This is a genomic window from Dyadobacter koreensis (assembly GCF_900108855.1).
GTDB classification, from domain to species: domain Bacteria; phylum Bacteroidota; class Bacteroidia; order Cytophagales; family Spirosomataceae; genus Dyadobacter; species Dyadobacter koreensis.
On the sequence record NZ_FNXY01000007.1, the window covers coordinates 403,700 to 461,370 of the forward strand.

Annotated in this window: 42 protein-coding genes (2 of these 42 running past the window's edge); 11 read left to right on the plus strand and 31 right to left on the minus strand. The window is 42.1% G+C overall.

The genetic code is table 11. The features are described from left to right. The 3 genes in view from BMY70_RS23100 to BMY70_RS23110 are tightly spaced (at most 34 nt apart) and all read right to left on the minus strand, a layout consistent with a single transcriptional unit that may run on beyond the window. On the minus strand, positions 1–515 hold the 5' end (the start) of the coding sequence (locus BMY70_RS23100; RefSeq protein ID WP_090338704.1) for an ABC transporter permease. 1,837 nt of this gene lie to the left of the window's left edge; 515 of the gene's 2,352 nt are visible here — the first part of the coding sequence; it begins with the start codon at positions 513–515; its stop codon lies beyond the left edge, outside the window. A gap of 34 nt (positions 516–549) precedes the next feature. Further along, entirely contained in the window at positions 550–3,015 is a 2,466-nt protein-coding gene (locus tag BMY70_RS23105) for an ABC transporter permease (protein WP_090338706.1), read from the minus strand. Between the two features lie 17 nt (positions 3,016–3,032). Further along, a complete protein-coding gene (locus BMY70_RS23110) occupies positions 3,033–5,429 on the minus strand; it encodes an ABC transporter permease (RefSeq protein WP_090338708.1) in 2,397 nt (798 codons plus the stop codon). Positions 5,430–5,737: 308 nt separating this feature from the next. On the opposite strand from BMY70_RS23110, the gene BMY70_RS23115 reads away from it, so the two are divergent. Next, positions 5,738–6,286 carry an REP-associated tyrosine transposase gene (locus BMY70_RS23115; protein ID WP_090338710.1) on the plus strand — a complete coding sequence of 183 codons (549 nt, stop codon included), beginning with the start codon at positions 5,738–5,740 and terminating at the stop codon, positions 6,284–6,286. 99 nt (positions 6,287–6,385) lie between these two features. Here the strand turns inward: BMY70_RS23115 and BMY70_RS23120 are convergent, their stop codons facing one another. The 5 genes from BMY70_RS23120 to BMY70_RS23140 form a co-directional block, all read right to left on the minus strand. Further along, on the minus strand, positions 6,386–7,696 hold the full coding sequence (locus BMY70_RS23120) for an ATP-binding protein (RefSeq protein WP_090338712.1): 1,311 nt from the start codon (positions 7,694–7,696) through the stop codon (positions 6,386–6,388). Positions 7,697–7,862: 166 nt separating this feature from the next. Next, the gene (locus tag BMY70_RS23125) at positions 7,863–9,587 is read right to left on the minus strand and encodes an ATP-binding protein (protein ID WP_090338714.1); all 1,725 of its coding nucleotides are present in this window, start codon (positions 9,585–9,587) and stop codon (positions 7,863–7,865) included. Further along, complete coding sequence (locus tag BMY70_RS23130) at positions 9,587–10,717, minus strand: universal stress protein (protein WP_090338716.1); 1,131 nt, start codon at positions 10,715–10,717, stop codon at positions 9,587–9,589. The genes BMY70_RS23125 and BMY70_RS23130 overlap by 1 nt, the downstream gene beginning before the upstream one ends. Beyond that, complete coding sequence (locus BMY70_RS23135) at positions 10,717–11,808, minus strand: porin (protein WP_090338867.1); 1,092 nt, start codon at positions 11,806–11,808, stop codon at positions 10,717–10,719. Before BMY70_RS23135 ends, BMY70_RS23130 begins: the two co-directional genes overlap by 1 nt. Positions 11,809–11,887: 79 nt before the next feature. Beyond that, complete coding sequence (locus BMY70_RS23140; protein ID WP_090338719.1) at positions 11,888–12,448, minus strand: K(+)-transporting ATPase subunit C; 561 nt, start codon at positions 12,446–12,448, stop codon at positions 11,888–11,890. Between the two features lie 36 nt (positions 12,449–12,484). On the opposite strand from BMY70_RS23140, the gene BMY70_RS23145 reads away from it, so the two are divergent. Beyond that, positions 12,485–12,748 carry a hypothetical protein gene (locus BMY70_RS23145; RefSeq protein ID WP_090338720.1) on the plus strand — a complete coding sequence of 88 codons (264 nt, stop codon included), beginning with the start codon at positions 12,485–12,487 and terminating at the stop codon, positions 12,746–12,748. Further along, positions 12,745–13,011 carry a Txe/YoeB family addiction module toxin gene (locus BMY70_RS23150; RefSeq protein WP_090338723.1) on the plus strand — a complete coding sequence of 89 codons (267 nt, stop codon included), beginning with the start codon at positions 12,745–12,747 and terminating at the stop codon, positions 13,009–13,011. Before BMY70_RS23145 ends, BMY70_RS23150 begins: the two co-directional genes overlap by 4 nt. Here BMY70_RS23150 and kdpB read toward each other — a convergent pair whose 3' ends face one another. The 8 genes from kdpB to BMY70_RS23185 all read right to left on the minus strand — a co-directional run bounded on the left by kdpB (position 13,012) and on the right by BMY70_RS23185 (position 22,753). Then, positions 13,012–15,054, minus strand: a complete 2,043-nt coding sequence (kdpB, locus tag BMY70_RS23155; protein ID WP_090338725.1) for a potassium-transporting ATPase subunit KdpB — start codon at positions 15,052–15,054, stop codon at positions 13,012–13,014. Between the two features lie 117 nt (positions 15,055–15,171). After that, positions 15,172–16,860, minus strand: a complete 1,689-nt coding sequence (kdpA, locus tag BMY70_RS23160) for a potassium-transporting ATPase subunit KdpA (protein WP_090338727.1) — start codon at positions 16,858–16,860, stop codon at positions 15,172–15,174. 13 nt (positions 16,861–16,873) lie between these two features. Continuing rightward, positions 16,874–16,999, minus strand: a complete 126-nt coding sequence (locus tag BMY70_RS31495; protein ID WP_262485756.1) for a hypothetical protein — start codon at positions 16,997–16,999, stop codon at positions 16,874–16,876. A gap of 211 nt (positions 17,000–17,210) precedes the next feature. Then, entirely contained in the window at positions 17,211–17,489 is a 279-nt protein-coding gene (locus BMY70_RS23165; protein WP_090338729.1) for a DUF7674 family protein, read from the minus strand. Between the two features lie 173 nt (positions 17,490–17,662). Further along, positions 17,663–19,873 carry a xanthine dehydrogenase family protein molybdopterin-binding subunit gene (locus tag BMY70_RS23170; protein ID WP_090338869.1) on the minus strand — a complete coding sequence of 737 codons (2,211 nt, stop codon included), beginning with the start codon at positions 19,871–19,873 and terminating at the stop codon, positions 17,663–17,665. A gap of 1 nt (position 19,874) precedes the next feature. Next, positions 19,875–20,345, minus strand: coding sequence for a (2Fe-2S)-binding protein (locus BMY70_RS23175; protein ID WP_090338731.1), 471 nt, complete (start codon positions 20,343–20,345; stop codon positions 19,875–19,877). Between the two features lie 120 nt (positions 20,346–20,465). Continuing rightward, a complete protein-coding gene (locus BMY70_RS23180) occupies positions 20,466–22,181 on the minus strand; it encodes a GMC oxidoreductase (protein ID WP_090338733.1) in 1,716 nt (571 codons plus the stop codon). Positions 22,182–22,222: 41 nt separating this feature from the next. Then, positions 22,223–22,753, minus strand: coding sequence for a gluconate 2-dehydrogenase subunit 3 family protein (locus BMY70_RS23185; protein WP_090338735.1), 531 nt, complete (start codon positions 22,751–22,753; stop codon positions 22,223–22,225). A gap of 268 nt (positions 22,754–23,021) precedes the next feature. On the opposite strand from BMY70_RS23185, the gene BMY70_RS23190 reads away from it, so the two are divergent. Genes BMY70_RS23190 through BMY70_RS23205 form a run of 4 tightly spaced genes read left to right on the plus strand, consistent with a single transcriptional unit; the run spans position 23,022 to position 29,114 of the window. Beyond that, positions 23,022–23,495, plus strand: coding sequence for a MarR family winged helix-turn-helix transcriptional regulator (locus BMY70_RS23190; RefSeq protein WP_090338737.1), 474 nt, complete (start codon positions 23,022–23,024; stop codon positions 23,493–23,495). 54 nt (positions 23,496–23,549) lie between these two features. Then, on the plus strand, positions 23,550–24,878 hold the full coding sequence (locus BMY70_RS23195) for a TolC family protein (protein ID WP_090338739.1): 1,329 nt from the start codon (positions 23,550–23,552) through the stop codon (positions 24,876–24,878). Between the two features lie 21 nt (positions 24,879–24,899). After that, positions 24,900–25,955, plus strand: a complete 1,056-nt coding sequence (locus BMY70_RS23200; RefSeq protein ID WP_090338741.1) for an efflux RND transporter periplasmic adaptor subunit — start codon at positions 24,900–24,902, stop codon at positions 25,953–25,955. A 39-nt stretch (positions 25,956–25,994) separates the two neighbouring features. Continuing rightward, positions 25,995–29,114: an efflux RND transporter permease subunit gene (locus BMY70_RS23205; RefSeq protein WP_090338743.1), complete on the plus strand. Its 3,120-nt coding sequence runs from the start codon at positions 25,995–25,997 to the stop codon at positions 29,112–29,114. Between the two features lie 78 nt (positions 29,115–29,192). Here the strand turns inward: BMY70_RS23205 and BMY70_RS23210 are convergent, their stop codons facing one another. From BMY70_RS23210 to BMY70_RS23220, 3 genes are all read right to left on the minus strand, one after another. Then, positions 29,193–29,855, minus strand: a complete 663-nt coding sequence (locus BMY70_RS23210; protein WP_090338745.1) for a YiaD family glycine zipper/OmpA-like lipoprotein — start codon at positions 29,853–29,855, stop codon at positions 29,193–29,195. A gap of 26 nt (positions 29,856–29,881) precedes the next feature. Then, positions 29,882–30,709, minus strand: a complete 828-nt coding sequence (locus BMY70_RS23215; protein WP_090338747.1) for a tetratricopeptide repeat protein — start codon at positions 30,707–30,709, stop codon at positions 29,882–29,884. A 136-nt stretch (positions 30,710–30,845) separates the two neighbouring features. Beyond that, positions 30,846–31,529 (minus strand): HAD family hydrolase, encoded by a 684-nt coding sequence (locus BMY70_RS23220; RefSeq protein ID WP_090338749.1) that lies wholly within the window; start codon positions 31,527–31,529, stop codon positions 30,846–30,848. A 123-nt stretch (positions 31,530–31,652) separates the two neighbouring features. Between BMY70_RS23220 and BMY70_RS23225 the strand changes: the two genes are divergently transcribed. Continuing rightward, positions 31,653–32,510 carry a polysaccharide deacetylase family protein gene (locus BMY70_RS23225; RefSeq protein ID WP_090338751.1) on the plus strand — a complete coding sequence of 286 codons (858 nt, stop codon included), beginning with the start codon at positions 31,653–31,655 and terminating at the stop codon, positions 32,508–32,510. A 157-nt stretch (positions 32,511–32,667) separates the two neighbouring features. Here BMY70_RS23225 and BMY70_RS23230 read toward each other — a convergent pair whose 3' ends face one another. Genes BMY70_RS23230 through BMY70_RS23245 form a run of 4 tightly spaced genes read right to left on the minus strand, consistent with a single transcriptional unit; the run spans position 32,668 to position 38,524 of the window. Further along, on the minus strand, positions 32,668–34,767 hold the full coding sequence (locus BMY70_RS23230; protein ID WP_090338753.1) for a S9 family peptidase: 2,100 nt from the start codon (positions 34,765–34,767) through the stop codon (positions 32,668–32,670). A gap of 18 nt (positions 34,768–34,785) precedes the next feature. Beyond that, positions 34,786–36,276, minus strand: a complete 1,491-nt coding sequence (locus tag BMY70_RS23235; RefSeq protein WP_090338755.1) for a serine hydrolase — start codon at positions 36,274–36,276, stop codon at positions 34,786–34,788. Beyond that, the gene (bla, locus tag BMY70_RS23240; protein ID WP_090338757.1) at positions 36,276–37,322 is read right to left on the minus strand and encodes a class A beta-lactamase; all 1,047 of its coding nucleotides are present in this window, start codon (positions 37,320–37,322) and stop codon (positions 36,276–36,278) included. Before bla ends, BMY70_RS23235 begins: the two co-directional genes overlap by 1 nt. Continuing rightward, positions 37,322–38,524, minus strand: coding sequence for a cystathionine gamma-synthase family protein (locus tag BMY70_RS23245; protein ID WP_090338759.1), 1,203 nt, complete (start codon positions 38,522–38,524; stop codon positions 37,322–37,324). The genes bla and BMY70_RS23245 overlap by 1 nt, the downstream gene beginning before the upstream one ends. Before the next feature lie 353 nt (positions 38,525–38,877). On the opposite strand from BMY70_RS23245, the gene BMY70_RS23250 reads away from it, so the two are divergent. Next, positions 38,878–39,867, plus strand: coding sequence for a zinc-binding dehydrogenase (locus tag BMY70_RS23250; RefSeq protein WP_090338762.1), 990 nt, complete (start codon positions 38,878–38,880; stop codon positions 39,865–39,867). A 56-nt stretch (positions 39,868–39,923) separates the two neighbouring features. On the opposite strand, the gene BMY70_RS23255 is transcribed toward BMY70_RS23250, so the two are convergent. The 3 genes from BMY70_RS23255 to BMY70_RS23265 form a co-directional block, all read right to left on the minus strand. Beyond that, the gene (locus BMY70_RS23255) at positions 39,924–43,160 is read right to left on the minus strand and encodes a T9SS type A sorting domain-containing protein (RefSeq protein WP_177197121.1); all 3,237 of its coding nucleotides are present in this window, start codon (positions 43,158–43,160) and stop codon (positions 39,924–39,926) included. A 231-nt stretch (positions 43,161–43,391) separates the two neighbouring features. Then, the gene (locus BMY70_RS23260; protein ID WP_090338766.1) at positions 43,392–44,747 is read right to left on the minus strand and encodes a hypothetical protein; all 1,356 of its coding nucleotides are present in this window, start codon (positions 44,745–44,747) and stop codon (positions 43,392–43,394) included. 129 nt (positions 44,748–44,876) lie between these two features. Beyond that, a complete protein-coding gene (locus BMY70_RS23265) occupies positions 44,877–45,260 on the minus strand; it encodes a carboxypeptidase-like regulatory domain-containing protein (RefSeq protein WP_143072153.1) in 384 nt (127 codons plus the stop codon). Between the two features lie 239 nt (positions 45,261–45,499). Between BMY70_RS23265 and BMY70_RS23270 the strand changes: the two genes are divergently transcribed. Then, on the plus strand, positions 45,500–47,899 hold the full coding sequence (locus BMY70_RS23270; RefSeq protein WP_090338770.1) for an FtsX-like permease family protein: 2,400 nt from the start codon (positions 45,500–45,502) through the stop codon (positions 47,897–47,899). 82 nt (positions 47,900–47,981) lie between these two features. Here the strand turns inward: BMY70_RS23270 and BMY70_RS23275 are convergent, their stop codons facing one another. The 3 genes from BMY70_RS23275 to BMY70_RS23285 form a co-directional block, all read right to left on the minus strand. Then, positions 47,982–50,213, minus strand: a complete 2,232-nt coding sequence (locus BMY70_RS23275; RefSeq protein ID WP_090338871.1) for a DUF7133 domain-containing protein — start codon at positions 50,211–50,213, stop codon at positions 47,982–47,984. 23 nt (positions 50,214–50,236) lie between these two features. Further along, positions 50,237–52,714: a glycoside hydrolase family 95 protein gene (locus tag BMY70_RS23280; protein ID WP_090338772.1), complete on the minus strand. Its 2,478-nt coding sequence runs from the start codon at positions 52,712–52,714 to the stop codon at positions 50,237–50,239. A gap of 320 nt (positions 52,715–53,034) precedes the next feature. Next, positions 53,035–54,027, minus strand: coding sequence for a YhdH/YhfP family quinone oxidoreductase (locus BMY70_RS23285; protein WP_090338774.1), 993 nt, complete (start codon positions 54,025–54,027; stop codon positions 53,035–53,037). A gap of 152 nt (positions 54,028–54,179) precedes the next feature. Here BMY70_RS23285 and ampC point away from each other — a divergent pair, with 152 nt between their 5' ends. Next, entirely contained in the window at positions 54,180–55,367 is a 1,188-nt protein-coding gene (gene ampC / locus BMY70_RS23290; protein WP_090338776.1) for a class C beta-lactamase, read from the plus strand. 197 nt (positions 55,368–55,564) lie between these two features. Here ampC and BMY70_RS23295 read toward each other — a convergent pair whose 3' ends face one another. Together BMY70_RS23295 and BMY70_RS23300 are read right to left on the minus strand one after the other, a co-directional pair. Next, positions 55,565–56,281 carry a LolA-like protein gene (locus BMY70_RS23295; protein ID WP_090338778.1) on the minus strand — a complete coding sequence of 239 codons (717 nt, stop codon included), beginning with the start codon at positions 56,279–56,281 and terminating at the stop codon, positions 55,565–55,567. A gap of 73 nt (positions 56,282–56,354) precedes the next feature. Beyond that, on the minus strand, positions 56,355–57,671 hold the 3' portion of the coding sequence (locus tag BMY70_RS23300) for a TonB-dependent receptor (protein ID WP_090338782.1). 1,230 nt of this gene lie beyond the right edge of the window; only the last 1,317 of its 2,547 coding nucleotides appear in the window; the start codon falls outside the window, past its right edge; its stop codon occupies positions 56,355–56,357.

Genomic DNA, 57,671 nt, shown 5'->3' on the forward strand with positions numbered 1-57,671 from the left:
ACACGCAAATCATGTTCGTTATTAAGCTTGATGACTTTACCAATTGCATCTTTATCCTGAAAATATTTTCGCGCTTCGCTCTCAGTAAGAACAACGGTATTAGGTTCTTGTAACGCAGTTTTAGGGTTTCCGGCCAACCATGAAAAATCGAAAATTCTTGAAAAATTTTGATCCGCATAAGCATATACTTTCAGATTATATTTCTTATCATCCACACTTACAAGACCGCCCTGCTCCGGAAAATATTGTGACACTTCTGCTTCGGGAAATTCATTTTTAAAAGCCGGAGCTATCGCAAAAGCACAGCTTGGATTATAGTCCTTGCCGTGAAGCGTGATTCGATAAGTCTGATCCGCTTTTGTGTGATAATTATCGTACCCTAATTCATTTTGAACAATCAGAAAAATCACAACACAAGCCGCTAATCCCAGCGCCAAACCTGTGATGTTGATAAGCGCATACGTTTTGTTATGCATCAATGTTCTGAAAGCGATTTTGAAATAATTGCGTATCATACAGCAGGTTTTAAGGGTTAAAGTTTATACATTTTCACTCACTCTTTAAACTTTTAACAGGATTCGTCAATGCTGTTTTCAGGCTTTGTGTACAAATTGTAATAAGCGTCAAAGTCAGCAGTAAAACTGGCGGGATAATAAAAACGGATAAGCCAGGCGTGATATGAAAGGCATAATTTTCCAGCCAGGCATTGGATAAATAGTAGATGACGGGAATCGAGATAAGGGATGCAATGCAAACCATTTTTACGAAATCTTTTGAAATTAAGACAAGCAAACCTACCACAGAAGCACCAAGCACTTTGCGAACACCGATTTCTTTTGTTCTGAGTTTGATAACAAAACTTGAAAGACCCAACAAGCCAAGGCTGGCTACAATAATGGCAAGAATTGAGAATAGCCCAAAGACATTACCAAGACGTGCGTCGGCCTTATACTGCCGATCAAAGTATTCGTCCAGAAAGAAGTAATCAAATGGACTTCCGGGAAATGTTTTTTGATAAAGTTTTTCAACTTCGGCAAGACTTTTTGATGCATTTTCCGATTTTAGATTTACTGAAAGGTATTTCCAATTGCTAAAATTTGGATAATAACACAAAATCGGATCTATTTTTTCTTTTAAGGACCGTTGGTGAAAATTTTTCATAACGCCAGCAACTTTTAACTGCACGTCGTCTCCTGCCATGTAGAAAATAATCTTACCAACAGCTTCCTCGGGTGACTTAAAACCGAGCGTTTTGACCATTTCTTCATTAATTAAAACTTTGGTTATGCTTGCACTATCCATGCTGGATTTATCGATGCTCAAAAAGTTTTGTCCGGCAACCAATTTAATCTGATAGGTCGGAATAAAATTTTCATCAATCTCTAAAAGATAGGTCGCGTGGCTTTGTTGTTTACTCTGGGTCGCCCGTCTGAAATTGTTTTGTAAACGAATCTTGTGTCCCGGGATGTCAGACGTCGTAGTTGCGTTATTCACCGAAGTCAGTTTCTGAATTTGGCTTTTAAAAATCTGGTACTCATTGTCAATGACAGCACCCTTGACAACAGGTGCCTTTATTATAACAACTTGATCTTTCTGGTAGCCGAGATTGCCGTTTCTCATGAAATTAAATTGCTGAAAAACAACAACCGTTGAAGCAATTAGACTTATAGAAAGTACGAATTGAAAGGAAACCAATTTCTGCCTGATTGATATACCCCCGCTTGGGTACATTTTCAATCCTTTCACAGCACGAACCGGAATAAATGACGACATCACGAAGGCTGGATAGGCGCCAACAAATAAGGCACCAACCAGGAAAATGAACAAAACAGCAAACCAGAAAACAGGCTCATTACCTAGGCCGTTTGAAAAGAAACCTGTGGTAATATCTTTACCAATAAAATCATTAAAATAAGGTGTACAAGAAATTATAATGACCAACGCAGCTGCAAGCGCCAATAAATTGACAATAGAAGATTCAAAAAGAAACTGCGTGATCAGCTGTGATTTCCCTGCACCAACTACTTTTCTCATACCAACTTCCTTTGCCCGTTCCATCGATTTTGCGGTCGATAAATTGATATAGTTGATCCAGGCAATGAATAAAATGAATACGCCGATGACGCCTAAAAAGTAGATTTCAATGTCGCTGCCGTTTACCTCAGCTTCTCGGGAATAATTAGAATTCAGGTGAATGTCAGAGATTGGCTGTAAATGAAATGAAGACCGAAAATTCAATTCCTTCATCAGTTTGCCCAGATATTTTTCTGTAAAAGCCGGAAATTTTGCTTCTAGTTTTTTAACATCTGTGCCAGGAGCGAGTACAACATAAGTGTAAAATTCTGGCCAACCCCAATCGTCGTATCCATAATTCTGCTTGATAGACGACATAGAAACCAACATGTCAAATTTGATATGAGAATTATCTGGAACATCTTCAAAAACACCTGTCACTTTCATGGACATACTTCCATTCATATCCAGTATTTTGCCCAGGGGATCTGTGTCTCCAAAATATTTCCTGGCTGTGCTGGAAGACAGTACGATACTGTGAGGCTCGCTCAGGCAACTTTTCCGATCACCTGAAAGCAAAGGATAGGAGAAAATGTTGAAAAAAGACGCGTCTACAAGAAACATATTGGTTTCACTATGAATCTTTTCCCTGCCCTTGACATCTTTGTAAGAAAGCGTGTAGGAATTCATGAACAAGGCATTGGAAACCACCCGGACAAAATCCACGACTTCCGGAAAGTCTGCCTTCATAGCTGGGCCTACCGCCGGATGATTTGCAGCTGTCGCCGGCGTGTTAGCTAAGCTGCCAGCGTATGAAATCGGTACACGATAAATATTTTCTGCATTCGTATTAAACCTGTCATAAGTTGACTCAAAATACACATACTGAAAAATAAAAAAACAGGCTGCGATTCCAATCGCAAGCCCGAAAATGTTGATCGCAGAAAACCCTTTGTTTCTCCAAAGGCTGCGTCCGGCAATTATTAAATAGTTTCTTAGCATAGCATTTTTTTATAATCCTATTCACTTTTTAAACTCTTAACCGGATCCAACAAAGCTGCCCTTATTGCCTGGTAACTCACTGTCATAAGCGTTATCACCAATGCGCCAACACTCGCAAGCGCAAAAATCCACCAGGAAACCTCCGTCCGATACTCATATTTTTGCAGCCAGCTGTTGAGAAAATAATAGGCAACCGGTGCTGAAATGATACAGGAAATAACAACCAGGACAACAAAATCTTTCGAAAGCATTTGCCAGAGATTCGCGACAGAAGCGCCCAGTACTTTTCGAACACCGATTTCTTTGGTACGCTGCTCGGCGGTGAAAGTAGCCATTCCAAATAATCCAAGACAACTGATGAATATGGCCAGAACAGCAAAAAATGAAGTTAACTTTCCAATTCTCACCTCTTCGCCAAATTTTTTCGCGTATTGTTCGTCAGTAAACTTATAGTCGAAAGGTGCAGCCGGGTTAAATTTCTTGAAGACTTTTTCAATTTTATTTATTGCTTCTGTTGATCCTGATTCAGGATTTATTTTAATATTGAACACACTGGCCCAACCGTATTCCAGAAAAAAGCAAGTGCGAAAGGAAGCTTTGTATGGCGATTCCATGATCATATCTTTTATCACACCAATGACCTGATATGGTTTCCCGTCAGCTTTGATAATTGAACCAACAGGATTTTTTAGCCCCATAAATTTTGCAGCCGTCTCATTAATTACAACACCGGAAGAATCAGTAGAAAAAGATCTGGAAAAATCTCTACCTTCTTTAAACTGCCATCCAACTGTTTTGCCAAAATCATGAGAAACGGCCATAGTAGCAAAATTCCCTTGCGTTGCCGGATCCTTTCCCTCCCACTCATAACCATTGTTTATTGCAGCAATATATGTTGTAGGATTGGATGACTGCGACATCTCTTTGACTACACCCGTTTTAAGTAATTCACTTCTTATGGCGTCGTAGTGTCCATGCAATTCAGGTGTATTCATGGCAACCATCAGCAAATTATTTCTATCATATCCTACTGGACGGTTTTTGGCAAAGTCGATTTGACGAAAAACAGTAATTGTGCCAATAATTAAAATTATAGAAATTGTAAACTGAACTACAACCAGAACTTTACGGGGAACAGCGGCGAAACTGCCAAGTTTAATTCTTGCAAAACCACTTCCTTTTAATACTTTAATTGGCTGAAATGAAGACAAATAAAGTGCCGGATAACTTCCTGCAACAAGTCCTGTCAAAATGCTGAAACCGATACTGACAATCCAGAACAATGGCTCTTTCCAGGGAAAGATCATTTTTTTATCCGCTACCTCATTAAAGTATGGTAACGCGGAAATCACAAAAATCACGGATAAAATAAAAGCAAGAGCCACTACGAGTAATGATTCGCTAAAAAACTGTGTGATCAGCTGACTTCTTAAAGAACCAATCGCCTTACGGATCCCAACTTCCTTCGCTCTTTTTTCACTTCTTGCTGTACTCAGATTCATAAAGTTGATACAAGCCAAGAGCAAAACGAACACACCGATAATGCCAAAAAGCCAAACAAATTCTATGCTGCCACCAGCAATTTTACCATTTTTAAATTCAGCATATAAGTGCCATTTGCTTATTGGGTGAAGGAATATCTCAGGCTTAAATACCGCGTCCTGCGGTGTAACTGCATTTAATTTCACGTTCTTGATTTTTGCAGAAACCTTGTCCATATCTGCCTGATCAGCAATTTGTACGAACGTAAGAAACATATTTGCACGCCAGGGATTTGTCTTTTTTTCAGACCAGTCTTCATTGTTGATGTATAACTCCCACGGTGCGATAAATGCCAGATCCTTAAAATCGGAGTTGTAACGAATATTTTTATAAACGCCGGTAACTTTCAGATCCTGTTTGTTATTAACTTTAATGACCTTGTCAATCGGATCATGATCTCCAAAAAGTGCCTTTGCGGTTTCCTCCGAGAGCATAATAGAATTAATATCTTTCAGACCAGCCCTTGTTCCCTTTATCATATTTAACGACAACATTTCTGTAATCCCCGGTTCCATGAAATTTCCTGTTTTAGAAATTTTCTGATCTCCAAAGGCCAAAATCCGGGTGGACGGCCAGGACGACATAATTACATGTTTAAAGTCACTTCCATATTTATTGCGAATTTCTTCGCCCATTAAATAAGGAACAGAACTTTGGGTCGTCACTTCATTATTGAAAGTCTGATTTTGCTTAATAACCGCTAGACGATCGAAATTTTCGAAGGACTTGTTAAACGAAAGTTCATCAAAAATCCACAGCCCGATAAGCATGGCCACGGCCAGACCAGTAGCAAGGCCAGCAATATTAATAAAGGAGTAAACCTTGTTTTTGATTAAATTCCTTTTGGCGATTTTGATATAATTGCTGATCATGGCTTTGTATAAATGAGTTTTACAAGTAGTTGCAGCTCAAATAGTTTGCCAAATCTTTAATAATAGTTTAAAAGATTAACAATCAAACACTTATTAAAAACAAAGCGAACGAACAATGTCCGATAATGAACACTGTTCGTTCGCTTTGGAACGGCTGCTAACACCGATTTGCAATCGGTGTTGAGTGGTTTCGCGTTTGCAACGCGAAAAAGTAATCAAGACAGCACCAACATATATTTCTTAAATACTAATAATGAGTTACTAATCCCACCTTCACTCCGTCAAACCAAAACACCAACTAAAAACAGATGGCATCCGACCAGTATTTCATCAGGAATCAAAACGCTGTTTATTTTTTAACAATGACGGTAGTCGATTGGATCGATGTATTCACAAGAAAAGAGTACAAGTTTATGATAACAGACTCATTAATATATTGCCAGAAAGAAAAAGGTCTTCAAATTCATGGCTGGTGTTTGATGTCCAATCATCTTCATTTGTTAGCATCAGCAAAAGACGGCTATAATTTATCAGACATTCTTCGTGACTTTAAGAAATTTACCTCAAAAAAAATCGTTGCGACAATCAATAGTGAAGTAGAAAGTCGTAAAGACTGGATGTTATATCGTTTTGAGTTTGCCGGAAAGTTCAAGGTGAATGTAAAAGACTACAAATTCTGGCAGGATGGAAATCACGCTACGGAATGTTTTAGTTATGAATTCGCAAAACAGAAGCTGAATTATATACATCAAAATCCTGTCAGAGCTTCGATTGTAGATGAGGCTGAAAATTACTTGTTCAGTTCTGCCCGGAATTATGCCGGATTGAAAGGGCTGGTTGAAACAAACTTTATCTGATGTTTAAAATATTTTATTTTTTGACGAGACTCTTTATAAAGCTTTGCTTTTAGTCGCGTTGCAAACGCTGGACAATGCAACGCCGATTGCAAATCGGTGTTAGCTCTTTGAGATTATCGCAGTCAGCTCGCTTAGCGCATATAACGGTAAATTCATCAGCCATTCCTCCCTTCTGAAATCAGACATTGAAGTTCTGATTGTCAACGCCGGACTGTATTTTTCATAAAACACCTTTAAACTTTTCGCCTTCAGATTTTCTTCCGCCTTCACTTCAACAGGAATAATTTTTCCTGAAAATTGGATAAGGAAATCTATTTCCGCGGTTGCATTTTCCGCTGACCAGTAATAGGTAGATATTTCTTTGAAAGTGATTAATTGCTGCATCACAAACTGCTCAGTTAATGCCCCCTTAAATTCTTCAAATAAAACATTTCCTTCCAAAAGCGTCTTTACATCCATATTCACCATCGCACCTAACAAGCCAATATCTACGATAAATAATTTAAACGCACCAAAGTCTTCATAAGCCTTCAGCGGTATGGCAGGTTTCGTTATCCGGTTCACTTTATAAATTAGTCCACAATCTATTAACCATGACATTGCCAATTCGTACTCTTTTGCTCTTGCCCCCTCCTTAATAATTCCGTAAATAAACTTCTTGTTTTCTTTTGCAAGCTGCGCCGGAATTGACTGCCATAACATTCTTATTCTGGGAACAATTTCCCGTGGAGCGTGTTTTGAGAAGTCTTGTTCATATGATTCCAGAATTCGTTTCTGAATATCTCTCACTTTATCAAAATCAGAATTTTTAGAGAATGACAATACGGCTTCCGGCATGCCACCTACGTAATAATACTGTTTCAATAACTGTATGTACTTTGTTTTAAATGTTTTAATCAGCAGCCAGTCCTGACTTTCTAAAAGTTGAAGTAAAGGACCTTCGCCAAGGGCTTGTAGAAATTCAATAAAGCTTAAAGGATGTAAATCCAGAAACTCAACCTTTCCAACCGGAAACGAGGTTTGCCTGTTCAGCGCAACTCCGAGCAATGAACCGGCAGAAATGATATGATATTCCGGGGCGATTTCGTGAAAATATTTCAGTGACGTCAATGCACCTTGTGCCTCCTGAATTTCATCCAGAATAATTAAAGTATTTTCAGGATTAATAATGATACCAGTTTCTATCTGTAGGGCGAGAATTATTCGTTTGATATCAAAATCAGTTTCGAATATGGTGCCTAGTCTCCTGTTACTTTCAAAATTGACATAAACACATTGTTCGTATTCCTGCTTCCCGAAAGCCTTCATTATCCAAGTTTTACCTACCTGACGAGCTCCCCGTATCAATAATGGTTTACGGTTTTCCGAATTTTTCCATGCTATCAATTGACTAGTTTCTCTCCTCTCCATTATTTTAGTACATTTATTCGTATGATAATATGCACTAAATTACACCTTTTCCTTTGAATAAATGTAAATAGTCCCATTTATTCAAAGGAAAAAGTGCAAATCACCGCATCATTTGCCACAAAAAGTAAACGTCTTGTCTATTTCTTCGCTGAATTTACCACACCAATCAGGTATTCAAACTAAAATAGAAAGTACTCCCCATACCAATTTCAGAATCCAGCCCAATCTTGCCACCCTGCGCTTCGATAAATTCTTTGCTGATGGCAAGCCCTAGCCCCGTTCCGGTTTTTGGGCTTCCCGGAACCTGGAAGTAGCGGTCGAAAATTTTCTCGCGGTAACGGCTTTCAATACCTTTTCCCTGATCTTTTACAGAAAATATAATGCAGTTATTTTCTTTCTTAACACCAATTTCAATCTTAGTATCTTCAGATGAATAGCGGATTGCATTGGTTAGAAAGTTAATCAATACCCAAGCCGTTTTTTCCGTATCTGCTTTTACTTCGGGGAGATTTTCATCTGCATTCAACACCAGTTTGATCTGCTTCTGGTCGGCCTGTACTTTCACCGCCTCTGTTGCGTATTGAATAATTTTGTAGGGATTTCCTTGCTGAATGTTTAATTGTATATTTCCGGTTTCGACCTGCGAAAGATTCAGCAGTTCTCCTGTAATTTTCAGCAACCTGTTACTGTCATCTTTTATACTTTCAATCAATTGTTTCTGCTCTTCGTTTACCTCTCCGGTTTGTTTATTTTCCAACAATTGAACACTCATTTTGATCGATGAAATCGGTGTTTTTAACTCATGCGAAACCGTGGCGATAAAATTGGTTTTGGCAAAATCCAGTTCTTTGAACGGTGTGATGTTTTTTAACACAATAACCTGACCGATGAATATTTTTTCCTTCTCCCCTGTTGGTGTAATGGTAATATTTACAATTTCCTTCTCGAAATAACTTTCCTTGTTATCAGCGTATATTTTAAGTGGCTTCTCTTTTTCATGATCAGGTTTTGGCGTTACCAATCCCTGAACGAGTGAGCGGATAAGGTCATTATGCAGAGCGACATCCACAGCTGCTTTTCCAACAACATCTTCTGCCAGGAGCCCCGAGATTTTCAAGACTTCATTGTTGGCAAAAAGTATCTTCTTATTTTCGTCCAAACCCAAAACAGGCTCGTGCATGTTGTTGATCAGGGTTTCAATTCTTTTCTTTTCAAATAGTATTTTAGAAAGATTGCTGCTGTCATATTCTTCCAGTTTTTCAGCCATCGTATTGAAAGATCCCGCGAGTTCTCCGAACTCATTTTTGCTTCCAAAAGTCACCCGCTGAGAATAGTTCTTTGCAGCAATTTCCTTTATACTTTCCGTCAGTTCTTTAATGGGATTGGCGATATTACTTGGCAGATTGACCAGCAATGTAAAAGCAAATAAAAAGCAAAGCGTTCCCGTGATCACAATCCATAAATTGGCAGAACGCGCAGTTTCCTTGGCCACCTCACTTTTGCGCTGAATCGCCTCCATATTTAAACGCATCAACTCTGTGATATCTTTACGAATAACCTGATGAAGCAGCAAATTGGACGGATCCTGTTTTAACTGAGTCAAATGTTCAGAAATCGCATCTGTCGCCTCCCGCTCCCCTATTTCCGTGACATTTTTTCGTTGTTTGTTCAGGTTATCTTCAAACGTTAAAAAAGCTTTTGTTCCGCGCTGTGTTTGATCCAGCGACATCAACATATTACGGGAATATTCGAGTGTGTTATAATTATCAACCAGAATATTTTCGGTATCGTTTTTTAATACGTTGATATAACGCGCTGCGACCAATGAAAGGATAATGATCATCAGGAACAGCAGGCCAACGCCGAGGGTTAATTTGGTTTTTATTTTCATCAGGACAAAATGACCAGGTCAATTTCGGAAACAGATAGTTTTTTTAGTAACTGGTTAAAGATATTGGTGGCCAAAATTACTTTAAACAAACTCATATGCGGCTTACCAATGCAAATTGTTGTGATTTGTCTTTGCTCGGCAACTTCCATAATCGTACGGGATACATGCGGACTTTCAACTCGAATTATTTCGCCTCCAAGTTCAGTCGCCAGTTTAAAATTATTGATCAGATGCCGTTGTTTATCCAGCGCAATTTTATCGGTGCTTTCATTTGGTGTTTGCACATAAAGCAACACCCAGGGACTATTGTAATAACTGGCCAACCGGGCCGTTTTACGAATTACATTTTTAGAAGTTTGTGCGTTACTGCTTATGCATGCCATAAATTTATTTGCTTTTAAAGCGGTCACACTTCGGGAAGTCACCTCCGTCTCCACTTTCCTGACCACCTGGCTGGCCACTTCTTTCAGCGCAAGCTCACGAAGTTGTAGAATATTTCCGGATGTAAAAAAGTTGTTAAGTGCAGTCGGCACTTTTTCAGCAGCATAAATTTTACCTTCCTTCAGACGAGTGATCAATTCGTCTGCCGTCAGGTCAATATTGACAACTTCATCGGCCTGTTGCAGCACGCTATCGGGAATTCTTTCCTTTACTTCAACACCGGTAATTTGCTTGATCTCTTCATTCAGGCTTTCAATATGCTGAATATTGACCGCACTGATCACGTTGATTCCCGCGTCCAGAATCTCCATCACATCCTGCCAACGTTTGTCGTTTTTACTACCCTCGATGTTGGTATGAGCCAGTTCATCAATAATCACAATCTCCGGACGCAAACTGATTACAGCTTGCAGGTCCAGTTCTTCAAGTTCTTTTCCTTTATAAAAAAGTTTACGCCTTGGAATGATGGGCAGGCCATCAAGCAAGTCGTGGGTTTCTTTCCGGTTATGGGTTTCTATATAACCGATTTTCACATCAATGCCGTTTCGCATCAATGTGTGGGCCTCTTGCAGCATCCGGAAGGTTTTACCTACACCGGCACTCATGCCGATGTAAATTTTAAACTTTCCTTTCCTGGATTTTTTGATCAGGTCCAGAAAATGTTTTACGTTGTTTTCTTTTTCAGTCATTAAAATGATAGTGCAACGGATGTTGTAACAAAGAAATTCTGGTTGTCTGCCCTGCCATCCTTTGTAAATATATCGTCTTTGCTGTTAAAAGCCCTTGCTTCGAGTCTGAACATTACATTTTGTGCAGGCAGGTAATCGAAGTTGGCAGAGTAACCAAAAGTTTTAAAACCGTTTGGCGTTCCTGTGCTGATGATCACCCCTTTTTCGTCTGCATAATATTCTCCTCTGGCAGCAATCCTGACTTTTTCATTCGGCATATAGCGGGCAATCAAAACCGGCGTATACCACACATTGTAACTGCTGCTTCCTTTACTTTTTTGTTGCATTCCAATGTCAAATCCGGCAGTCAAACCAAATTTATCTGTGAGCTGAAACTGGCCGTAAATGTTGTTAAAATAACGCCATTGTTTGGTGCTGTCCGGCTGCTCATTTCCAATATAAGTGCTCCAATTTAATGTTGCATTTGCAGACGGTTTGTATGTTAATTGTGTCCCAAATGCAGGCGTCTGGTTTCCCGGGATTTTCTGGATACGCTGCCAGCCGTTCAGATACATGGCCGCGGCATATAATTTTTCGTTTTTGCTGGTATACCCAATTTTGACACCTGCTTCATAATATGGAGAATTTTCGGCCAGAATACTGCGCGTCAAATTCCAGTTGTCTTTTCCGATCGCGCTTTCAAACCCAATGTGCGAAGGCATGATTCCGGCGTCAATCCAGAGGTTATTCTTTTTTGAAATTTTAAAACCCACATTGGCTTCAAAGATATTTTTCAATAATCCCTGTTCCGCGGCCAGGTTATATTGCGGATAGGTACCGGCCATCACAGCCAGGTTTGCCCTTACATTTACTGTATTGTAGTTAACCTTAAAAAGTCCAAGGTTTAAATTGACTTCGTTGTGTTTGTTGAAATTGTATAAAAATCCCGGTCGTTCGTGATTGGCTGGTTTGTTAAAATCGTAACTGTAAAAAGCTTCAACGTAACCTGAAAAAGTCAGTGGATTTGGTTTTGCTTTTTCAATTGAAATGGTATCCTGGGCAATAGCAGGAATAGAAAAAATTCCTGCGGCAAACAAAAGTAATTTATTCATTGTAATACTAATAAGTGTACTGGATTCTTGATTTTTTGTTGAGATTTTTAAATTAAATAACGTTGAGTAATGCATGCTTTTACTTAACCTGGTCAAGGGCCATGTTCAGCTTCAAAACATTCACTTTAGCAGGTCCCAGAAGTCCCAGTAAAGGCGCTTCTGTGTTTTCTTCAATGAGTTTTTGAATGTTCTGCTCTGAAACCTTTCTTGTTTTAGCGACCCGTTTTAGTTGAACGAGTGCAGCATTTGGAGAAATATCAGGATCAAGTCCACTTCCACTCGCCGTTACCAATTCCACGGGCACATCCTGTTTTTTAACATCAGGATTGTGGACTAAAAAGGTATCAATCCTGGCCTGAACCGTTTGAAGGTATTCAGGATTTGAAGGTGCCTTGTTGCTACCACCACTACCGGCTGCATTATAATCCACAGCCGATGGGCGGGAATTGAAATACTTGTCTTCGGTGAAAGCCTGGCCAACGTTGGTGTAATATTTTTTTCCGTTTTGAGTGATCACCTCGCCGTTTCCATGGTTAGGGGCCAGCTGTGCAATTCCCCAGATTATTATTGTATAAACCCCGGCAAAGAAAACCAGCGTGATGGCGGTTAATTTGATTGCAGGAAATAGGTTCGTTTTCATTTTTATTTATTTTAACTTTAAAGAAATTTAGATTTTATGGAAGCTGTACTAAAAATTAAATCTTCTGAGTTTACTGACGAATTGATTTCCAAAATCAAAGCTTTGCTAAGTGTTTCAAAAGATAGCGAGGTCACGATTAGTATTACTGACAAAGCATCGCCTGGAATCTTGCGTGACGAGAGCCGTGAAGAATATTTCTCGCGACTTGACAAATCGATTGATGACTTTGAAAAAGGAAATGTTGTTTCGTTTAGTGGAGACAGCTTTGAACAGTTTGTAAAGCATATCTCACAGGAATGAATAACACTATCTTTTCTCTTCAAGTGATTGAAGATCTCACACACTGGTCCAAAAGTGAACCCCGCCTTGTTAAAAAAGTTTTTGAATTGATCAATGATATCCACAAACACCCTTTCGAAGGACTTGGTAAACCCGAAGGTCTCAAACATCAATACAAAGGTTTTTGGAGCAGGAGAATTACAGACGAACATCGTTTGATTTATAAGCCTGTTTCCGAAAAAGACATCCTTGTTATCAGTGTTCATGGACATTATGATCAATAATTAAAACCAGATACTCACCAGCATGTCAATCACCTTAATCCCGATGAAAGGCACTACAACACCGCCCAGACCGTAGATAAAAAGGTTTCGTCTCAGCAATGCACTGGCTCCGATTGGCTTGTATGCCACACCTTTCAAGGCCAGCGGGATCAGGATCGGAATGATGATCGCATTGAAAATCACTGCCGATAATATCGCACTTTCCGGACTATGAAGATCCATGATGTTCAACCCTTGAAGCGCTGGAATGGAAGCAATGAACAAGGCTGGAATGATGGCGAAATATTTGGCAACGTCGTTCGCGATTGAGAAAGTTGTCAGCGTACCACGCGTCATTAAAAGCTGCTTGCCAATCTCAACAATCTCGATCAGTTTGGTTGGATCGTTATCCAAATCCACCATATTTCCCGCTTCTTTTGCCGCCTGGGTACCGCTGTTCATGGCCACTCCAACATCAGCCTGTGCAAGGGCCGGCGCATCGTTGGTACCATCTCCCATCATCGCAACCAGTTTTCCGCTTTCCTGTTCTCTTTTGATGTAGTTCATTTTATCTTCCGGCTTGGCTTCTGCGATAAAGTCATCCACACCCGCCTTTTCAGCGATAAACCTGGCAGTCAAAGGATTATCACCTGTCACCATCACTGTTTTTACGCCCATTTTACGCAGACGCTCGAACCTTTCACTAATACCAGGTTTGATGATATCCTGCAACTCGATCACACCCAGCACCTTTTCATTTTCTGTAACCACCAGCGGCGTTCCACCGTTGTTCGAAATAGCCTTTGTTTTTTCTTCAATATCAGCCGGGAAATTATTCCCTGCTTTTACTGTCAGATTTTTCATAGAATCAAAGGCGCCTTTGCGGATTCTTGTTTCATCAAAGTCAACACCTGAACTTCTGGTTTCCGCAGTGAATTTGATAAAAGTCGGATTATTCAGGTTCGCATAAGTCGACGGGTTTAAATTCGCCAGTTCCAGAATTGATTTTCCTTCCGGTGTTTCATCAGCGATTGAACTCAGTACCGCGCATTTGATGAAATGATTGTCCGTCACGCCTTTTGCTGCATAGAAATTCGTTGCCTTTCTATTACCGATCGTGATTGTTCCTGTTTTATCTAAAAGAAGTACGTCAATATCACCTGCTGTTTCTACCGCTTTACCTGATTTGGTGATCACATTGGCGCGAAGTGCCCTGTCCATCCCGGCAATACCGATCGCTGAAAGCAGACCACCAATCGTTGTCGGAATCAGACAAACGAAAAGGGAGATAAATGCGGCGATCGTAATTGGTGTATTGGCATGGTCTGCAAACGGTTTCAAAGTCACACAGACAATGATAAATACCAGGGTAAAACCAGCTAAAAGGATCGTCAGTGCAATTTCATTCGGTGTTTTCTGACGGCTCGCACCTTCTACCAAAGCGATCATTTTATCAAGAAAACTTTCGCCAGGCTCCGTTGTTACCATCACCTTTATTTTGTCGGACAATACCTTCGTACCGCCTGTCACACTACTTTTATCACCGCCTGCTTCACGGATCACCGGTGCACTTTCGCCGGTGATGGCGCTTTCGTCAATCGTTGCAAGACCTTCGATAATTTCACCGTCCGTTGCAATATTATCACCAGCTTCACAGATAAAAACATCACCCTTTTTCATCGATGCAGACATTACCTGTCTTGTTGAAACCGAGAAACCTGGTTTGTTTTCAATAACCAGTCTGGCCGGTGTTTCCTCTCTTGTTTTACGCAAACTGTCGGCCTGCGCTTTTCCCCTTGCTTCTGCGATCCCTTCTGCGAAATTGGCAAAAAGCAGTGTCAGCAAAAGAATAAGAAAAACGGTAAAGTTATAGGCAAAACTGCCCTGGGATTTTTCACCCATCAAAGTCCAGATACTTACCACCAGCATAATCACAGTCCCGATTTCCACGGTGAACATCACCGGATTGCGGAACATTATTTTGGGGTTCAATTTTACAAATGCCTGTTTGAGGGCTTCATTAACCAAGTCCTTCTGAAATAAGGACGTATCTTGATTTTTCATTTCATTATGGCTTTTAGCCGTTAGCGATTAGGTATTGGCTACTTTTTTCGATCTTTGAAAACCTGTCGCCTGAACAGATTTTCTTGTAGCCCTTATTTAATTTTTTTTATTCGATTCTTAACGTAACGTGAAATATTCAGCGATCGGACCGAGCGTCAGAGCCGGAAAAAAGGATAGCGCTGTGATAATCACAATAACGGCCAGGATCATAATTCCAAAAGTTGAAGAATCAGTTTTCAAAGTTCCTGCGCTTTCAGGGATGTATTTTTTATTGGCCAAAAGTCCTGCAATGGCGATCGGGCCGATGATTGGAATGTAACGTGAAAGGATCAGAACAAAACCTGTGCTGATGTTCCACCATAGATTGTTATCGCCCAGACCTTCAAACCCACTACCGTTATTGGCTGAAGATGAGGTATATTCGTAAAGCATTTCCGTAAATCCGTGGAAGCCTGGGTTGGCAAGCGTAGCAGAAGTAATTGTAGGAAATGCCGCTGCCAAAGCAGTACCGACCAGAATCAGGAACGGGTGAAGCAACGCCACGATCATCGCGATTTTCATTTCACGCGCCTCGATTTTCTTGCCCATAAATTCGGGCGTTCTACCTACCATCAAGCCACTGATAAACACAGCCAGGATAATGAAGATGAAAAAGTTGAGCATACCCGCGCCGACACCGCCGTAAAAAGCATTGGTCATCATCGCCAGTAGTTGGGTCATTCCTGAAAGTGGAGTGTAACTATCATGCATGGAATTGACAGAACCGGTAGAAATAACGGTGGTGGCTATACTCCAAAAAGCAGAAGCCGTGGTACCAAACCTTACTTCCTTGCCTTCCATCGCACCGGCGCTGTTATTGATACCCATGGCAGTTATGGCGTGGTTGCCTCCGTTTTCCCAAATAATTGTTGGCACGGTCAGAAGTAAAAACCCGGTGGTCATCACGCCAAAGATCATCCAGCTCATTTTTCTTCTTTTCAAAAAGAAACCGAATGCGAAGATCATAGCCATTGGAATGATAATCTGCGCGATCATTTCAACCATGTTTGTCAGATAGTTTGGGTTTTCAAGCGGGTGAGCAGAATTTGCCCCGTAAAATCCACCACCATTCGTACCCAAATGTTTGATCGCAACAAAGGCAGCAACCGGTCCTCTGGAAACTTGTACTGTATCGCCCTGCATGTTAATGATGGTATCTTTCCCGTCAAAAGTCATCGGCGTTCCGTTGAAGGCCAAAATGGTAGCAACAAGAATTGAAAGCGGAAGTAAAATTCTTGTACAGGATTTTACCATTAAATTGTAAAAATTACCAAGTTTGTCTGTGGTGCGTTCGCGCAAAGCCATAAACAAAACAGCCGCTGCGGCCATACCTGTTCCTGCAGTAACAAAGTGCAAAAACATCAAAAATAACTGCGACAGATAACTTAGCCCCGATTCGCCGGAGTAATGCTGTAAGTTACAGTTTACAACGAAGGAAATACTGGTATTGAATGCCAGATCGGCCGTTTGTCCGGGATTTCCGTCAGGGTTTAATGGCAACCAGCCTTGGTTCATCAGAACAAACATACCCAGTACAAACCAGACCATGTTGATCGTGATGAGCGAAAACATGTGCTGTTTCCAATTCATCTCAGCATTTTGGTCGATACCGCTGATTTTGAAAAACAGCTTTTCAATAGGGTTAAAAACAGGATCAAAGGAGGTTTTTTCGCCTGCATAAACTTTTGCGATGTACTTGCCAAACGGTATTGCGAAGGCAACCGTAAGGGCAAACATGGCAATAATTCCAAATAATTCAGTGTTCATTTTTTTCTATTTTTTAATTCGATTTTGCCTTCCAGAAAATGATGTAAACCATCGAAATTGTCAGTAGCCAGATAAAAACAATTGAGAGAACTTCCCATAATTCCGTTTTGGTTTTGAGCCCCTTTTTCGTGGTTTTCATGACCGGTTAGAACTTTTCAGGTTTGATTAATACATAACAGATATAACCAAACACGCAGATTGAGATAATAAATAAGGCTGCCATTTCAGATATTTTCAAAGAAGTTAACTGTTTTGTAAAAAAGCGCGAAACATAAAATTCCGGACGCTACCAAGAGGATTGTGATCATGTTATTTAAATTAAATTGAGTTTTGCACGATTAATCTCTACTTCAAGAAGCATTGATTTGTTTGATATATTCTTTTTTCAAAGTGTTAGGAAAAAGCTTTTCTATATTAAGATGGTTGATTTCTAGCACACCGGATACCGAATAGATGTACACGTTGGAAATAGCGCTTTTTGTCTGCGCATTACCGGTTATGTAAAGCGACTCAACAATGGAAAAACACTTCTTTGCCCGGTCCAGCTTTCCTGTTGTTATCATCGTTCTTGTCAGGTCTGCAAACTTTTGCATTTGTTTGTAAATCCCTTGTTTTACCTTCCGTCTCATTATTATTTTAATTGATATGATACGGTGATTACCAAAAATGAACCATACTACGGTATTTTATTGTAAATAGCTGTGTATCAAATCAATTACGTAAAATCCATTTTCCAGGCATAAAAAAAGCCTATCAAAACGATAAGCTTTTATTGTTGTTTTATCAAAATGAAAATTTCAGCTCAAACTTTATCCCAGTTAATTTTGTCGGGCGTAAGCGGTATCTCTCTAATTCGTGAACCGGTAGCATGAAAAATTGCATTGGCTATGGCAGCGGCAGTTGGTCCCTGCGCCGCCTCTCCTGCGCCGAGGGGTGGTTTTTCCGGGCGATCAATTAGTATAACCTCAGTATCAGGAACTTCTTCGAAACGAAGAATAGGGTAATTTTCCCAGGTTTTACTCTGAACACCTTTTTCATTATAAAGTACCTGTTCCAAAAGCGTCCAGCTCGCAGCCTGAATCATTCCGCCGGAAGTTTGGTTGATAATTCCATCGCTGTTGATCGTTTGCCCTGCATCTATTGATCCTGTCAATTTGGTCACTTTAAAAGTTTTTTTAACCGGATCAATAATCACTTCTGCCTTGACAGCAAAATAAGATGCTGCGTTTTTGTACTGTGCGAATGCCATGCCTTCGCCGAAATTTTTCTTTTTGTTTTTCCGCCAGCCCGCTTTATTCACCAGCGTTGTTATGACTTCTTTTGCCCGCTCATCCGTCAAATGTTCAAGTCGAAATTGCACAGGATCTTTACCTGCTTTTTCGGCCAGCTCATCCACAAAAGATTCAAGCGCAAAAATATTGGCGTACGCGCCCAGGCTACGCAACGCAGAAGTACGCAATGGACCTTTGAAATTGTGCAGCACCACCTTTCTGTTTTTTACATTATATAACGGAACTGAGTTTCGGTGGCTTCCGCCGGAAAAACCACCGGTCTGGAAATCAAAAGGTTTTTCCAGATCACGGGCAGCAATGAAATGGCCGGCTTTTCCTCCTGGTCTGCTGCTATGTGTGTCGGACCACAATTCGGTATACCAGGAATTAATCCTCCCTGTACCGTCCAAACTACCTTTCAGTTTAAAAACCATGGCCGAACCGAAAGGCTCCCAGGTATGCTCGTCTTCGCGCATCCATTGCACACGTACATGTTTTCCCTCCATCTGCATCGCTAATAATGCAGCATCTGCAGCCACATCGTCCGCTCCGTTATGACCGTAACAACCGGCTCCCGGAACACCGATCGTTCGGATATTTTCCTCCGGAATTTTCAAAAGATCTGACAGTGTTTTCCGCAAGGGATAAACTCCCTGACTATGCGACCAGACAATTAATTGATTTTTTTCCCAAAGACCGATGGCACAAGAAGGACCAATGGAGCCGTGTATTTGATAAGGGCGCTTATAAACTGCCTCATGTATTTTCGAGTCCGCTGCCACGCCCTGTTCAACATTTCCTGTTTCCTCAACAGTTTCTGATGAGGAAGTGTTACTGAGAATATCCTGATATAAATCTCTTTGCAAAGGAGAAATCAATGGACTTTCCCATTTTGCCAATTGTTTCATCCGATTAAGAGCCTTTATGCTTTGATATTCCTCAGTGGTTATCGCAGCCACGAAACTGCCGTTTACTACAACTTTTAAAACTCCGGGCAAGGCCAAAACTTCACTTTTCGGAAATGATAAAAGTTTAGCGCTGTAAGTCGGCGGCCGCAATACCCTTGCATGCACCATATCTGGAAAACGAAGGTCCTGAACATAATATGACTGGGCCGCTGCCATGAACGCTAAATCTTTACGAGGAACAGGCTTACCAATTAATCTGTAGTCTTTGGGAGATTTTACTGGCGCCTTTCCCGTCACTTCAATTTCAAACCGCTTACCATGGATCAGCTCCTGATAAGATACCGTTTGCTGATTTATTTTTGATATTACCTTTCCGTTTTCTACAAAAAGATTTTCAGCTGTCGTTTCAAATTTTTTCTCAGCCAAAGTCAGCAAATATTTACGGGCTTCGGCTGCCGCATTCCGGATCGCTTTCCCACTTCCTTCAATGGAGGCACTGCCGGCAGTGTACCGTTCATCCTGGGTACGGGAGGTATCAGCAATAACAATTTTCACCTTGTCCATGCCCATATCAAGCTCCTCCGCTGCAATTTGCATCAAAGCGGTTTTTATCCCTTGCCCTAACTCCATCTTACCGGTCAGAACTGTCAATAGGCCCTCAGAATCCAGCATAATCCAGGAATCAATAATATTCTTTTTATCTGGTTTCACTGAGGAATTCTTCTTTATATTATCTAATTTCAGAAAGTTCAGTAAGTTAAATCCCACAATCAGCTGGCCGGACTTTTGTAAAAAATTTCTCCTGGAAACCTTAAAATTATTATGATTTTCCATATCAGTTATTGATTTTTTGAGCTGCATTTTTTACCGCATTTATAATTCTGGTATGCGTTCCACACCGGCATAAAACACGCTGCAATGCCTGCCGGATCTGAAGATCTGTGGGATTTTTGTTTTCACTTAATAATGCCTTGGCAGAGATGATCATCCCATTCATGCAATATCCGCATTGGGCCGCCTGTTCTTCAATAAATGCTTCCTGAACAATATCAAGTTTTTCGCCTTTTGCCAGCCCTTCCAATGTCGTAATTTCCAACTCCTGAGCCGCGGAGGCAGGAATGATACAGGACGGATTCGCTTTTCCATTCAGCAGTACCATGCAACTGCCGCAGCGTTCAATGCCACATCCGTATTTCGGACCGTTCAATTGCAGATTATTTCGAAGAAAATAAAGGAGCGGCATATCAGGATCAACATCCTCCTGATAAGATTTTCCATTTACTTTTAGCGTGATTTTAGCAGCCATACAGTTTTCTTTTTTTACTGATAAACCATAAAAATCAAGCCAACCTGATGGGATTGAATGCTATAAAAAATCCCGTTAACCGAATAATTGGTTAACGGGATCTGATAAGGACAAAATTATTTATATATTTTTCTTTTTAAGCTCTTTGACCGCAAAATCCGCAGCTCTCGCCGTAAGTGCCATATAGGTCAACGAGGGATTCACGCAAGATGCTGAAACCATTGCAGCACCATCCGTAACGAAGACATTTTTTACAGCATGCATCTGATTATTTCCATTCAGAACCGAGGTTTTGGGATCACGACCCATACGCGCCGTGCCCATTTCGTGGATGGCCATGCCCAGATATGAACCGTTGTCATGGGTTTTTACATTTTTGACACCTGATTTTTCAAGCATTTCAGCCGCATCGTTCATCATGTCTTTGCGCATCTTCATCTCATTTTCACGTAGTTCCGCATCAAAAACGACAGTTGGCATACCCCACTTGTCTTTTTTCTCTTTGTTCAGGAACATCCGATTTTCATGGTATGGCAGTGTTTCGCCGAATCCTCCAAAACCCATAGTCCATTGTCCAGGGGAAGTCAGCTCTTCCTTAAAATCCGCACCGAAAGCAAGTTCGGCAACATTTCGCTGCCAGCCCTGACGTCCGCCGCCTCCCTGATAACCAAATCCACGAATGTAATCACGTTTATCAGAGCCAATATTTTGATATCGCGGAACATAAATTCCATTCGCACGACGGCCGAAATAATATTTATCAAGATCGCCTTCCCAAACACCGCTGGCACCGGTACGAAAATGGTGATCCATCAGGTTATGTCCCAATTCGCCGGAATCATTACCTAAACCATTTGGAAAACGATCTGATGTGGAGTTCAGAAGAACTAATGAAGTACCGATGGCGCTGGCACAGACAAATATAATTTTTGCAAAATATTCACGCTCCTGCAAAGTCACAGAATCCGTAACCTTCACACCGGTCGCTCTTTGTTTCGCTTTATCATAAACGATCTCCCTTACCACAGAATCCGGGCGAAGCGTCAAAAGTCCTGTTTTCACCGCTGGTGGTAAGGTGCTTGACTGCGTACTGAAATATGCACCGTACGGACAACCATAGGAACAACGGTTTCTGTACTGACATGGAGAACGGCCACCTTCCAGCTGGATCTTGTCGGGTTGCGAAAGATTTGCAACGCGTCCTATGGTCATCGTACGACCAGGGAATTGTTTTTCAAGTCTCTTGCGAACTTCTTTTTCAACATGATACATTTCCATCGGCGGCAGGAAATCGCTGTCCGGAAGCTGAGGCAAGCCAAGTTTTTCACCAGAGATACCAACATGTTTTTCAACATAAGAATACCATGGAGCAATGTCTTTGTACCGGATCGGCCAGTCGACCGCAATTCCGTCTTTCAGGTTTGCTTCGAAATCCAGGTCACTCCACCGGTACGACTGACGGCCCCACATAATCGATTTACCACCAACAATATTAGGTCTGAACCAGTCAAATCTTTTCTTTTCTTCATAAGGAGAATCAGAATCGTTCATCCAGTACTTTTCCGTCATCTCATTGTATGGATAATCGCGGGAAAGGAATGGATGCGTTTCTTTTTGTTTCACAGTCAACCGACCGTTATATTTCATTTCCCAGGGATCTTTCAACGCGTTTTCGTAGCCGGTAACGTGTTCAAGCGGCTTCCCCTTTTCAAGCATCAATACTTTCAATCCTTTTTCTGTCAACTCCTTCGCTGCCCAACCGCCGGAAACTCCCGAACCGATTACGATGGCATCGTAGGTCATATCTTTTACTGCATCAACATTTAAATTCGCCATGGTGACAATTAATTTTTAATAAATCCAGAAAGGTTAAGATGTTAAAGTGCCCAGGTTTTCTGTCCTTCCTTCATCGGATAAGAGCCCTCGAACCTGCCAGGAATCGGAAGATAATCCAGCGCCTGTGTCGCTCCGATTTCGGATGTAAAATAACCTGTTACTGTAAGTCCTTTCATTTGAAGGAAAAAAGGTTTGTCCGCCGTCGTGCTGCGTTTTACGATATCGTTTTTCTGCGTTGCGTCAAGGGCTGCGAAACCCTTGCCATAAACATCGTTACTGCTTTTATTTAATCTTTCGACGCCAGCGTAAAATTTCTGCTGCTCCTCCTCGACATAGCAGTCGCGCATCACACGTGTGATAAATTTTTCTACACCGGCAGCCTTCGCACCGGGCGTTTTTGTAGTCGGGATAATAACATCAGCAATTTCAGCGAGCAGCGCTTCCTGTTCAGCAGAAACTTCGACGGAGGGGCCAAAATTCAGCCTTTCTCCCATCACACCAGCCATTAAAGGTGCTGAAACGACGCCTCCCATCAGAAGGGTTAATTTTTGAACGGCTTCTCTACGATTCATGTCAAAAGAAAAAGTTTAATAATTGATTCAGGGTTCGTTCTTGAAAGTAAGGCAGGCAAAATTATTTGCAGCCTAAAATTCAAATAACTTCGTAAGTTAGTTAAATGCCGGTTTTAAATAAACTTTTTCAGCACTCGTTTTCTGAATTTTTAAATTTTTTTTTCAACTAATTCCAGGTATAACTATATTTTATACTTCTGATAAAATATAATTTCAAATAGTGCTTAATAAATTTGGTTGATATATCTACCTATTTTACATTTGCATTATGGATATAGAAATTAAAGAATTGAATAAGGCGAACTATGAACGTCTGAGCAAATTGATGATCTTCAATATCATCACAGTTTCGCATCTTGTTGGCAGAAACACAAACAAGGAACTTGCCAAAATGGGTTACACCCTGCAGGTAGAACAGCTCCAGATTCTGTTCGTTGTTTATCTTCGCGAAGGCAATTCACCCTCACAGCAGGAGATTGCAAATTTTACCCAGAAAGACAAAGGAGGCATCCAGCGCTCGGTTCAGACACTTGCACGTGATGGCTATGTCCGGATTGTAGGCGATTCAAATGACAGACGCAAAAACCTAATTGAGCTTACGCCAGCCGGTAAAATGGTTGCGACAAAAATGATGGAATCTATTGAGGATATTGACAGAAGAATGACTGCATCGATCAGTAAGGAAGAAATTGACTCGCTGATTTCCATTGTTAGGAAAATTTCAAACGTAATGAAAGAATAAAAAAATTTGGGTATATAGTTGATATATCCACAGTAGACACATCAACCTATTAGTATGAAAAAAAGATTTTTTAGTAAGGTATTGATACTTCTTACCTTACCGCTTTTAACACAGGCGCAAACGCCGTGGTCGCTAAAAAGCTGCATTGATTATGGCCTAAAACATTTTGGCACGGTTAGAATTGCCCAGTACCAAAAGGAAAATGCACGGCAACTATCTCGCCAGGCTTTGGCTTCTTATCTACCGCAGATTTCCGGAACGGGCACCTTCGACGATAACCTTAAACTGCAGACTACGGCCCTGCCAGCGGGCGTCTTCGGCCCCGAGCCTACGCGTATTGCTTTGGGATCTAAATTTCAGACCAATTTTACCGCCTCGGCCGAGCAGGCGGTTTTCGACCAGTCTTTGTTGATTGGTATTAAAGCAAATAAACCAAATCAGGAGCGTGCGGAACTTAATGAAAAGGCTACTCAGGAGGAAATTATCTACCAGATCTCTAAAAGCTATTATTCGGTTTTTGTATCACAGCAACAGATTTCTTTGCTCGAAGACAATCTGAAAAAAACTCAGCAAGTGCTTGATATATTGAAATTGCAGCGGGATAATGGTGTTATACAGCCAGTAGACTATGACCGCACGGAGGTAAGCTACAATTCAAATAAGTCGCAGTTGACTCTGGCAAAAAACAAGGTTACACTAGCGATGAACCAGTTAAAATATCAAATGGGTCTGAACCAGGATCAGGAATTGATTTTGCAGGATTCTCTTCTATTAACTCAGATACCTACTATTCAGGAAAGCCAGTTTGATGCAAAAAACATTACTGACTTTCAGCTGACGGAAAATGAATTAACGTTGAACCGTCTTGATCAGGAACGGATTAAAGCCGGTTATTTGCCGCGTTTAAGTTTTACTGCACGTTACGGACAACTTGCTCTAACTAATGATTTCAGCGATTCTTTTAAAAACTTTACCGGATTCGGTGCGATCGGCCTTCGGTTAAACATTCCAATTTTTGACGGATTTAGCAGAGACGCTCAAATTCAGCAGGCGAAGATCAAAGTTATGACACAGGAAGAACAGCAGCGGATGAACGTTCAGTCCTACCGGCTGGCCTTTAATAATTCGCAATCACAGCTGGAACAGGCAAGATATAGTACAGAAAATGACGACCGGAATGTTCAGTTGGCTCGGAAGGTTTATGATATGACTACGCTTCAATACAAACAGGGAACTGCGCCGTTGACCGATCTTATCAATGCTGAAAATTCCTACCGTCAGGCCCAGACAGATTACGTGAATTCGCTCATCAATTTTTATCAGGCCAGGCTTGATCTGGAACAGGCCCAAGGTACACTGCTTCCTTTCTACAACCAACTTTGACATCACAAATAGCATACAGCAATGAAAAAAACAACGATAATTATCACACTCGCCGTACTGGCAGTTGTAGTCCTGATCGGCGCCAGGCTGGTTTCCAATAAAAAGACAATAGACGAAAAAAATAAACCTGTGACCGTATCAAATGCAGCTATACCGGTGACGGTTGTAGAGGTGCGCGAGGATACTGTAAGCCAGTCTTTATTGAAAACGGGAAATCTAATTCCGTATCGCGAAACATCGCTGATGGCCACAAGCCAGGGACAGGTTCTAAAGGTGAATTTTGATCTTGGGAGCAATGTCAGCCAAGGGGCAACGCTGATTCAGATTGATAACAAACTCAATGAACTTGCTTTACAGGCAACTCAGCTCAACATCGATAAGCTGAAAAAAGATGTGACGCGTTACAACACACTTTATGCCGGTAACGCGACAACGGAATTACAGTTAAATCAGACAAAATTTGATTATGACAACGCGGTCAATAAAGCGGAACAGATCAGAAAACAAATTCAGGATGCCACGGTAAAATCTCCGATCAGCGGCCGTATTGTTAAAAAGGATATAGAAGTTGGTGAATTTGTCAATGCCGGTACCGTTCTGGCAACGATCCTTGATGTTTCCCGGTTGAAAGTTCAGGTCATGGTGAACGAAAAAGATGTTTACCAACTGCGAGAAGGACAAAAAGTGAAGGTAACGGCAGACGTACTTTCAGGTAAAACATATGGCGGACAGATCTCATACATCGCTCCGAGAGGTAATGAAGAGCATAGTTATCCGGTTGAAATCACAGTCGCAAATTCAGGGCAACTGAAAGCCGGAACTTTTGTAAACGTAGATTTTTCTCAGAAATCAAAGGAAAAGTCGCTACAAATCCCAAGAGTGTCCCTTGTTGAAAGTATCAAAAATCCGTATGTATATGTAGTGAACCAGAATGTCGCCCAGCAGAGAAAACTGACAATTGGCCGCGAGCTTGGCGATAACATTGAGGTATTGAGCGGTTTACAGCCAGGAGATCAGGTTGTTACGACAGGACAGCTAAATCTTACGAACGGAAAGCCTGTTCAAATTTCAAAATAGACCGGAAGTACTTTTCGGAAATCCTTAAAACATACAACTATGTCTATAACCGAATTATCAGTTAAAAGACCACTGTTGATTACCACGATTTTCACTGTATTAATTCTTTTCGGTGTGATCAGTTACCAACAGCTTTCCTATAACCTTTTGCCAAAGTTTGAGGCAAATGTGATTAGTGTTTCCACAACTTACAGAGGCGCGTCAGCCGACGAAGTTGAAACAAACGTAACAAAAAGAATCGAGGATGCACTGGCTTCGATCGAGGGGCTGGATCGTATCAACTCCACATCTCAGGAAGGCGCTTCCATTGTGGTAATTCAGCTGAAAAACGGTGTTGATGTTACACTGGCCCAGCAGGATGCCCAACGTAAAGTGGAGCAAATCATTAATCTTCTGCCAGACGAGGCGGATCGTCCGACGATTAATAAATTTTCTACGGACGAACTTCCGGTATTACGTCTGGGAGTGACGGCAAATATATCGCCTTCCAAACTTTATGATTTGATTGATGACGAGCTGAAACCCCAGCTTTCGAACGCCGCAGGGGTGGGTCGGATCGACCTGATCGGAGGAAATGAGCGTGAGATTCAGATCAATGTAGATGCACAGAAATTGCGTGCTTATAACCTTTCGATCGGACAAATCGCAATGGCCATTAACAACGCCAATACCAGCTATCCGGCAGGAAGTCTGGAAAGCAGGTCTTCACAGTTATCGATCCGGTACGACGCTTCCGTTGCAAACACCGAGGGTTTCAGAAATTTAATTGTTTCAAGAACAGCTGACGGTGGCGAGGTACAGTTGAAAGATGTGGCAGAAGTAGTAGACGCAACGACCAAACCAACTGCAATAAATCATATTAATGCAATGCCTTCGATTGGTTTACAGGTTTTGAAACAATCGGACGCCAATGCAGTAGAAGTCAGCAAGCAGGTGAAAGCAAAAATCGTTGCTTTGGAAAAGCAATATGCATCGACAGGGTTGAAATTCAACATCGCAGCAGATCAGTCAACTTATACACTGGCTTCGGCAGATGCCGTAGTGTTTGACCTTTTCCTTGCAGTGGCTATCGTTTCGGTCGTGATGCTTATGTTTTTACACAGTTTCCGATCTTCATTATTTGTTCTTGTGGCCCTGCCCTCTTCGATCATCCCGACATTTATTTTGATGTACCTGCTTGGATTCTCGTTGAATCTGATGACACTTATGGCACTTTCCCTGGTTGTCGGAATCCTCGTTGATGACTCGATCGTGGTTTTAGAAAATATAAACCGACATCTGGAAATGGGTAAAAGCCGCTGGCAGGCAGCACTTGACGGACGTAGCGAAATCGGTTTTACAGCCCTTGCGATAACCCTTGTGGACGTTGTTGTTTTTGTGCCACTTGCCATGACGGGAGGTTTGATCGGTAACATCCTTCGCGAGTTCTCGCTTGTGGTGGTATTTTCAACTTTGATGAGTTTGTTTGTTTCGTTCACCCTGACACCCTTGCTTGTTTCGCGCTTTGGAAAACTGGAAGTATTAAGTAAAACATCTTTGTGGGGAAGATTAAACTTAGGTTTTGAAAATTTTCTGACACGCCTGCAAAATGCTTATGGAAGAATACTTGTAAAAATCCTGAACCGCAAACGGTATGTGTTCCTGGGCGTTCTGGCTTTGTTGATCGGGGCTATTGCTTTGGTACCGACAGGATTTATTGGTGCAGCTTTCATGCCAGCCAGCGACCAGGGCGAATTTACAGTTCAGATCGAGCTGGCACCAACAGCCTCTATTTATGAAAGTAATAAGGTGGCTCAGCGGGCAGAACAACTTTTATTAAAACATCCGGAAGTAACGAATGTCTTCAGTAACATTGGTTATTCCAGTAATAATCTGACATCTTCATCCAACGGGAATTTATCGACCTTGAATGTAAAATTGATAGACAAAAAAGAGCGAAAAGCGTCAACGGAAGAGTTTAGTGTCATTGTAAAAGAAGAAATTGCGAAAATCCCGGGAACAAAAGTAACGGTAAGCCCCACAGGATTGGTAGGAACATCAGAAGCTCCTATCCAGATCGCGGTGAAAGGAACAAATCTGGACTCGATCCGTAAGGCCTCCACCATGGTAAAACAGGTGACCGAATCTGTGCCCGGAACCCAGGATGTCAAGTTTTCAGTACAAGATCCGAAACCAGAAGTAAAGGTGAATCTTGACCGCGAGCGTATGGCCCAGTTAGGAATTAATGCCGCAGAAGTTGGTGTGGCCCTGCAAAACGGTTTTCGAGGAGATGACCGGTCAAAATTCAAACAGAACGGAAAAGAGTATGACATTCTTGTCAGCCTGGATCAGTCTGACCGTACAAATGCTTCGGACATCAGTCAGTTAACGTTTGTAAATAATCAGGGCCAGTCTTTTCAGTTATCCCAATTCGCAACCGTGGAAGAGCAGATTGGAGAAAGTGTTTTACAACGTATCGACAGACTTTCATCCATTTCGGTAAACGCACAGGTGGTTGGACGTCCCGTAGGAACGGTGGGTGCAGACATTCAGGCGAAAGTTGCAGACCTTAAATTACCAAATGGAATTTCCATTCAGTATCTCGGCCAGCTACAGCAACAGGGAGATGCTTTCGGCAGCCTTGGACTTGCGCTCGTCATCGCGATACTTCTGGTGTATTTCATTATGGTCGGTCTGTATGAAAGTGTGGTTTATCCGTTTGTGGTGCTTTTTTCCATTCCTGTTGCTCTAATAGGTGCGCTTTTAGCACTAGCATTATCAATGGAAAGTTTGACCGTCTTCGCCATTGTCGGTATGATTATGCTTCTTGGTCTTGTCGCAAAAAATGCGATCCTGATCGTTGATTTTACAAACCACTTGAAAGAGCAAGGGCACGAGGTTGTGGATGCACTGGTGGAAGCAGGGAAAGAACGGCTTCGTCCGATTTTGATGACAACACTGGCAATGGTCTTTGGTATGTTGCCTATTGCCCTGGCAAGTGGCGCCGGAGCTGAAACTAAAAACGGTATGGCCTGGGTAATTATCGGTGGTCTGACCAGTTCACTTGTTCTGACGCTTCTACTTGTTCCTTCTGCTTATTTGGTTGTTGACCGTATCAAAGCACGTTTTGAAAAGAAAAAGCCTGCGTCGGTGGAAGCTGAAGAATTGAATGTGCACTAAAATAAAGTCAACCAAAAATTAAAATCAAAAAGAAGGCCGCAGAGATAAATTCTTTGCGGCCTTCTTTTTATTGAATGATTAATTTAAATTCCCTTTTTCAGCATCTTTTTTCATATCATCGTTCGCATAAATTGCCAACTCAACCCGACGGTTTTTTATACGATTTTCTTCGCTGTCATTCGGGTATTTCGGCTGCGATTCCCCGTACCATTTTGTTTTAAGTCTCGAAGAAGGAATGTTCTCTGTTTCCAAATAGGATGACACCGCTTTGGCACGGCGTTCAGAAAGTTTCATGTTGAGATCATCAGACCCTGTATCGTCTGTATGGCCTTCCAGCAAAATTTGGGTATCCTCATATTTAGCCAGAATCCCTCCTACTTTTTTCAACTCCTGTTTTGCGTCTTCACTTAAATCTGCGGAGTTAATTTTAAATAGCAAACCTGAATTAAATGTCAGGTTGATTCCTTCCCCAACCCTTTCGACAGTTGCATCGGGAATGGCCTGTTTCAACTCCTGCGCCTGCTTATCCATATGCCTGCCAATCAGATAACCGGCCGATCCGCCAACAGCCGCGCCGATCAAAGCCCCGATAGCACTGTTTTTGCCTGTCAACCCGCCGATCGCAGCACCAGCAGCTGCACCGCCGGCAACACCGACTCCGGTTCCTTTTTGCGTATTATTTAAACTCTTGCAGCCTATTAAAAAGGCAAACGCTAGTATTATTATGCTATTTCTTCTCACAATCTTCTTAGTTAAATTCAAAATAATTATTCACAAATCGTACTGGCCAGTAAGTCGAGCTGCAAGTTTCTCAAACCCAGATCAAGTGCTTTTTTCATATCGGCACAAACCATACTTTTTTCCTGCTTTGTCATTCGTCTGGATAATTCTTTAATATCCGTTGTCACATATTTCTGCTGCATTTGTTTCAGTCTTGCTTCTGTTCTGATCTGATAAATTTCAAGATCATTTTTGCCCAGATCCAGCACTTTGTCGTAAGCTACAAATGCATCGTCGTAGTTATTGATTTTGATCATCATATCCCCCTTTTGAATAAAGAAAGCGGGATTTTCGGGATCAAGTTCAATCGCCTTTGTCAAGTTGGTATCTGCTTCGGCCAGCATGTTAAGCTGAAAATCCAAATGTGAAAGCTGCGCATACATCTTTGCACGCGCCTTGATATCTTTATTCTTTTTTGTCAGATCTGTTATTTTTACGATATCCGCCTTTGCATCTTCGGTCCGGCCTAATTTGTTGTAGGCATAACTTCTTGCATAATAAGCCATCACATTCTTTTCCTTACCGACTTTGATCGCGTTATTGGCTGACGATACAGCATTATCATATTGCTTTAATCCATTTGAGGCAATGGCAAGCCCAATATTTCCTTCTTCTTTTGCATCCTTGGCCGAGCAGTCTTTCAACACTTTCGTAAACGTATCCAACGCTTCCTGATATTGTCCCTGATCATTTTGCTTGTTGCCCGCCTGAACCTGCTTGAAACATTTGTTAGACATCGTGATCAGCTGCTGCGCCTGGGAGGATAATGGAGCCATCGCAGCAAAAAGAATAAAGGTTTTTATTTTAGTTGTCATATTGATGAATAAATAAGTTACTTAACCACTCAACCTTTCCACTTCATATAAGCGGGGTTTTTGGCTTGTCGTATATACACTAAAAATAGAGTGCCTGAGTGATATTTCAGAAGCCGGCATATTTAAAATTTGTGATTCAAAGAAAATTTAAAATCTCTCTGATATTTTCCACACTCCTGAAATTGGCGTTTTCTATGGTGTGATCAATCTGTTCATGCACCCAGGTAATGTGGTATGGCACGTGAACACCAAGTCCTCCAATATTTAATACCGGTAATATATCAGATTTCAGGGAGTTACCTACCATCAGAAGATTTTCCGGGAGAATATCCAGATGCTTGATCAGCTTGCGGTAGTTTACCACATCCTTCTCGGACATTATCTCGATATGATGGAAATAATGGCTCAAACCTGACTTCTTCAGTTTTCGTTCCTGATCCAGAAGGTCGCCTTTCGTTGCAACAACCAATCGATATTTGTCTTTCAAGGTAGCCAGAACCTCCTCAACACCATCCAAAAGGTCGATCGGTTCATTGAGCAGATTTTTACCCAAATCAAGGATTTTTTCTATATGGTCCAGACTGATCGTTTTATCTGAGATCTTCAAAGCTGTTTCAATCATCGACAGCATAAAACCTTTCACACCATAGCCATAGAGCGGCAGATTACCTATCTCGATTTTCAGAAGTTCGCGCTCCAAGGCATGCGGCTGTAAATACTCGCTTAACAAATTGCAGAACTCTTCTTCGGTCCGTCTGAAATAGGGTTCATTTACCCACAGCGTGTCATCCGCATCGAAGGCAATCACTTTAATATCCATATTTCTCTTTTTTTGATTGACTCAAAAGTAGGAATTTTTCCAGATCAAAGATCGCTGTCCGGTCCTTGCTTTTTAATCAACCCATCGTAACTTTCCAAAGTCAATAAGTTATCTTACAAAATCATGAAAAAATCCTTTTACCTCATACTGCTTTTATTGTTCGCATCTGCTGCGAGTGCACAAAAAGATCCTCCACGCCTGATTGTCAGAGGCGACGATATGGGTTATTCTCACTCAGGAAACCTGGCACTTATCAAATGTCACAAACAGGGAATTCAAACTTCTATTGAAGTCATTGTTCCTTCTCCATGGTTTCCAGAGGCTGTTAAAATGCTTAATGACAATCCACAGGCGGATGTAGGGATACATCTGGCGATTACAAGTGAATGGGATAACGTCAAATGGCGTCCGCTGACAGACTGCAAGAGCTTGCAGGATACGGATGGATATTTCCTACCGATGATCTATCCAAACAAAAATTACCCGAAAAGATCAATTATTGAAAATGACTGGCAGCTGGCCGATATCGAGAAGGAATTTCGTGCCCAGATTGAAATGGCGTTAAAGAAAATACCCCGAATCAGCCATTTGTCATCACATATGGGATGCACCGGAATTACTGAGGATGTGAAAGCGCTTACCCGAAAACTTGCTGCTGAATATAAAATTCCTGTTCATCCGGAACCAAAAATCGATGGTTACGTAACCTACGACGGTGCCCGCAAAACGTCGGCAGATAAAATCAGCAGTTTCATTAAAATGCTTGAAAAACTGGAAGCGGGAAAAACTTACATTTTTGTTGACCACCCCGGACTTGACGATGCGGAGCTTAAAGCGATTTCCCATATTGGCTATGAAAATGTTGCAGAAGACAGACAGGGCGTCACAGACTTATTTACGAGCGATAAAGTGAAAACAGCGATTAAAGAAAAGGGAATAAAACTTATAAGTTATAATGATTTGACCGACTCAAAACACTGAAGAGAAAGTCTATGCTAAGACAATCGGACTTTCATGAACCTAAAATACGACCGGATATCTTAAGTCAGCCATAGATAAATAAGAACGCATATTGAATTTTAATACAGTTTAATAAGTGGCCGACCAGACCAGGCCGGCCATTTTATCAGATCACTTCCTATTTCATCAGCTTTCTTGTAAGAAATTCTGCAATTGCCTTATCTATTTTTAGCTGATTGGAAAACATCATCCAGTGATGCGAATCATCAGGAATGATCAGCTGTTCAAATACAATACCTTTTTGTTCCAGTCTTCTGGCAAGGTCGACGCTTTGCGAGAAATTCACATTACGGTCATCATCGCCGTGAATGAAAAGTACAGGTGATTTCCAGCTGTTAACATAAGCAATGGGCGACGACTTATAAACGACTTTCGCAGCCAGTGCGGCGTCGGGGGCTGTTTTGTTGCCGTCGTTTACAAATGCCCAGTCATGCACGCCATGAACATCCACGCCTGCGGCAAACAATTTCGAATCTTTTCCGAGCGCAAGTCCGGTAAGATATCCGCCGTAAGAACCTCCGTAAATCCCGATTTTGTCAAAATCCACATCTGCTCTTTTCGCAAGCCATTCTCCCGCTGCTTTAATATCCATATATTCCGAACCGCCGTTGCTTCCTGCATTCGCAGGTTTATGAAATTCATATCCATACCCAATGCCCAGTCTGTAATTCACCGCAAGCACTAAAAATCCCTGATTGGCTAAATACTGATTAATGGCATATGTGTTGGCATAATAATCTCCATAGTGCCAACCGAGCAACATCTGCCTCTGCGGACCTCCGTGAGCAAAAACGATCGCCGGTTTTTTATTAACTGACTTTCCGCCGGCCGGCTCAAACAACTGGGCATAAACAAGCGTTCCGTCAGATGCTTTGAATGTAACCTGTGTCGGCTTCACTAACTTCCCAGCCGGAAAAGCGGCTGAGACCAATGATTTATCCAGAATTTTAACAGATTGCTTTGTATTAAATGGCATCACGGCCACCTGCGGCGGCGACGTTGCCTCCGAACTGATCATGGCAACGGAAGAGCCGTCGCCTGTCATTACCGGAAATGCCTCAATCCCTTCGCCTGGCGTTAGTATCTCCATTTTTGACTGATCAACCGGAACTCGCGCAATATGCCTCCTGTCAATATCTTTGGAATCCGCTCCCGTGTTCGCACTAAAAACCAGCCACTTACCATCATAACTTTTTTCGATATATTCGACCATAAAATTTCCCGGCGTCAGCAGCAACGGCTCCCCGCCACTAGGTTTGATCGAATACAAGTGCGGCCAGCCATCCTGATAGGAAACAAAATTGATCGTTCCCGTCAAAGGCCACATCAGATTAGCTCCTCCATCGGTTGTGGGATAAGAACCACGCAGCGTTTTAGGCGCAGACCAGATCTTTTTCGCCATTCCATCAGAAAAATTTCCGACATAAATAGACCAGGGCATATGCTTTCTTGGCAATATAGAATCCGGAAGCCCTCCCGTGGCAGGGCGGCGTATGAAGGTGATATTTTTTCCATCGGGCGACCACCTAGGTGAATCGTCTTTTGCCATAGACGGAGCAATCCAGTGAATTGAATTTTTATTTTCTGTATAAACACCAATAAAAGAATGATCTCCTCGTGAGGAAACAAAAGCAAGCGAGGATCCATCCGGCGACCATTGAAGTGACCCGCTGCTTCCTTTTGCTTCAAAAAGAGCTTTGGCGGGAGAGGAACCATCCGGATGAACCTGCCAGACCTGACCACCTTTGATAAAGGCGACCAAATCGCTTCTTGGCGAAATAGCAGGATAATCACCTTCTGCCAGAACTTTTACTTTCCCTCCGCTGAAAGGCACCGAAAAGATCTCAACCTTCGGCATATTTAAAAGTGATGCGGGATTAACTGTAACCCCGTTATCCCGGTTGCCACTATGCTCTCCACCACGGACAAAGACAACCCATTTCCCATCGGCAGAGATTGATATACCGGATAATTGCTGGCCTGTATCCTCATCAAAACCTGTAACTTTTCGAGGTTTGAACTCTGGTCCTTCGGCGACATAAATATTTCTTTTACCCTGATCATTGTAAGTCCAGGCGATACGTGAGCCAGTGGCTGCGGAGGTAAGTTCCGAAGCCAGAGGATAACTTAAAATATCTTCCATCGTAAAGCTTCCCTGGGCCTGGGAAATGCGACTGTCCATCAGGAATACAGTCAGTAACAGGAGTACTTTTTTCATAACAAGTCGTTTGTAGGTTTATTGCTTTATAAATTCCATCCCGTCTATAACAAGGCTCTCAACTTTTCCCGAAACATTCAGCTTAAACTGCGCAGTTGCATCGCCATGCCAGGCTTTTTCATACGGACCACGGAATGTGTCATAATGCCAATGAGATAATTTTGTCTTCAGGACGTTGTTAACATTAGCGGACAATATTTTGCCATTTACAGAAATAACAGCTTCGCCGAAAAGCGCGCTCGAATATTCTCCTGCGTATTGATCCAGTGGCAAAGTCGGTGATGTATCTACAACTCGTGCTGATTCAAAACCCTGCTTTTCAGTCTTGCTTTTTAATGCGATATCTGCGTATAACTTTTTGAACTCAGAATTCCAGTCGCGGTTTTCTCCAAGTGCAAAAAAATCAAATGTCTTATAAAGCAAAACATGGCGAACTTCTGCATGATCATAATTCCCGAAGATAAAAACGCCCAGTTTTTCGTCCGGGAGCTGGCCTGTGATCGCTGTCAATCCCGCCAGACTTCCTGTATGAAAATTGATTTTCTTCCCTTTGTAATCATGCTGATACCAGCCCAGACCATAGGTCCTCCAATTAGGTTTGAGCAGCTGCATGGTTGGATATTCACTTTCAGGAAAAAAGGTCTGAGGTTTAAATATTTCCATCCATGTTTCCGGTTTCAGTAACCGTCCGCCTTCATACTTACTGCTATCCAGCATGCAGATAACCCATTTACTAATGTCGTCTGCCGACGACCAGACGGCGCCCGCAGACCCGATCTCACTGTCGGCACCATAATCAATAACCCGGATAGTATCTTTGATTCTGAAGTGCGGCCTGGTCACATTTTCAGTTCGGATAAATTTTCTTTTAGGTGCGGTTTTTATCATGCCAAGCCTGTCGAAAATCCGCTCCTGAATAACTTCCGACCAAAGCTTTCCTGTTAAGCGTTCAATGATTCGTCCTGCCGCAGAATACATGATATTCTGATAAACAAATCCATTTCGAAAAGGGTACGATGGTTTTACAAGCTTCATCCTTTCGAACATTTCATTTACTGAAATACTCATTGCGCCGGTGAAGAAGTCTGTTCCCCCCACACCGGTATCATGGATCAGAAGATCGCGGACAGTCAGCACCTGAGTGACGTAAGGGTCATAGAGTCGAAGCTCGGGAAGATATTTTGACACAGGATCGCTCCATTTTATTTTGCCCTCATCGACGAGCATCCCCAGGAGTGCAACCGTCATCGCTTTGGTGGTTGAGGCGCAGGCAAATAACGTTTGGGTAGTGACCGGCTCTGTCTTTCCCAATTCTCTTACCCCATATCCTTTTTTAAAAATAACCTGATTATCCTTAACTACCGCGATCGAAAGTCCCGGAACTTCCCACTCGTTGCGTACCTTTTCAACATACTGATCGAATTCCCGGATTTGCTTTGCAGTAATTTTTTTCTGCCCGAATGACGTCAGGGCGGCTAGCATAAAAATCAATAACAGAGAAGATTTCATCAGCGCGAAGTGGTTATTTCAGGCGTTTGAAACAAAAAGTAGTCATACACTGCCCTTGTCAAGTGAGCAATCGTTTGTTCCCGTTCAGCAAGTGGCTGAGCTGATGAAGCGACGAAAACCGCTATGGCAATGTGACCCGCTCCGTCTGGCAGTGTGATGATGCCAACATCGTCGGTAGCAGTCGCATTAAGAGATCCTGTTTTGTGAGCAACAACAGTCTCGGCGGGAAGATAACCTTTCAATCTTGCCAACCCTCCCTTGCATCTTTCCATCACAGCCAGCAGAAGGTCTCTGCTTTCCGGTTTCAATGCTTTCCCATTATAAATCTGGGTTAGCAAATTTACCATAGCATCCGGAGTTGAGGTATCACGCGGATCTGTTCGCAGTTTCATTTCGGCAGCCAACCTTGATTCGGGCGTGGTCGTTTTCCATAACGTATCATAAAATCCATGTACCCATAGATTTTCGGAAGGCAATGTCACGCCTTCCAAATCAGCTATTAACTGGATAATGGTCCGGTCAACAGACATTCCGTCAATTCCTAAAATTCTCAACCTTTCCATGACGGCTTTCTGTCCCCCGGCAAGTCTGAGCAAAATATCGGTCGCAGAATTGTCACTGATAGTCATCATCAGTTCCAGTAAATTTTGAACAGAAAGCTGCACGCCGGGTTTTGCAAAAAGCACATCCAATGTTCCACTTCCGGGATGAAGATCAGAGGGCTGCAAGTCCACCATAGTCATCAGGGAAAGTTCGCCTTTTTCGATTTTTGACAGGAGCTGAACAGCGATAGCAATTTTTACAGTACTTGCCATGGGGTATTTTTCATACAGATTCATACTGATCCGTTTGCCTGATTCCAGATGCACCGCACTTATTCCAACTTTTCCTTTCGCAAGTTTAGAAATTCTCTCCAGTTCTTTCTCCACTCTGGGGTTGTTCATCTCCTCTACGGGTTTAACTGTCTGTGTGAAACCCGACTGACTCCAACCTAGCAATCCAGCAATGAAGATTACCCTGCTGATTTTTATAATATGACTTTTCATTATACTGCTATATTTTCAGTCTGCAAACTGGATAGCGCCTGTTCCAGATCAGCGATCAGATCATTTACATTTTCAATACCAACTGAATACCGGATCAAGCTTTCCGGTATACCCAACTGAGCGCGCTGTGCTTCGGTGAGCTCCACATGACTTGTGGTTCGGGGAGGTCCGGCCAGGGTGCTTACCGAACCCAGACTTGCCGCCAGATGCACGAGTTTAAGTTTGGGCAGAAATGATCTTACTGTATCGTAATCGCCTTTTAAAGCAAAACTCAAAACACCCCCAAAGCCAGCCATCTGCTGTTTGGCAATGTCATGTCCGGGATGGGTTTCCAGGCCTGGATAAAACACATCTTCAACCGCCGGATGCGTTTTTAAATGTCTGGCAATTCTTAATGCGGAAGCATTCTGGCGTTCAATTCTAAGTTCAAGTGTTTTCATTCCCCTGGCTATCAGGTATGCCGGATCTGCCTGCAAACTTGCCCCGTTTATTTCACGGAAAGAAAATACCTTTTTAACCAGGTCTGCTTTCCCGCAAAGCAAGCCACCCATCGCATCAGAATGACCACAAAGAAATTTTGTCGCGCTGTGAATAACCAGATCAGCGCCCAGTAAAATTGGATTTTGATTAATTGGTGTAGCAAAAGTGTTATCAACTACCACCACAGCGCCAACCTTGCGTGCGGCACCTGAAAGCCTTTTTATATCGACAATTTTCAGCGTCGGATTGGTAGGCGTTTCCAGATAAACCAGATCGCAGCCTTTCGCTATTTCAGCTTCTATTGCCACATGATCGGTCGTCTCACAAAGCATCACTTCAATCCCGTAGGCAGGAAGAAAATCAAGGAATAACCTGCTGGCTCCCCCATAGGTATCCTTGATTGAAACGACGCGCTTTCCGGGTCCCAGTAAAGCGAACAGCGTATTACTGATCGCTCCCATGCCTGTTGCAAACGAAGTTGCCGCTTCGGCACTTTCCAGAATACGTATTTTTTCTTCAAGAACATGGACAGTCGGATTTGTGTTACGGCTATAGATATACCCGTCTGACTGCCCGGTAGCAACTGCATGCCACTCGTCCAAATCTTCGTAAGAAAAAGCAACACTATTTACAATCGGCGCGGTGACTGCGCCATTTAAAAAACGTCCGGTTTCGCCAGCCCACACGGCGGCTGTACCTTTTTGTATTTCAGGTGAATTCATTAACAGAAGAAAAGAGTGAAAATTTAGGATTTGTGAAAGTTCAATAATGAAAATCTGAACCAAACCTAAATTAGAAACTATGCTTTGCAAAAACAACCGTTAACCAGAAAACAGAGAGCTTGCCTGTAAATAAAAATCCAGGTCCATAACCGCCTTAAACTGGAAAAGAAAAAAATTTCTGGGAGAAGTTTAAATGAATAACCGTTTAATTAAATATTTAAGGTGTACTGGGAAAATTTCAGTTTACTTTTTATTTTTATGTAATTCTGCTCAACATCTTTGGAGTCTTTAATAACGCCGATCCCTGTGCTTCGGCAACACTACCCGCCACACCACTATATAACCTGAACAGTATGAAAGCAGCCGTGTTGGATCAATCCGACTTTTCGATTCGCATCGAACAAATCGCCATACCCGTACCGAAACGGGGTGAAGTTCTCATCAAGATCAAAGCAGCAAGCCTTAACCATCATGAGTTATGGACATTGAAAGAAAAAAAACAGTATGGTGATTTCCGAATTGTTCCCGGGGCAGCCGGAGACGTCGTTGAGCTTGGCGCTGATTGTGACAAAACCTGGCTTGGCAAGAAAGTAGTTATAAACCCTTCTCGAAACTGGGGAAGCAGCAAAAGCGTTTACGGAAGTGATTTTGAAATTCTGGGTTATCCTCACAATGGTACATTTGCAGAATTTGTAGCCATCGAAGAACAATATGTCTATGAAATTCCCTCGCACTTGAGTTATGAAGAAGCTGCTGCGTTACCACTTGCTGGCCTTACGGCATACAGAGCATTGTTTACTAAGGGAGAATTAAATAGAAAGAGCAAGATCCTGATCACAGGGATTGGCGGGGGCGTTGCGCTTTGGGCGCTGTTTTTTGCTTTGAAAATGGACGCGAAAGTATATGTAACCTCCGGAAAGGACGACAAAATAAAACGAGCGCGGCAGGCAGGAGCAAGTGGTGGTGTCAATTATAAAAATGAAAACTGGAAGAATGAACTGGCTGATCAGGCAGATAACTTTGACCTTATCCTTGACGGAGCGGCCGGAGAAGGTTTCGAAATACTGCTGCATCTGGTGAAATCCGGTGGAAGGATTGTCAATTTTGGAAGAACTGCCGGTTTATTTCCGGCGGTTAATCCGAAACTTCTTTTTTCAAAACAGATCACCATTGTAGGAACGACAATGGGAAGCGACGATGAATTTAGAAGTATGTTATATTATATTCTTTATCATAAACTTCGGCCATTGATCGATTCCGTTTATGAACTGGATCAAATTCAAGCTGCCTTCAAACGAATGGAAGATTCTGAACAATTTGGAAAGATTATCTTACGAATATAAAAACCAAAGCGTATCCTTCATCAGGATTCGCTTTGGTTTTATTCATAATTAATTCTCTATCTGGCTACAGCAACTTTTTTCGAACTTACTGTGCCGTCAGTTTTAATGACGTTGATAATATAGTTGCCAATCGTCAAATGGTCCAGATTGATTCCTTCATCCGGCATTTTATTGTATTTTGAAACAACCTGACCAGTCGAATTCGTAACTGTAATAAAATCAATTTCACCTGATTTCAATTTTACGAAAAGTCTCTCTTGTACAGGATTTGGATAAACTGCAATCTGACTTTCTGAACCAAAAGTTAAACTTCTGATACGGCTGTAAGTAAAAGTGCCATCCTGGTCTACCATTTTCAGACGATATAGATTCTCACCGTAAAATGGATTTTTATCTGCGAAGGAATACGTTTTTGTTTTATCGCTTTCGTGGCTCGCGAAAATCGTTCCAATCATGCTCCAGTTTCGGCCGTCGCGGCTTCTCTGAATTTCGAAGAAATCTGAATTTGTTTCGAATGTCGTTGACCAGTTCAGCAGAACGCTGTTTTCAGATTTTGTCGCCTCGAACATTGTGAGGGTAACTGGTAAAGGGTTTTCAAAATTTTTAAAGATATGGACAGCGCCGGCGTTAGGTATGGTATTATCTCCAAAACCATCAGTGCTATCCATGTTAGCTCCCATAACAATATGCCGGTTGCTCATTGAAACCGGCAGGGTTTGCACACCATAGTTAGCATTGTAAAATCCAATCATCTGTACAGTTCCCCAATTTTTTGCACCTCCCTGATTTTGCTTCAACACATATGAATCATTCGAAACGGGTAAATTTGAATTGTTAGCATAATCCGGGATAAAAGTATTGGAACTGATGACCGCAAAACCATTTCCGATTGCAACTGATCCACCAAAATTTTCAGTCACTGTTTGTTGACGAACCTTATCAAAACGCTGCCCGCCTCCTGCAATTTTTTTTTCTAATCCCCAATTGTCTTCACCACCTGTGTTTTTGCTATATATGTAAACAGCAGCATTATAATCAGGTGTTGTTCCCGAAGATCCAACAATTATGTAATCCCGTTCGATCGAAAGCCCTCGTCCGTACCGGTCAAAGGGAGCTCTTTGCGTTCCAACGAGTTTCTTGAGCTCTCCCCAGTTATTAACTCCACCCAGATCTCTTTTAAAAATATATGCAGCACCGGCACCCTCGACTGGGTTTGATTCACTTTCGTCTGTATTGTTTGAGAGTGAACTGACAATTACATAATCACCTGATATAGAAACCACTGAGCCAAAAATATCATTTGCTGTTCTTCTGCTTGCAGTTAATTTTTTTACCAGTCCCCACTGATCTGCTCCTCCTTGGTTTTTATTGAACAAATAGGCAGAGCCTGCTGCATTTAATATGCTACCCTCCTGCGCATCTTCATCGTCTCCAAATGAACCAACAACTAAATTGTCTCCACTAATCCCCACTGAATAGCCAAACCAGTCATCGCGGGTGGGTACAGATGCAACTACTTTTTTTACAAAACCCCAGTTATCTAACCCGCCTTGATCTTTTTTAAAAATATACACAGCGCCTTCACCGTTGTTTTGCCATATTGAACTTACCACGGCGTAATTACCACTAATAGAAACGGCCGCTCCAAAATTGTCGACGCTTTGCCGATCAGGAGCTACAATTTTTTTAACCTGTCTCCAATTTCCAAAATCATCGTAGAGAATGTAGGCAGCACCCGCGTAATCTTTAATAAATTGGCCTGTGGAATCTTTACTTTCTCCCACTGCACCAACTATCGCAAAACTACCGCTTACAGAAACCGAACTTCCATACTTTGAGGCCCTTGCGCCTGTTGATGCTGTAATTTTTTGTATATGGCCCCAATTATTTACGCCTCCGTGATTTTTAGAAAAAAAATGGGCGGCACCTGCAGATTTGACAAAAAACGTATCTTCGCTATCTCTGCTTTCGCCAATTGCACCAACAATAATATTCTCGCCGTCCACTGCAACAGCTGATCCAAATTTATCGTCTGATCTTCTCACTGGATTGGTAATCTTTTTTAAAATCCCCCAATTGTTATATGAATAAAGATCCTTCTCAAAAATGAAAGCGGACCCAGCCTTTGGACTGCTGTTGTCTAATTCCTCGTAGAATGCTCCTACAACAGCCGTTTGTCCGTTTATAGAAACGAAGCGTCCAAATTCATTATACTCAGGATATTCGGGACCGAGTCTTCTGACCTGGCCCCAGTTATTGGTTGCTCCCCAATTTCGTTCGAAGATGTACGCGGCTCCTGCCATGAGCAATGCCCCTGTACTATTGTAAATATTTTCTTTATATGCTCCGACAATAGCAAAATTTCCATCCATAGAAACCGAGAAGCCAAAAGACGCTCCGGGCACTCGCGTAGTGGGCTCTAACTTTTTCAACACTCCCCAGTTGTCCTCTCCCCCTAAATTTCTGTTAAAAATGTAGCAAGCACCAGCCTGGCTCATGTTTCCGCCGCTGCCAATATTTTCAGAAGGTGCACCGACAATGAAATAGTCATTACTTATGGAGACAGAATATCCAAACGATGCCTGTTCCGGGCGATTGGGAGCAGTGATCTTTTTGAGGAAACCCCAATTATTGTATCCTCCAACGTTCCTTTTAAAAACATATGCAGCACCGGAATCATTCAGTGGATTTAGGTCCTGTCCATCGTAATTTTCTCCTGGCGCACCGATAAGTAAATAATCACTGCTTATCGATACCGAAATGCCAAATCCATCACCATATCCTTCATGTCTCCCAGGTGCTACGAGCCGCTCTACTTCTCCCCAATTTTCATAGCCTCCTGAATTCTTTTCAAAAATGTAAACGGCACCTGAGCCGTTGAATGGCCCCTCTGTCTCCCCATGGGCGCCTACGACTATATAATCTCCGTTTATGGCCACAGAAGAACCAAAAAAGCTATCGAAAACACGATTACCGGGACTTAACTTTTTAATCTTCTGCCAGGTGTCTCCTACTTTATGAAAAATAAAAGCAGCTCCTGCGTCTCGAACATAATTTTCTCCGGTTGAATCTCTATCCGAAAAATGCGCTCCTACTACCGCATAATCTCCGCTGATAGCAACCGAATTGCCAAACTCGTCTATAACAGTTCTCCCGGATGTAATCTTATCAGCCCGGTCGGAGGCTACCATTTTTATAACTTCGCCCCAGTTCTGGGCGTTCAATGACTGAACGTTTAACAGGATAAATAAAATGGGTAAGTTTTTTTTTAGCAAGAGTAAAAGATTCTTCATTAACGTAGGGTAATTAATTATATAAGTGATTAAACATTCAGCCTTTATGTCAGTTAAGCTAATGCAAGACGAATATAAGGTTTCCAAAAGGTTACTTAAAACAAGTCGCAACCTTCGCATAGACAAAAATGTCAATAAATCACATAAGCATCTTAGAATCAAAATTTAAGAAAAAAATAAAAAGTCCACAAATTTAACGCTCGGGTATACACGTGATATAACAAGGCGAAATTAACGGACCTGAATTTTAGACCAGTATGGTTTGGATTCTGGCTGACTGGCATAGAGAGCCGTCACAGTATAGGATCCCGAGGAAAGGTTGTCCGGCAATTTATACTTGCCGACCGAATAACTTACACCGGCAATAGCCCAGGATATCACTTCCATTTCGGGCGTCAGATTGATCGTAGTTGAACCATTTACAATACGGAGTGTGGGCAATAATCTTAGATCGAATGAAGAAGATGGCAAATTGGCCCCCCAAAGATATTGGACAATTGATGGTTTTGCATAGAATATGTCTCCCTTGTTAAAAATCAACGGCTGCGTGTTTCGCGTGAAAACCAGATTCAGATCACCTTTCCAAATGGTTTCCAACGTGTTAGTCCTTGATGTGGAAAATTCAAAAACGCCCTTCCCCATTTCTTTTCCATTCTCGTAGAACGTAACCAGGTAAGAGCCCTCGGAGAGATCCGTGTTGAATTTGGAAGAAAGATTACCTTTATCCTGATATGCCAAATTAATAATTTTCTGCCCTTGTGAAAAATCGTTTGAAAGACCCGCGGTATAGGCTGCCATAGGATCAAAATAGCCACCAATAACTTTCAAGGTATCAGTTTTGATCAATGTAAACGGCATATTGCTTATAGTAGCCCCGGGAACTCCCCTCTTCAATTGCAAACCATCAAAAATCAGCGGTTCCGAGCCGTCAAAAGTCAGATCCAAACCAACTTTTTCCGAATTAATCAGACTGCTCAGATCCTGGAAATATACATTTTGCAAAACATTCTGAACCGTTCCCTCCACAACTGTATTGGTTGTTCGGTCTACCAATTTGATTATCGCCCGTTTTTGATCCGGTTTTGAAGGAATTGTACCAAGGCCGGAAATGATTTTGAAAGGAAAATAGGAGACCCCTTGCTTAACAGAAATCTCTTTGCTGGCAAGCTCTATTTTCGGAGATCCCTGCGCCTCTACATACACATAATATCGACGCGGAGTTGCGATGCCCTTTTTCTTTAAAACAAGCGTCAAAGGTATGCTGCCCTTGTAAGGAAATTTCAAATCTTTATTGCTCGTTTCCAATGATGCGCTGTCCAGAAGTGAAACATCATCATAAAGTGAAAGTTTAATATTGACCTCATCTGCTGAAAAGCCGGAAGGAAGTTTTACAAGAAAATTCGACGCAAGAGAATCAAATGTTACTGTTTCTGCTTCCGGAACAGTCAGTTTTTTTAAAATTTGATTTTCGTCAACAGGAATTACAATTTCGGGCTGCGGCGTAACTTCCTCTTTGCCAGCGTCTTTTTTGCATTGAAAAAACAAGCCGATCGTTGTTAGTAACGTTAAATATGCTAATTTTTTCATGGCGTGATGAATTTCCGTAATGTAAATTATATTTTATTTGTGATAAATATAACAAAAATTATACCGAAACCAGCGTATACACGACGTATCATTTAAGCGGGTCAGGCAGATTTATTCAATGCAGACACTTTAATTAGTTTTCCTTTTCAAAACAATTCTGTAATAAGGTTTAGGTTTTGAAATCTTAAATTCCTCACCGGAAAACTTTGGATGACTTATTATGATGACACTTTTCAATGGTACGTCATTCAGTTCAAAAACCCCGGCAACATCAGACTTTGAAACATTCGAGGTATTTTTAATTTTTATCAAAGCGCCGGAAATCGCATTCCCTACCTGATCTGTAATTCTCCCTTTGATTAAAACATTTTCTTGCGTCGAAACCGATCTATCTACCAAAGCGGCACAACCGGCATTTCCCGTCGCAGCGGAAAATAGTATAATCGAAGAAGTAAGAGCAGACAACAGAATTTGGGAAGACCATGAGCGAAAAATAAAATTTGAATACATCATTCGGATTCGGATTTAAAGTAATGAGGGATTGACAAAATAATAACGAAGAAAATTGGCATTTAACACATCCGACGATTTTGTATTATTATAGAATGCTGAAAATTATTCAGTGGCAGGTCGGGTTCTCTCTAAAATTTCGGATAATCAGAAAAACGTTAAATCATGTTAAAATACTTGATAATCAAAACTTTCCAAAATTTAAACTGATAAATTGCAGGTAGCCTAAACTTAAAATTACTATGTTCAAAAACTACCTGAAAATTGCGCTGCGAAATCTTCAAAGTCATAAAACCTATGCCATATTAAATTTAGCCGGGTTGACGCTGGGCATTACAGGATCAATTCTGATCTTCATTTTTCTTCAATACCATCTTAGTTTCGAAGGACATCAGCCAAATAAAGACCGTCTGTACCGGGTCGTTCTGGATCTTCACCTGGATGAAGGCGTCGAATATGAGCCCGGATCCTCCATACCGCTGGGACCTGCACTGGCGCAGGATTTTCCACAAATTGAAAAAGCCGGTTTGATAGGAAAAATGCCAAATATAACGGTGTCCGCAGAAAGTAAAATGGGCACAAAACGCTTTCTTGAAAAGACCAATACCGCATATGTCGACAAGAATTATCTGGATTTGTTTGCTTTTGACTGGTTGACCAGCTTCGATCCTGCGTCCATGAGTGAGCCTTCCACCGTAATCGTCAGTGAAAAAATTGCAATGAAATACTTCGGTCAAGAAGCAGCAATTGGTAAGATTTTACGATTAAATAATGAATTAAATCTCAGAATTTCCGGTGTTTTCAAAGAGCCGATCCGCCCGACAGATCTGGGTTACGAGATTTTAATTTCGCTTCCCACATTAAAAATAATTGATCCCGCATATGATCAGGAACAATTCGGCTGGATCAGCAGCCGCAACTTCACGTTTGTCCGTCTGTCGGCCGGAACTGATCCCGTTCAATTGGAAAAACAGATTATGCGCAATAATGCGAAATACTACGGAGCGGAAGCAAAATATTACCGGCACAAACTGCAACCGCTTTCTGACATGCACTTTGATGAGCGATATGACGGAAAAACCAGAAAATCGACCCTGTGGATTTTGGGCGGAGTCGGCGTGTTTTTATTACTAATTGCCAGTATCAATTTTATAAATCTGGCAACCGCGCAAGCATTGAAGCGTGCAAAGGAAATTGGCGTCAGAAAAGTTTTAGGCAGTACACAAAGGCAACTTTTCTGGCAATTTATGAATGAAAGTGCGATGATTACCCTAAGTTCTTCCATTCTCTCTTTGATTTTTGCCGCAGTACTCACTCGGTTCATGAATAATCTAACGCAAACTGCTGCTTTTCGTGTTGAAGACCTGTTTCAGTGGCAGCTTATGTTATTTTGGTGTTTTTCCATTTTGATTATCATCCCTCTCGCAGGATTTTATCCGTCCGTTATCATTTCCGGTTTTAATCCTGTCAATGCATTAAAAGGAAAACTTGACAACCGCCAGGTCGGCGGACTTGGATTACGTCGCTCACTCATTACTGTTCAGCTCATCGTTGCTCAATTATTGGTAACCGGAACATTGGTTTTACTTCTCCAGCTTCGATTTTTTAAAAACGCAGATCTTGGTTTTGATCAAAAAGCTATTCTCACGCTTTCGCTGCCCAAACAGGACGCGACTCACAAATTAAGCCAATCACTGAAAAATGAGCTTTTAAAACTTTCGGACATAAGCTCAGTTAGTTACCAATTCGAGGCGCCGACTTCCGCCATGGGGTATGGGGGTTCGGTCCGTTTCGACAACCGTTCTGAATGGGAGAAGTTTGTCATTCGTGACAGGTTCGCAGATGAAAATTATTTGGAAACTTACAGAATGCCGCTTCTTGCCGGCAGAAGTTTTTTGGACAAAGATTCTTTAACCGAGTTCGTTATTAATGAGGAACTGATGCGGCGGTTTGGCATTCACGATCCAGGCAAGATTTTGGGGAAACAAATGGAAGATGGCAATTCCGGTTTTAAAGGGGAGATTGTGGGTGTTGTCAAAAGTTTTCACTTGAAATCATTGCAGGATGCGATCGAGCCGTGCGCAATTTTTTCAAATCCCAAACTATATAAAGAGACCGCAATCAAAGTTGATACCAGAAACCTGCAGCGGACACTTGAAAATATTCAAAATATCTGGTCAAAAGTTTATCCGAACGATGTTTTCGAATACCAGTTTGTTGATGAAAAAATCACGAAATTATACCAGAAGGAAGAAATACTGACTAATCTTATTCAAACCTTTGCGGCTATCGCCGTTGTAATCTGCGCACTTGGTTTATACGGCATGGTGTCATTCATGGTCTCGCAGCGAATGAAAGAAATTGGCGTCCGTAAAGTTCTAGGGGCAGGAATTGACAATATTATTATGCTTTTTGGCAAAGAATTTCTGATGTTAACAGCGCTTTCTTTTATTCTATCTATGCCGTTTGCCTGGTATCTGATGGCTAACTGGCTAAACAATTTTGCTTACCGGATAAATCTTGACTGGTGGATTTTAGTATCTGGCGGAATCATTATTTTACTGATTACTTTGCTTACCGTGGGATACAAAGTAATTTCCGCCGCTTTAATAAATCCTGTTCAGATTTTAAAAGCTGACTAGTCAGCGGCATATTACGAGTAAGATTCTATCCGTTATCAAATAAATCTGCCGACCAGTTCTTAATTTGATAACGGATCTTTATTTACATCCCGGATAACTCTGTTAGTGTCCACGCCTTGTTACGCCCGACGGTTTGGTCCCGAACTGCTTTAACATCCGCAGGTCTGATGGGTGGAGCATTCACGAATTCATGGCGAACATAGCTCAGCACTGACGCAATCCACTGATCGTCGTTATCGCCCATTGCCGGCATTTCACTCGGATAAGTCTCCCCATCGATCGGGCCCGAAAGTCCGTGTAGCAGAATACGAAGTGCCATATCTTTCCCTTTGCCAAGGCGTTTTGAACCTACCAAAGGTGGCGCAGTTTTACTCAGAAGACCTTTCCCATCGACACCGTGACAGGCAGTACAAAGCGATTTATAAATAACAGACCCATTTAGAATTAAATTGCGGTCCGATTCTTCCAGCCTTCCCAGACGCAGTCCGAATTTCTTGGAATCCTCGTTTTTGTCAATACTTTTTTGCGCCCTGGCTAACACTTCATTTCCATTTGAACTAGCCAAAATCTCCTTAATCAGCGATTTGGCTTGCGGAGATTTGCTATACGACAAGGATAGTATCAGCTGCATTTTCACATCATTAGCTGCATCGGTTTTCAGTGCAGCCAGCTGATCAATAATTTCCTCATCGTTTTGTTTTAAGTAAGGTTCGCTAAGCCTGATTGCTGCTTTTCTGACTTCCCCGTCCTGATCTTTGAAAGATTTCTGTATTAGATTTTTGTCTAATGCATCCAGACCTTCCAATGTCCAGAGTGCATGCAGACGTGCAATCGCAGAATTAGCCTTGACATAAGGATTCATAGTTCCGGCAGAAACGGCTTTTAACCCTTCAATCACGGATTTATCGTTCCGAAGAATGAGCTCCTTTTGTGCATTATCGCGCCACCAGCCATTTGGGTGGCCAAGGTAAGAGACCAGCTTTTTGGACGATTCATCCAGCAGTTTGGGTTTGGGGCCAGGTTTCATTCCATCGGAAACCAACCGGTAAATTCTGCCATGCTGGATATTTTTATCCAACCCATACCGCTTTATCTGAGGTCGCAGATAACTATTGGGACCTGTCCAGTTTCCTTCCTGAATGATACCACGGTGCATATCTACCAGATAAAGATTTCCATCAGGACCGGTATACATATTAACCACCCGGAAATTCATGTCCGTAGAAGCTATAAATTCTTCTTTTTGATAAGCATTTTCAAGCGTTATTTTCCCGTCCTTACTACTCACTTTGGCTCGTCGGATCAGCCTTCCCACTGGCTCACTGATCAACAGATCTCCCTGTAAATCTTTCGGCAGGCGGTCACCTCGAAAAACAACCTGCCCGCAACTTGCCGTAAAATGATTAAGTGTTGTATCCGCTCTAAGACGTTTAAGGCCACCTTGCACGTCGGGCGTTTTGATTATCGGCCAGACTTCATTAAATTCTTTTGTATACTGATCGTTAAATTCTAATCGTCCATAAACCGGGTTGATCTGAAAACCGAGCGCAGGAACTTCTCCTCCCGCTGAAGAAAAAAACAGACGTCCAAAATCATCATGGGTTAGTCCCCATTGTCCGTTCGAACCGCTTGGAATAGAATCCGGTTTCAAAATTCCGTTTTTATAACGAAAACGGACAGGATCAACGGTCGTGTAAATCCAGTTATCTACATTCCAGTCTAATCCGCTCCGCTGATGTTCAAGATTTCCCGGTGCCTTTTTATCGGGTGTGTAAACCGGCCGCTTCTCATCCGCCGTTCCATCAGCATTGGTATCCTTATATGCGTAGATATTGTAAGTATCAGTCTCGTTTACAAGTAGTTCATGGCCCACACACAGGATCATTCTAGGAAGCAGCATCTTGTCAATAAAAACCGAACTTTTGTCCATTTTCCCATCGTTGTTGGTATCTTCCAAAAGCATGACTCTGCTGGTAGGCTCATGCTCTCCGGTACCTTCAACGTCCTGCATGTAGGTATTGAGTTCAGCTACATACATACGCGCATTCCCGTCCCACGCAATCGCGACGGGTTCGTGAATCATAGGCTCACTGGCAACCAGTTCAAGATGATATCCTTTAGGCAGACGGAACGTTTTCAGACTTTGCTCCGGCGTCAGATAAGCAGGCGAAGGATCAGCCGTAAAGGCAGGAACAGCCTCGACGGAAGCTGCCGTTGTCCTTAAGGTATGATCTGTTGTTTTTTGCTTTGAAACCTGGCAGGTGAAGGTTACAAAACCAGTCAGGATGCTAACGATAAGAATTTTCTTGTTCATGGTGAATAATTTTCCGTTAAGGATCAAAGCGTAAACGTGTAGGTTCTGCCGGGCTTGGTTTGAAAATCATAGAGCCGGGTTTCCTTAACGGGTAATTTACCCATAGTTGCTGCAGAAGAAATAATCGGTTTTAAAACTTCCTCCGTCTGATAAAAATCATTGACATTTTCACCCTGAGCCTCTTTTAAATCAACGTCCTTTCCCGCCAGAACATTGGGAATGCGCAGCCGGCAATTCCCTCCCAGATTGGATTTTATCACCAATTTTGAAACTTTGCCTTCTTTCCATTCCAACGAAACGATATCAAATCCACCCCGCGCACGAAGGCCGTTTATGCTTCCATTTTTCCAACCGTCCGGGAGCGCTGGCAAAAGCTGGATCGCACCGTCGTGACTTTGCATAAGCATTTCTGCGATACCGGCAGTGCAACCGAAATTTCCGTCAATCTGGAAAGGTGGATGCGCATCAAAAAGATTCGTATAGGTGCCGCCTCCACCTTTTTTACCAGCAATATTGACAGGAGAAAGTTGGTCGGTAATCAATTTATATGCCCGGTTTCCGTCCTGAAGTCTAGCCCACCAGTTTACTTTCCAACCCATGGACCAACCTGTTGAAACATCTCCCCGATGTTCCAGAGAAGTTCGCGCGGCACTGAATAGTTCGGGGGTACGGTAAGCAGAAAGCTGATGAGAAGGAAACAGGCCATAAAGATGCGAGATATGGCGGTGCTTATCCTCGGGATTATCAAGGTCCTGCAGCCACTCCTGCAGCTGGCCAAATTTACCGATCTGCATCGGTGCCAGGCGGGATCTTTTCTCTTTCAATATTTTCACAAATTCCTGATCGGTCCCCAATGCTTCAGCAGCTCGGAGTGTACTGGTGAAAATGTCAAAAACTATCTGATTATCCATGGTATGCCCCGCGCCAATCGTAATCTCCGGCCGGGAGGCAGGGGCATTTTCTGGTGACATACTCGGCACAACCACCAACCATTTATTTGAAGGTTCTTCGACAAGAAAATCAACAAAAAACTGAGCTGCACCCTTCAACGCCGGATAAACAGATTTCAGATAAACCTTGTCTCCCGAATAACTGTATTTTTCCCAAACGTGCTGACTTAACCAGGCACCTCCCATAGGCCACATTGCATAAAAGATCGGATCAACCGGACCTGTAATTCGCCATAAGTCCGTGTTATGGTGCGCTACCCATCCCTTGGCTCCGTACATGTTTTTCGCGGTTTGCTGCCCGGTTAACGAAAGCTCTTTGATCATTTGTATCAAAGGATCATGCATTTCCGTGAGATTCGTTACCTCCGCGGGCCAGTAATTCATTTCTGTATTGATGTTAATCGTATACTTACTTCCCCAAGGCGGACTCATTTGTTGGTTCCAGATCCCCTGTAAATTAGCGGCCTGTCCGACCGGCAAGCCGTTTTGAGCAGGCTGAGAGGCTGAGATCAAAAGATATCTGCCAAACTGAAAATAAAGTGAAACCAGGGCAGGGTCATTTCCCGAAGCAAATTTTGCAATCCTTTCGTCAGTGGGCAGGCTGGCTGCTTCCGAAGTTCCGAGATCTATCTTAACCCGATTAAAATATTTTTGATATGCTGCAACATTATCTTTCAAAAGACTGGCAAAAGATTTTTTCACTGCCTTGTTCAGATATTGATCAGCTTTTGCCTGAGGATCTGCGGTCAAGGTTTTGTAGTCGACAAAATTAGTACCAATTGAAACCAGCAAAGTTACCGCACTTGCATTTTCAACGGCAACCGAAGTGTCACCAGAAGCTATCTTACCGCCTTCATTCAGTAATTTTACATGCGCATTAAAAGCGACCTGCCCCTTGATACCCTCCTTATCTCCGCTGATTCCGGAAAACATCAATTTACCACTTTTATCAGCCATAGTTTTTCCTTTCTGCGGGCTGCTCAGAGAAGCCGTAAAACTAATTTTTCCGGGTTTATCAGCCGTCAAACGAACCGCGATAACCTGATCCGGCACCGAAGCAATTACCTGGCGGGTGTATTTTACACCATCGACTGTGTAGGAGGTTGTTGTTACGGCCTTTTCAATATCAAGTTCACGATAATAATTTGTAAAGGAATCGTGGTTTGCAAACCTTAAATTCAAATTCCCTACAGGCTGATACATCATGCCGTTGGTTGTTTTTGATTCGATTTTTTGGGAGGCCAATTTCTGCGCTTCCGCATGTTTGCCTTCAAAAATTAATTTCCTGATCTCAGGCAGAGCTGCCAGCGCATCGGGATTATCATTCCGGTTTGGCCCACCAGCCCACACAGATGTTTCATTCAGTTTTAAAATCTCCTGCTCAGGATTTCCATATACCATCGCACCAAGACGGCCATTGCCTACGGGCAAGGCATCTGTCCAGGTATTTCCGGCAGGTTTATTATACCAGAGTTTGAGAGAGCCAGGCTGCTGGGCAAAGGTAGGAATTGATAAAAAAACGAGGATAAAAAATGAAAAAGTCTTTTTCATGAAAATAAATTTAGAGCGACATGTACAGAAGCCTGGACGACGTTCGCTCTAATGATTATTAATTATAAAAGTTTAGGAATAGTCAGGCATTGTACCGCAGAGCACGGTCGTGAAGCATGAAATTATTTTGCCAATATTAAGGCAGAAACATTAACAAAACGCTTAATAAAAGATTAACGACGCGCCAAAAACTATTTTTTGTTACACATTTGACTCAAATAATTCCAAATATTTAATAAAATTATAGCTAAGTTTTCAGGTAGTTTAATCGACTGATAGCAAGCTAAGCAAACGAATGTTAGTCAACTTGGCTTTGAGAATTAGTCTTCATGTTTAAGAACATATCGTCCTCTGGCTTTACCTTGCAAGAGCTCTTCCAGTTTTTGCGGCAGCTGATCAAGCCCAATTTCCTGAACCATTTCATCAAGACGAAAAGGCTTCCAATCCGACGCAAGTAAAGCCCAAACCTTTTTGCGCCAATTGATATCCGCTTGCGCTGAATCAATTCCAGCCAGCGTTGCACCTCGCAGAATAAATGGGAAAACAGTAGTATTTAAATCAGCCGAAGCAACATTCCCGCAGCAGGTAACCATGCCGTTTTGCTTTACTGACTTTAACATTCCGGATAAGATAGAACCTCCGACATTGTCAATTCCAGCAGAAAAATCAGCAGGAGAAAGTGGTTTGGAATTGTATTTTTCTAAAAATTCCTCACGATCCAGAATCGAGCTGGCACCAAGAACCGACCTCAAAAAGTGATTCTCTTTTTTGCCCGATATTGCCGTAACCTCAAATCCCAGTTTTGACATGATCGCAGTGGCCATACTGCCTACTCCACCTGTTGCTCCACTGATTACAATCGTTCCCGAATTGATACCGGCACTAACAATTTTGTCAACAGAAAGCCCGGCGGTCAGACCGGCAGTCCCTAAACTCATCGACTCTTTCAGGTTAAGACCATCTGGTAACCGTATCGCCCATTGAGAAGGCACGCGGATATAACCTCCGAAGCCCCCCCATGTGTTCATGCCCAGATCAAAACCGGTCACTATAACTTGATCGCCTTCTGTAAAACCGGATGACTTCGAAGCCACAACGATTCCTGCGGCATCAATACCGGGGACGTGCGGAAACCTTCTGGTAACCCCTTTGTTACCGGAAGCTGAAAGCGCATCTTTGTAATTGAGCGAAGAATAATTCACTTTGATCAGAAGATCATCACCGGGCAGATCTGCGAGGTTTAATATTTTTACTTCGCTTGAAAATATGCCATCCTGCTGACTTACCAGCAATCCATTAAATTCTTGTTCCATAACTTTTTTATTAAAAATACTTCTACTTTCTTAGGTTTACAAGAACGGATAATAGTTTCAGTAACGGACATTTTGTGTGGTAATATTATTTGATCAACTTAATAAATACTTAACTTGATCAAATAATTTTACTCCTAGACTTAACAGCTTTTATGATCAGAAATTATTTTACTGCTTTCCTGCTGATTCCTTTTTTTACTTTTGGTCAGCCGCAGAAAACGCCGGTAACATCAAATGCCACGCCTGCCAAAATTCAACTCGAAATTGACAATCTGATCCGTCCTGCCATGCAGGAATTTAACATTCCTGGTATCGCAGTAGCGGTCACAATAAATGGCGAACATTACTTTTACAACTACGGTGTCGCTTCCAAAGAAACCGGGCAACCTGTGACCAATGAAACGATTTTTGAGATTGGATCGATTAGCAAAACTTTTACCGCGACCATGGCGTCCTACGCGCAGGTCAGTGGAAAACTATCGTTTTCTGAAAATATCAGCAAATATTTACCCGCACTAAGAGGAAGCGCTTTCGACAAAATAACGGTATTAAATGCGGCAACGCACACCACTGGAGGCCTTCCGTTGCAATTTCCTGATGAAATAATGGACAACCGGCAGGCTACTAAATATTTTAAGACATGGAAGCCCAAATTTGAAGCCGGGACACACCGCTCCTATTCAAATCCGGGAACAGGATTATTAGGCATGGCAGCTGCCGCAAGTTTAGATGATCCTTTCGAAAAAATAATGGAAAAAACAATATTTCCCGCACTTGGGATGTCGCATAGTTACATCAATGTACCGAAAGCGCAGTTAAAAAAGTATGCATATGGATATTCCAAAACAGACGAAGCCGTTCGCGTGAATCCGGGGCCACTAGCTTCCGAAGCTTACGGTGTAAAATCTACAAGCGAGGATATGATCCGTTATGTTGATGCTAATTTGCAAATTCTGAAACTGGATAAAAAGATTGAAACCGCCATTCAAAATACGCACGTGGCTTATTTCAAAATTGGAGAAATGACGCAGGATCTGATTTGGGAGCAATATCCATACCCGGTGGAAGTCAAACAATTGCTTGCGGGCAATTCAAATACAATTATTTTCGAGCATAACCCTGCGGAGAAAATCGATTCGCCAAAACCGGATCTCAACGTTCTGATCAATAAAACGGGATCAACAAATGGATTTGGCGGCTATGTGGCATTTGTTCCTGCACGAAAAATTGGCATTGTTATTCTTGCGAATAAAAATTATCCGATCACAGCCAGAGTAACTATCGCGCAACAGATATTGAACCAGCTTGACAGGTATGCGCCTCTGAAAACGAGTAAGTAAAATGGCGGAAATACATCAGATAATTATGATCTGTCCGTCGGCTATTTTCTCAATTTGATAAGAGAAAAACGGAAATGGGGATATCTGCAGTTGGAAAAACCAAGAGATAAAAAAGCATTCAGCGGTCTGTTGCTGGTTATCAGTTTCGTATGATGAATAACTGATTTAACCAAAAACTGACCGCTGAATGCTAAATCTTACTTCATCGGTTTTTTGAAAACCGACTCATCCACTTTGCTGTTGATGACCACTTTATTCGTTATAAATGTCAGCACGCCCATTTGAGGGTTGGTGATATCCATGGAGCCGGCAAATTTGACACCCTCGTAATCTTTGTAATCCGAGAAAGTAATTTCGCCATCCTGACCGTTCATATTTGCCTTTACTTTGCTTACCAAATAAGTGTTTGCATCCAAAAATTCGTCGATAACCTGACCATCTTTTGAAGTAAGTTTCAAATGATAAACATCTTTTTTATCCAGCTTTTCTTTACCTACGAGCTCAACTTTATTACCTTTTTCCTTATAGTTTACTAAACCACCAAATGGGTCCAGCTGGCTTTCCTGTTGTTTTATTTGATCAGCCGGCATATCCTCTGGCTCACCGGTTCCACCCATCATGGTCGGGCGGATCATCCAGCCTTTTGCATTGTCAATCACCTGAACCATTGAATTTCCCATCACAGTAGATTCACTTCTCAATGATTTCCCGACCACCAGGGTCGTTTTCGTAGGAATTTCCATACCCTGCACGGCCATGGACCTGTCCGTTACCAAAGTCGTTATAGCATTTAATTTATCCATGCCTCCCATCGCGGCAACGTGCTTCTCGATGATTTCATCAACAGTTTGCGCAAAAGAACTTACTGAAATACAGGCAGCTACAAGCGCGAAAAAAATTTTGTTAGTTCTCATTATCCAGGTTGACTTTTAGTTGGTTAAAATTGTTGGTTAAATAAAATGTGTATTTGCTGTAATCGTATTCTACTTATTTAGGCTGAGCTCCCGGCGCACCACCCTGCTGTCCTCCGCCGCTGCCATCACTTTTGACGTCGTCATTATTTACGGATTTAGCTTTTCTTTTCGGAGCGTCCATAGTCATTTTTCCAATTTTATACGTGAAAGTCAAACGTATACCACGGTTATAAAAGTACATGTCGTTGACCTGATTAAACTGATTGGAAAATAATTCTGTGTGCATTTTAAAACGTTTGCTCAGGAAATTTTCTGCCGCCAGACCAACACTTCCTTTTTTATTGCCAAATTCTTTTTTGACACCTACCGTATAAAATCCAAATCCGCCTTGCTTACCCTGAAGCTGAATCTGCGTTCCCTGCATAAATCCAAAAGCCTGCGCTCCCCATCCATTTCTAAACTGCGCCTGAGAGAAAATACCGCCACTCACATTAATCCCATTATTGTTCAGTTTTTCTACCGTATTATTTTCACCTAGCGTTTGTCCTGTTAACGTCGTGTAAAACGAGTTTGCAAAAACACCAAAATTGATTTTTGAAGTTGCAGCAACGTTGGCAAAAAGGTTGATACCGTAGGCATGCTGACGACCAATATTCTCAAACGTTGTTATAATAGCGCCAGGTAAGCTGTCGGAAGGCTGTCGCACCTGGCTGATAGCGTTATTTGTTACACGGCCAAAGAAAGTAGCATTCACAAATACTTTCTTGATGTTCTTGCTCACACCTAGTTCAAAGTTATTTGTTAACTCTGGACGGAGCTCCGGATTACCGATTGTGATATTCTGCGGGTTTGCCGAGTTAAAGTTCGGGTTGAGCTGTGCAAGTCCGGGCCGCTGGATCCGGCGGTTGTAGCCCAGTTTCAACGTTGTTCCTTTAATCGTCTTGGAAGCGTTCACACTCGGCACAAGCACACCATAATTTCCAACTCCGATCGAACCACCCTCGCGCGTACTTGCATCGATGAACGTGTGCTCATAACGGACGCCTCCTTTGAAAGTATACCTGCTTTTGGTTGTGTAGGTATAAGAAGTATAACCTGCTGCAATATTCTGGTGATATGTAAGCTGTCCTGAAGGCTGATCATTTTCTTTTACAAAGTCACCTGTTGCCTCAGCAATCAGGAATTGATAGTCACTTGTTACTTCTCGGAAAATTGCCTTTCCACCAAATTCAAGTAACTGGTTTTTCTTGATTGGCGTCTGATAATCGGTCTGGAAAGTAAATTCCTGGTTGATGCTTTTATTTTCATTGCGCTGACGACGGGTTACAGTATTACCTGAATTTAGCAAATCAGCATCGAAATTATTAGTCAGGTCGTTTCGGCTATATAA

What these genes read in the sequence shown, in the direction of transcription:
- BMY70_RS23105 (WP_090338706.1), bottom strand. Translation starts at nt 3,015, where the DNA reads ATGCTAAGAAACTATTTAATAATTGCCGGACGCAGCCTTTGGAGAAAC.
- BMY70_RS23110 (WP_090338708.1), bottom strand. Translation starts at nt 5,429, where the DNA reads ATGATCAGCAATTATATCAAAATCGCCAAAAGGAATTTAATCAAAAAC.
- BMY70_RS23115 (WP_090338710.1), top strand. Translation starts at nt 5,738, where the DNA reads ATGGCATCCGACCAGTATTTCATCAGGAATCAAAACGCTGTTTATTTT.
- BMY70_RS23120 (WP_090338712.1), bottom strand. Translation starts at nt 7,696, where the DNA reads ATGGAGAGGAGAGAAACTAGTCAATTGATAGCATGGAAAAATTCGGAA.
- BMY70_RS23125 (WP_090338714.1), bottom strand. Translation starts at nt 9,587, where the DNA reads ATGAAAATAAAAACCAAATTAACCCTCGGCGTTGGCCTGCTGTTCCTG.
- BMY70_RS23130 (WP_090338716.1), bottom strand. Translation starts at nt 10,717, where the DNA reads ATGACTGAAAAAGAAAACAACGTAAAACATTTTCTGGACCTGATCAAA.
- BMY70_RS23135 (WP_090338867.1), bottom strand. Translation starts at nt 11,808, where the DNA reads ATGAATAAATTACTTTTGTTTGCCGCAGGAATTTTTTCTATTCCTGCT.
- BMY70_RS23140 (WP_090338719.1), bottom strand. Translation starts at nt 12,448, where the DNA reads ATGAAAACGAACCTATTTCCTGCAATCAAATTAACCGCCATCACGCTG.
- BMY70_RS23145 (WP_090338720.1), top strand. Translation starts at nt 12,485, where the DNA reads ATGGAAGCTGTACTAAAAATTAAATCTTCTGAGTTTACTGACGAATTG.
- BMY70_RS23150 (WP_090338723.1), top strand. Translation starts at nt 12,745, where the DNA reads ATGAATAACACTATCTTTTCTCTTCAAGTGATTGAAGATCTCACACAC.
- kdpB (WP_090338725.1), bottom strand. Translation starts at nt 15,054, where the DNA reads ATGAAAAATCAAGATACGTCCTTATTTCAGAAGGACTTGGTTAATGAA.
- kdpA (WP_090338727.1), bottom strand. Translation starts at nt 16,860, where the DNA reads ATGAACACTGAATTATTTGGAATTATTGCCATGTTTGCCCTTACGGTT.
- BMY70_RS31495 (WP_262485756.1), bottom strand. Translation starts at nt 16,999, where the DNA reads ATGAAAACCACGAAAAAGGGGCTCAAAACCAAAACGGAATTATGGGAA.
- BMY70_RS23165 (WP_090338729.1), bottom strand. Translation starts at nt 17,489, where the DNA reads ATGAGACGGAAGGTAAAACAAGGGATTTACAAACAAATGCAAAAGTTT.
- BMY70_RS23170 (WP_090338869.1), bottom strand. Translation starts at nt 19,873, where the DNA reads ATGGAAAATCATAATAATTTTAAGGTTTCCAGGAGAAATTTTTTACAA.
- BMY70_RS23175 (WP_090338731.1), bottom strand. Translation starts at nt 20,345, where the DNA reads ATGGCTGCTAAAATCACGCTAAAAGTAAATGGAAAATCTTATCAGGAG.
- BMY70_RS23180 (WP_090338733.1), bottom strand. Translation starts at nt 22,181, where the DNA reads ATGGCGAATTTAAATGTTGATGCAGTAAAAGATATGACCTACGATGCC.
- BMY70_RS23185 (WP_090338735.1), bottom strand. Translation starts at nt 22,753, where the DNA reads ATGAATCGTAGAGAAGCCGTTCAAAAATTAACCCTTCTGATGGGAGGC.
- BMY70_RS23190 (WP_090338737.1), top strand. Translation starts at nt 23,022, where the DNA reads ATGGATATAGAAATTAAAGAATTGAATAAGGCGAACTATGAACGTCTG.
- BMY70_RS23195 (WP_090338739.1), top strand. Translation starts at nt 23,550, where the DNA reads ATGAAAAAAAGATTTTTTAGTAAGGTATTGATACTTCTTACCTTACCG.
- BMY70_RS23200 (WP_090338741.1), top strand. Translation starts at nt 24,900, where the DNA reads ATGAAAAAAACAACGATAATTATCACACTCGCCGTACTGGCAGTTGTA.
- BMY70_RS23205 (WP_090338743.1), top strand. Translation starts at nt 25,995, where the DNA reads ATGTCTATAACCGAATTATCAGTTAAAAGACCACTGTTGATTACCACG.
- BMY70_RS23215 (WP_090338747.1), bottom strand. Translation starts at nt 30,709, where the DNA reads ATGACAACTAAAATAAAAACCTTTATTCTTTTTGCTGCGATGGCTCCA.
- BMY70_RS23220 (WP_090338749.1), bottom strand. Translation starts at nt 31,529, where the DNA reads ATGGATATTAAAGTGATTGCCTTCGATGCGGATGACACGCTGTGGGTA.
- BMY70_RS23225 (WP_090338751.1), top strand. Translation starts at nt 31,653, where the DNA reads ATGAAAAAATCCTTTTACCTCATACTGCTTTTATTGTTCGCATCTGCT.
- BMY70_RS23230 (WP_090338753.1), bottom strand. Translation starts at nt 34,767, where the DNA reads ATGAAAAAAGTACTCCTGTTACTGACTGTATTCCTGATGGACAGTCGC.
- BMY70_RS23235 (WP_090338755.1), bottom strand. Translation starts at nt 36,276, where the DNA reads ATGAAATCTTCTCTGTTATTGATTTTTATGCTAGCCGCCCTGACGTCA.
- bla (WP_090338757.1), bottom strand. Translation starts at nt 37,322, where the DNA reads ATGAAAAGTCATATTATAAAAATCAGCAGGGTAATCTTCATTGCTGGA.
- BMY70_RS23245 (WP_090338759.1), bottom strand. Translation starts at nt 38,524, where the DNA reads ATGAATTCACCTGAAATACAAAAAGGTACAGCCGCCGTGTGGGCTGGC.
- BMY70_RS23250 (WP_090338762.1), top strand. Translation starts at nt 38,878, where the DNA reads ATGAAAGCAGCCGTGTTGGATCAATCCGACTTTTCGATTCGCATCGAA.
- BMY70_RS23255 (WP_177197121.1), bottom strand. Translation starts at nt 43,160, where the DNA reads ATGAAGAATCTTTTACTCTTGCTAAAAAAAAACTTACCCATTTTATTT.
- BMY70_RS23260 (WP_090338766.1), bottom strand. Translation starts at nt 44,747, where the DNA reads ATGAAAAAATTAGCATATTTAACGTTACTAACAACGATCGGCTTGTTT.
- BMY70_RS23265 (WP_143072153.1), bottom strand. Translation starts at nt 45,260, where the DNA reads ATGATGTATTCAAATTTTATTTTTCGCTCATGGTCTTCCCAAATTCTG.
- BMY70_RS23270 (WP_090338770.1), top strand. Translation starts at nt 45,500, where the DNA reads ATGTTCAAAAACTACCTGAAAATTGCGCTGCGAAATCTTCAAAGTCAT.
- BMY70_RS23275 (WP_090338871.1), bottom strand. Translation starts at nt 50,213, where the DNA reads ATGAACAAGAAAATTCTTATCGTTAGCATCCTGACTGGTTTTGTAACC.
- BMY70_RS23280 (WP_090338772.1), bottom strand. Translation starts at nt 52,714, where the DNA reads ATGAAAAAGACTTTTTCATTTTTTATCCTCGTTTTTTTATCAATTCCT.
- BMY70_RS23285 (WP_090338774.1), bottom strand. Translation starts at nt 54,027, where the DNA reads ATGGAACAAGAATTTAATGGATTGCTGGTAAGTCAGCAGGATGGCATA.
- ampC (WP_090338776.1), top strand. Translation starts at nt 54,180, where the DNA reads ATGATCAGAAATTATTTTACTGCTTTCCTGCTGATTCCTTTTTTTACT.
- BMY70_RS23295 (WP_090338778.1), bottom strand. Translation starts at nt 56,281, where the DNA reads ATGAGAACTAACAAAATTTTTTTCGCGCTTGTAGCTGCCTGTATTTCA.